Annotated in this window: 53 protein-coding genes (1 of these 53 cut by a window edge); 36 read left to right on the top strand and 17 right to left on the bottom strand. The window is 70.3% G+C overall.

The genetic code is table 11. The features are described 5' to 3' along the window. Together panC and nadB are read left to right on the top strand one after the other, a co-directional pair. On the top strand, positions 1-771 hold the 3' portion of the coding sequence (panC, locus tag AC1DTW_RS22265; RefSeq protein WP_477983578.1) for a pantoate--beta-alanine ligase. 66 nt of this gene lie to the left of the window's left edge; the window shows 771 of its 837 coding nt (coding positions 67-837); the start codon falls outside the window, past its left edge; its stop codon occupies positions 769-771. A gap of 3 nt (positions 772-774) precedes the next feature. Next, complete coding sequence (nadB, locus tag AC1DTW_RS22260) at positions 775-2391, top strand: L-aspartate oxidase (protein ID WP_477983577.1); 1617 nt, start codon at positions 775-777, stop codon at positions 2389-2391. Positions 2392-2439: 48 nt separating this feature from the next. Here nadB and AC1DTW_RS22255 read toward each other — a convergent pair whose 3' ends face one another. The 5 genes from AC1DTW_RS22255 to AC1DTW_RS22235 all read right to left on the bottom strand — a co-directional run bounded on the left by AC1DTW_RS22255 (position 2440) and on the right by AC1DTW_RS22235 (position 6830). Beyond that, positions 2440-3231: a type IV pili methyl-accepting chemotaxis transducer N-terminal domain-containing protein gene (locus AC1DTW_RS22255; RefSeq protein ID WP_477983576.1), complete on the bottom strand. Its 792-nt coding sequence runs from the start codon at positions 3229-3231 to the stop codon at positions 2440-2442. 15 nt (positions 3232-3246) lie between these two features. Further along, complete coding sequence (locus AC1DTW_RS22250) at positions 3247-3930, bottom strand: methyl-accepting chemotaxis protein (RefSeq protein WP_477983575.1); 684 nt, start codon at positions 3928-3930, stop codon at positions 3247-3249. Positions 3931-4034: 104 nt separating this feature from the next. Then, positions 4035-4904 carry a carboxylating nicotinate-nucleotide diphosphorylase gene (nadC, locus tag AC1DTW_RS22245; RefSeq protein WP_477983574.1) on the bottom strand — a complete coding sequence of 290 codons (870 nt, stop codon included), beginning with the start codon at positions 4902-4904 and terminating at the stop codon, positions 4035-4037. Between the two features lie 11 nt (positions 4905-4915). Then, on the bottom strand, positions 4916-5998 hold the full coding sequence (gene nadA / locus AC1DTW_RS22240) for a quinolinate synthase NadA (protein ID WP_490363514.1): 1083 nt from the start codon (positions 5996-5998) through the stop codon (positions 4916-4918). Between the two features lie 124 nt (positions 5999-6122). Continuing rightward, entirely contained in the window at positions 6123-6830 is a 708-nt protein-coding gene (locus tag AC1DTW_RS22235) for a GntR family transcriptional regulator (protein WP_477983572.1), read from the bottom strand. 159 nt (positions 6831-6989) lie between these two features. Here AC1DTW_RS22235 and AC1DTW_RS22230 point away from each other — a divergent pair, with 159 nt between their 5' ends. The 10 genes from AC1DTW_RS22230 to AC1DTW_RS22185 all read left to right on the top strand — a co-directional run bounded on the left by AC1DTW_RS22230 (position 6990) and on the right by AC1DTW_RS22185 (position 17128). Then, on the top strand, positions 6990-8399 hold the full coding sequence (locus tag AC1DTW_RS22230) for an FAD-binding oxidoreductase (protein ID WP_477983571.1): 1410 nt from the start codon (positions 6990-6992) through the stop codon (positions 8397-8399). Continuing rightward, on the top strand, positions 8396-8944 hold the full coding sequence (locus tag AC1DTW_RS22225) for a TRAP transporter small permease (RefSeq protein ID WP_477983570.1): 549 nt from the start codon (positions 8396-8398) through the stop codon (positions 8942-8944). Before AC1DTW_RS22230 ends, AC1DTW_RS22225 begins: the two co-directional genes overlap by 4 nt. Continuing rightward, entirely contained in the window at positions 8941-10218 is a 1278-nt protein-coding gene (locus AC1DTW_RS22220; RefSeq protein WP_477983569.1) for a TRAP transporter large permease, read from the top strand. Before AC1DTW_RS22225 ends, AC1DTW_RS22220 begins: the two co-directional genes overlap by 4 nt. Positions 10219-10246: 28 nt before the next feature. Continuing rightward, a complete protein-coding gene (locus AC1DTW_RS22215; RefSeq protein ID WP_477983568.1) occupies positions 10247-11248 on the top strand; it encodes a TRAP transporter substrate-binding protein in 1002 nt (333 codons plus the stop codon). A gap of 25 nt (positions 11249-11273) precedes the next feature. Then, on the top strand, positions 11274-12056 hold the full coding sequence (locus AC1DTW_RS22210; RefSeq protein ID WP_477983567.1) for an SDR family oxidoreductase: 783 nt from the start codon (positions 11274-11276) through the stop codon (positions 12054-12056). Next, positions 12053-12847 carry an SDR family NAD(P)-dependent oxidoreductase gene (locus AC1DTW_RS22205; protein WP_477983566.1) on the top strand — a complete coding sequence of 265 codons (795 nt, stop codon included), beginning with the start codon at positions 12053-12055 and terminating at the stop codon, positions 12845-12847. The genes AC1DTW_RS22210 and AC1DTW_RS22205 overlap by 4 nt, the downstream gene beginning before the upstream one ends. 5 nt (positions 12848-12852) lie before the next feature. Further along, a complete protein-coding gene (locus tag AC1DTW_RS22200; protein ID WP_477983565.1) occupies positions 12853-13725 on the top strand; it encodes an isocitrate lyase/PEP mutase family protein in 873 nt (290 codons plus the stop codon). Positions 13726-13767: 42 nt separating this feature from the next. Then, complete coding sequence (locus AC1DTW_RS22195; RefSeq protein WP_477983564.1) at positions 13768-14688, top strand: dihydrodipicolinate synthase family protein; 921 nt, start codon at positions 13768-13770, stop codon at positions 14686-14688. 7 nt (positions 14689-14695) lie between these two features. After that, positions 14696-15619, top strand: a complete 924-nt coding sequence (locus AC1DTW_RS22190; RefSeq protein ID WP_477983563.1) for a ribokinase — start codon at positions 14696-14698, stop codon at positions 15617-15619. Between the two features lie 222 nt (positions 15620-15841). Continuing rightward, positions 15842-17128 (top strand): DUF3422 family protein, encoded by a 1287-nt coding sequence (locus AC1DTW_RS22185; protein WP_477983562.1) that lies wholly within the window; start codon positions 15842-15844, stop codon positions 17126-17128. An 18-nt stretch (positions 17129-17146) separates the two neighbouring features. Here AC1DTW_RS22185 and AC1DTW_RS22180 read toward each other — a convergent pair whose 3' ends face one another. Continuing rightward, positions 17147-18046, bottom strand: a complete 900-nt coding sequence (locus tag AC1DTW_RS22180; RefSeq protein WP_477983561.1) for a LysR family transcriptional regulator — start codon at positions 18044-18046, stop codon at positions 17147-17149. 90 nt (positions 18047-18136) lie between these two features. Between AC1DTW_RS22180 and AC1DTW_RS22175 the strand changes: the two genes are divergently transcribed. The 3 genes from AC1DTW_RS22175 to AC1DTW_RS22165 are packed head-to-tail and all read left to right on the top strand — an operon-like array spanning position 18137 to position 21271. Further along, on the top strand, positions 18137-19063 hold the full coding sequence (locus AC1DTW_RS22175) for a hydroxymethylglutaryl-CoA lyase (protein WP_477983560.1): 927 nt from the start codon (positions 18137-18139) through the stop codon (positions 19061-19063). Continuing rightward, positions 19060-20256, top strand: coding sequence for a CaiB/BaiF CoA transferase family protein (locus AC1DTW_RS22170; protein WP_477983559.1), 1197 nt, complete (start codon positions 19060-19062; stop codon positions 20254-20256). Before AC1DTW_RS22175 ends, AC1DTW_RS22170 begins: the two co-directional genes overlap by 4 nt. A 46-nt stretch (positions 20257-20302) precedes the next feature. Continuing rightward, complete coding sequence (locus AC1DTW_RS22165) at positions 20303-21271, top strand: Bug family tripartite tricarboxylate transporter substrate binding protein (RefSeq protein WP_477983558.1); 969 nt, start codon at positions 20303-20305, stop codon at positions 21269-21271. 38 nt (positions 21272-21309) lie between these two features. On the opposite strand, the gene AC1DTW_RS22160 is transcribed toward AC1DTW_RS22165, so the two are convergent. Continuing rightward, on the bottom strand, positions 21310-21813 hold the full coding sequence (locus tag AC1DTW_RS22160; protein WP_477983597.1) for an EamA family transporter: 504 nt from the start codon (positions 21811-21813) through the stop codon (positions 21310-21312). 304 nt (positions 21814-22117) lie between these two features. Here AC1DTW_RS22160 and AC1DTW_RS22155 point away from each other — a divergent pair, with 304 nt between their 5' ends. After that, a complete protein-coding gene (locus tag AC1DTW_RS22155; RefSeq protein ID WP_477983557.1) occupies positions 22118-24241 on the top strand; it encodes an outer membrane protein assembly factor BamB family protein in 2124 nt (707 codons plus the stop codon). 60 nt (positions 24242-24301) lie between these two features. Here AC1DTW_RS22155 and AC1DTW_RS22150 read toward each other — a convergent pair whose 3' ends face one another. Then, positions 24302-25735 (bottom strand): ELWxxDGT repeat protein, encoded by a 1434-nt coding sequence (locus AC1DTW_RS22150; RefSeq protein WP_477983556.1) that lies wholly within the window; start codon positions 25733-25735, stop codon positions 24302-24304. Further along, positions 25732-26736, bottom strand: a complete 1005-nt coding sequence (locus tag AC1DTW_RS22145) for a ThuA domain-containing protein (RefSeq protein WP_477983555.1) — start codon at positions 26734-26736, stop codon at positions 25732-25734. Before AC1DTW_RS22145 ends, AC1DTW_RS22150 begins: the two co-directional genes overlap by 4 nt. Positions 26737-26960: 224 nt before the next feature. On the opposite strand from AC1DTW_RS22145, the gene AC1DTW_RS22140 reads away from it, so the two are divergent. Next, the gene (locus AC1DTW_RS22140; protein ID WP_477983554.1) at positions 26961-27710 is read left to right on the top strand and encodes an IclR family transcriptional regulator; all 750 of its coding nucleotides are present in this window, start codon (positions 26961-26963) and stop codon (positions 27708-27710) included. Positions 27711-27793: 83 nt separating this feature from the next. Continuing rightward, positions 27794-28804, top strand: a complete 1011-nt coding sequence (locus tag AC1DTW_RS22135; protein ID WP_477983596.1) for a TRAP transporter substrate-binding protein — start codon at positions 27794-27796, stop codon at positions 28802-28804. Positions 28805-28849: 45 nt separating this feature from the next. Here AC1DTW_RS22135 and AC1DTW_RS22130 read toward each other — a convergent pair whose 3' ends face one another. Beyond that, positions 28850-29662: an IclR family transcriptional regulator gene (locus AC1DTW_RS22130; protein WP_477983553.1), complete on the bottom strand. Its 813-nt coding sequence runs from the start codon at positions 29660-29662 to the stop codon at positions 28850-28852. A gap of 186 nt (positions 29663-29848) precedes the next feature. Between AC1DTW_RS22130 and AC1DTW_RS22125 the strand changes: the two genes are divergently transcribed. The 12 genes from AC1DTW_RS22125 (at position 29849) to AC1DTW_RS22070 (ending at position 44480) form a co-directional block, all read left to right on the top strand. Further along, the gene (locus tag AC1DTW_RS22125; RefSeq protein ID WP_477983552.1) at positions 29849-31339 is read left to right on the top strand and encodes an aldehyde dehydrogenase; all 1491 of its coding nucleotides are present in this window, start codon (positions 29849-29851) and stop codon (positions 31337-31339) included. Between the two features lie 3 nt (positions 31340-31342). Next, positions 31343-32548 (top strand): CaiB/BaiF CoA transferase family protein, encoded by a 1206-nt coding sequence (locus AC1DTW_RS22120; RefSeq protein ID WP_477983551.1) that lies wholly within the window; start codon positions 31343-31345, stop codon positions 32546-32548. After that, the gene (locus tag AC1DTW_RS22115) at positions 32545-33399 is read left to right on the top strand and encodes a citryl-CoA lyase (RefSeq protein ID WP_477983550.1); all 855 of its coding nucleotides are present in this window, start codon (positions 32545-32547) and stop codon (positions 33397-33399) included. Before AC1DTW_RS22120 ends, AC1DTW_RS22115 begins: the two co-directional genes overlap by 4 nt. Before the next feature lie 29 nt (positions 33400-33428). After that, positions 33429-35192: a thiamine pyrophosphate-binding protein gene (locus AC1DTW_RS22110; RefSeq protein WP_477983549.1), complete on the top strand. Its 1764-nt coding sequence runs from the start codon at positions 33429-33431 to the stop codon at positions 35190-35192. Positions 35193-35203: 11 nt separating this feature from the next. Further along, entirely contained in the window at positions 35204-35575 is a 372-nt protein-coding gene (locus AC1DTW_RS22105) for a hypothetical protein (protein ID WP_477983548.1), read from the top strand. Between the two features lie 5 nt (positions 35576-35580). Beyond that, positions 35581-36150 carry a TRAP transporter small permease gene (locus AC1DTW_RS22100; protein ID WP_477983547.1) on the top strand — a complete coding sequence of 190 codons (570 nt, stop codon included), beginning with the start codon at positions 35581-35583 and terminating at the stop codon, positions 36148-36150. Positions 36151-36162: 12 nt separating this feature from the next. Beyond that, the gene (locus AC1DTW_RS22095) at positions 36163-37443 is read left to right on the top strand and encodes a TRAP transporter large permease subunit (protein WP_477983546.1); all 1281 of its coding nucleotides are present in this window, start codon (positions 36163-36165) and stop codon (positions 37441-37443) included. Between the two features lie 129 nt (positions 37444-37572). After that, the gene (locus tag AC1DTW_RS22090; RefSeq protein ID WP_477983545.1) at positions 37573-37782 is read left to right on the top strand and encodes a hypothetical protein; all 210 of its coding nucleotides are present in this window, start codon (positions 37573-37575) and stop codon (positions 37780-37782) included. A gap of 109 nt (positions 37783-37891) precedes the next feature. Beyond that, positions 37892-38968 (top strand): AI-2E family transporter, encoded by a 1077-nt coding sequence (locus tag AC1DTW_RS22085; protein ID WP_477983544.1) that lies wholly within the window; start codon positions 37892-37894, stop codon positions 38966-38968. A 120-nt stretch (positions 38969-39088) separates the two neighbouring features. Next, positions 39089-41041, top strand: coding sequence for a TOL_0244 family TonB-dependent receptor (locus AC1DTW_RS22080; protein ID WP_477983543.1), 1953 nt, complete (start codon positions 39089-39091; stop codon positions 41039-41041). A gap of 5 nt (positions 41042-41046) precedes the next feature. Further along, positions 41047-41646 (top strand): TOL_0243 family YfiR-like periplasmic protein, encoded by a 600-nt coding sequence (locus AC1DTW_RS22075; RefSeq protein WP_477983542.1) that lies wholly within the window; start codon positions 41047-41049, stop codon positions 41644-41646. Beyond that, on the top strand, positions 41646-44480 hold the full coding sequence (locus AC1DTW_RS22070) for a sensor histidine kinase, YfiR-like protein-associated (protein ID WP_477983541.1): 2835 nt from the start codon (positions 41646-41648) through the stop codon (positions 44478-44480). Before AC1DTW_RS22075 ends, AC1DTW_RS22070 begins: the two co-directional genes overlap by 1 nt. Here AC1DTW_RS22070 and AC1DTW_RS22065 read toward each other — a convergent pair. After that, entirely contained in the window at positions 44474-44671 is a 198-nt protein-coding gene (locus AC1DTW_RS22065) for a hypothetical protein (RefSeq protein ID WP_477983540.1), read from the bottom strand. The two genes, AC1DTW_RS22070 and AC1DTW_RS22065, sit on opposite strands and share 7 nt — an antisense overlap. A gap of 33 nt (positions 44672-44704) precedes the next feature. Continuing rightward, the gene (locus tag AC1DTW_RS22060; RefSeq protein ID WP_477983539.1) at positions 44705-45127 is read right to left on the bottom strand and encodes a hypothetical protein; all 423 of its coding nucleotides are present in this window, start codon (positions 45125-45127) and stop codon (positions 44705-44707) included. Positions 45128-45288: 161 nt separating this feature from the next. Here AC1DTW_RS22060 and AC1DTW_RS22055 point away from each other — a divergent pair, with 161 nt between their 5' ends. Then, positions 45289-45519, top strand: coding sequence for a hypothetical protein (locus AC1DTW_RS22055; RefSeq protein WP_477983538.1), 231 nt, complete (start codon positions 45289-45291; stop codon positions 45517-45519). A gap of 13 nt (positions 45520-45532) precedes the next feature. On the opposite strand, the gene AC1DTW_RS22050 is transcribed toward AC1DTW_RS22055, so the two are convergent. From AC1DTW_RS22050 to AC1DTW_RS22040, 3 genes are read right to left on the bottom strand one after another with little or no spacing between them, the layout of a single operon-like run. Continuing rightward, positions 45533-46474: a lysylphosphatidylglycerol synthase domain-containing protein gene (locus tag AC1DTW_RS22050; RefSeq protein WP_477983537.1), complete on the bottom strand. Its 942-nt coding sequence runs from the start codon at positions 46472-46474 to the stop codon at positions 45533-45535. Beyond that, entirely contained in the window at positions 46464-47672 is a 1209-nt protein-coding gene (gene clsB, locus AC1DTW_RS22045) for a cardiolipin synthase ClsB (protein ID WP_477983536.1), read from the bottom strand. Before clsB ends, AC1DTW_RS22050 begins: the two co-directional genes overlap by 11 nt. After that, entirely contained in the window at positions 47669-48433 is a 765-nt protein-coding gene (locus AC1DTW_RS22040; protein ID WP_477983535.1) for an endonuclease/exonuclease/phosphatase family protein, read from the bottom strand. Before AC1DTW_RS22040 ends, clsB begins: the two co-directional genes overlap by 4 nt. A gap of 166 nt (positions 48434-48599) precedes the next feature. Between AC1DTW_RS22040 and AC1DTW_RS22035 the strand changes: the two genes are divergently transcribed. Continuing rightward, positions 48600-49772, top strand: a complete 1173-nt coding sequence (locus tag AC1DTW_RS22035; protein WP_477983534.1) for a DUF3182 family protein — start codon at positions 48600-48602, stop codon at positions 49770-49772. Continuing rightward, the gene (locus AC1DTW_RS22030) at positions 49759-50580 is read left to right on the top strand and encodes an alpha/beta hydrolase family protein (protein ID WP_477983533.1); all 822 of its coding nucleotides are present in this window, start codon (positions 49759-49761) and stop codon (positions 50578-50580) included. Before AC1DTW_RS22035 ends, AC1DTW_RS22030 begins: the two co-directional genes overlap by 14 nt. 5 nt (positions 50581-50585) lie before the next feature. On the opposite strand, the gene AC1DTW_RS22025 is transcribed toward AC1DTW_RS22030, so the two are convergent. Beyond that, positions 50586-51215 (bottom strand): HAD-IIIA family hydrolase, encoded by a 630-nt coding sequence (locus AC1DTW_RS22025; RefSeq protein ID WP_477983532.1) that lies wholly within the window; start codon positions 51213-51215, stop codon positions 50586-50588. Between the two features lie 138 nt (positions 51216-51353). On the opposite strand from AC1DTW_RS22025, the gene AC1DTW_RS22020 reads away from it, so the two are divergent. Both AC1DTW_RS22020 and AC1DTW_RS22015 read left to right on the top strand, forming a co-directional pair. Then, positions 51354-51566, top strand: a complete 213-nt coding sequence (locus AC1DTW_RS22020; RefSeq protein ID WP_477983531.1) for a hypothetical protein — start codon at positions 51354-51356, stop codon at positions 51564-51566. Between the two features lie 314 nt (positions 51567-51880). Continuing rightward, a complete protein-coding gene (locus AC1DTW_RS22015; protein ID WP_477983530.1) occupies positions 51881-53536 on the top strand; it encodes a sensor histidine kinase in 1656 nt (551 codons plus the stop codon). Between the two features lie 39 nt (positions 53537-53575). On the opposite strand, the gene AC1DTW_RS22010 is transcribed toward AC1DTW_RS22015, so the two are convergent. After that, positions 53576-54277, bottom strand: a complete 702-nt coding sequence (locus AC1DTW_RS22010; RefSeq protein WP_477983529.1) for a UDP binding domain-containing protein — start codon at positions 54275-54277, stop codon at positions 53576-53578. Between AC1DTW_RS22010 and AC1DTW_RS22005 the strand changes: the two genes are divergently transcribed. Continuing rightward, the coding region (locus tag AC1DTW_RS22005; protein WP_477983528.1) for an AI-2E family transporter at positions 54231-55309 on the top strand (1079 nt) is incomplete at its 3' end. The genes AC1DTW_RS22010 and AC1DTW_RS22005 overlap by 47 nt on opposite strands.

Here is a 55309-nt window from a genome sequence, read left to right as displayed (position 1 = left end):
GTGCCCACGATGGGCAACCTGCATGCCGGTCATCTGTCGCTGATCGAGCGCGCCAAGGCCGCCGGCGGCCCGGTCGTCGCGAGCATCTTCGTGAACCGGCTGCAGTTCGCGCCGCACGAGGACTTCGACACCTACCCGCGAACCTTGGAGCGTGACTGCGAGCTGCTGCGCGGCGCGGGCTGCAACTTCGTGTTCGCGCCCAACGAGGCCGAGCTCTATCCCGAGCCGCAGGCCTACACGGTACAGCCGCCGCCGGCGCTGGCCGACATTCTCGAGGGCCACTTCCGCCCGGGCTTCTTCACCGGCGTGTGCACGGTCGTGCTGAAGCTCTTCAACTGCGTGCAGCCCCGCTTCGCGGTGTTCGGCAAGAAGGACTACCAGCAGCTGATGGTGATCCGCCGGATGGTGCGGCAATTGGCCCTGCCGATCGAGATCGTCGCCGGCGAGACGACGCGCGCCGAGGACGGTCTGGCGCTGTCCTCGCGCAACGGCTACCTCGATGCAGAACAGCGCTCCGAAGCGGTGACCTTGTCGCGCCTGCTGAAGGCCATCGCCGACGACGTGCGGCGCGGGCGTCGCGATTGGTCGGCGCTCGAGGGCGCCGCGCTGCGCGCGCTCGAAGCGCGCGGTTGGAAACCGGATTACGTCGCGATCCGGCGGCGCGTCGATCTCGGCGAACCGCTGCCAGGCGACGCACTGGTTGCGGTCGCGGCCGCCAGGCTCGGCACGACCCGGCTGATCGACAACCTCGAACTCGACGTGCCGGCGTAGACCATGGCCGACAGCGCGCTCCCGATCGTCATCGTCGGTGCCGGCCTGGCCGGCCTGTGCACGGCCCTGCACCTGGCCGAGCATCGGCGCGTGGTCGTGCTGGCCAAGCGCGACCTGACCGAGGCCGCGACCGCCTGGGCACAGGGCGGCATCGTCGGCGTGCTCGGCGCGGACGACAGCGTCGACGCCCATGTGCACGACACGCAGGAGGCTGGTGCCGGCCTGGTCGACGCGCATGCCGCGCGCTTCGTCTCGCAGCACAGCGCCGCGGCCGTCGAGTGGCTGGTGCAGCAAGGCGTGCCGTTCACCGACGACGCCGCCGGTCCGCTCGGCCTGCACCTCACCCGCGAAGGCGGTCACGGCGTGCGCCGCATCGCCCACGCGGCCGACGCGACCGGCAAGGCGATCCATGATGCGCTGCTGGCGCGTGCCGCCGCGCATCCGAACATCACGCTGCGCGAACAGGTCTTTGCGGTGGACCTGATCACCTCGCGCCACGTCAAGCTCGACCCCGCGCCACGCTGTCACGGCGTCTACGCGCTCGACATCGCCAGCGGCCGCGTCGAGACGCTGGCCGCGAGCGCGGTCGTGCTGGCCACCGGCGGCATCGGCAAGGTCTACCGCTACACCACCAACCCCGACACGGCCACCGGCGACGGCATCGCGATGGCCTGGCGTGCCGGCTGTCGCGTCGCGAACATGGAGTTCATCCAGTTCCACCCGACCTGCCTCTATTACCCGCAGGATCATCCGCAGGCGCGCAGCTTCCTGATCAGCGAGGCGCTGCGCGGCGAGGGTGCTTACCTGCGCCTGCCGGACGGCACGCGCTTCATGCCGGCGCACGACGAACGCGCGGAACTCGCGCCGCGCGACATCGTCGCGCGCGCGATCGACTTCGAGATGAAGAAGCACGGGCTCGACTGCGTGCTGCTCGATGCGACGCACCTCGGCGAGGCGTTCCTGCAGGCGCACTTCCCGACCATCCACGCGCGCTGCCTGCAGCTCGGCATCGACATCGCGCGCCAGCCGATTCCCGTGGTGCCGGCCGCGCACTACACCTGCGGCGGCATCGTCACCGATCTCGACGGCCGCTGCGACCTGCCGGGGCTCTACGCCGTCGGCGAAGCCGGCTACACCGGGCTGCACGGTGCGAACCGGCTCGCCAGCAACTCGCTGCTCGAGTGCGTCGTGCTGGGCCGCAGCTGCGCCGCGCACATCGTGCGCGAGCCCGAAGGCGCCGCGCCCGTGGTGCCGGACTGGGACGAAAGCCAGGTCGAGGATGCCGACGAGCAGGTCGTGATCTCGCACAACTGGGACGAGCTGCGGCTGCTGATGTGGAACTACGTCGGCATCGTGCGCACGACGCGCCGGCTCGAGCGCGCGCTGCACCGCATCGCGCTGCTCCGGGGCGAGACCCGCGAGTACTACGCGAACTTCCGCGTCAACCGCGATCTGCTGGAGCTGCGCAACCTGGTCGACTGCGCCGAACTGGTGGTGCGCTCGGCGCTGATGCGCCACGAGAGCCGCGGCCTGCACTACAGCCGGGACTTTCCGGCTGCGCTGCCGGTGAGCTTCCCGACCGTGCTGACGCGGCCGGCGCACAGCGAGCCGCGGCCATAGGCCCGCGGCCGAGCCGGTCAGACCGCCCGTGCCGCAGCGGCCCGTCCGTCAGGCCGTCAGGCGGGCGTACATGCCGGTGACCTTGTCCATCACCGACAGGATGTTCTCGCTCGACAGAAAGACGTTCGTGCTCCGTTCGGACGCCGCCGTGGCGGCACCGCGCTGTGCGAGTGCGGCTTCGTAGAACACCCATTGATTGCGCGCCAGGTCGATCTCCTGGCCGATCTGCCGAGTGGCCTCGGGTGCGTTGGCCAGCACATCCAGGGCGGCCACGAACTCGGCGCGGGCCTTGTCCAGTTCCGCTTGTGCATTGGGCACCGACGCGCCCCAGGCCTGCGCCAGATAGAACTTCGCGACCCGCTGCGACAGCATGCGTTGCCGCCCCGCGATGTTGACGAGCCTGCCCACGGGCTTGCCGGACAGCTGCTCGAGCTGCAGCGTCCCCTTGTTCGCGAGGGCCAGCACCTTGCCGTCCAGATCGATCAGTGCAGGTGCGTTCTCGCGCGTCGGGGCCTGGCCCACCAGCTCCGACTTGTAGACGCTCCAGGCGGCGTCGAGCTGACTGTAGGTGGCCTTGATGTCCGCCGTGGGCGCAAAGGCCTTGAGTTCGACGAGTTGGCGATCGAACACGGCCATGGACGCGCCGAGGATGTCCTGGCCGCGCTGCGCGACGACGCGCTGTCCCACCGCGAGGTAGGCCTTGGCCATTCGCTGTGACAGCATGCGCTGGCGGCCGGCCTTGTTGATGGCGTCGTTCAGATCGGTGACCTGGGCGAAGTTGTTGCTGACGGTCAGAAGCGAGAAGCTTCCGATCAATCCCACGGCGGTACGGCGCTGCATTGAGGCTTCCTTTCTTCAGGCGACCGAGGCACGCAGCGCCTCGCGCACGAGTTCATCGATCTTGCCGGTGATCCGCGACAACTCGCTCGCCACGACCGAGAACTCCCGGCCCGAAGGCCCGGCGCGGGCCGCGACGACCTGGGCGTTGAACGCCACGATGTGCGCGTGCTTGGCGATCGATTCGATGTCGCTCATGACCGCTGTCAGCTGCTTCCTGGCGAGTGCGGCCTGGCGCCTGGCCAGGTCGTCATAGACCTGGGTGATCGCGTTGAGCACGGCCAGCAGCGGCGTGGCGCTCTCCACGAGCCGCTCGAGCAACGATTGCGCACCGGGAGAAGACGACTCGACGGCGTCGAGCGTGCGCCGGGCGAGCCCGATGAAATCGCGAATGATCTTGTCGCCTTGCCCCGCGCCGAAGTACGCCTCGTGCAACTCGTCGCAGAAGACGCCGGGCACTTGATCGTTCCCCTCGATCAGCGCGCCGTGCGCGTCTCCAAAGGCCGTCAGCGCATCGTCGGCCACCTGAAGTGCGGCGTCGCGCCCCTGCGACGCCAGCACCGCGAACAACACGACGCGCTGCGACGTGAAGCGCCTGCGGCCCGAGAGGTTGATGAGCGTGCCGAAGACCTCGCCAGAGAGCTTCGATGGTGTCCTTGACTTCTCGATATCAGGCGCTTGAATTCTCTCCACGTACAGCATTCGAGTGCTTCTCCATGTCGACGTTCGCGGGCCCGGAAAGGGCGAGCCGCGACGCTGCTCGCCGTGAAGCACGGTCTGTACCAGGGAGACGGAAAGTCAGCCGATCACGCCGCGTGTCCGACCACCCGCATCGAGTAGTCCACCGCCTGCACGTCCTTCGTCAGCTTGCCGATCGAGATGCGATCGACGCCGGTCGCGGCGATGCCGCGCAACTGCGCGAGCGTGACGCCGCCCGAGACCTCGAGCAGCGCGCGGCCCGCGGTGACGGCGACGGCCTCGCGCATCGCCGGCTCGCTGAAGTTGTCGAGCAGCACGCGGGTCGCGCCCGCCGCGAGAGCCTCGCGCAATTGATCGAGGCTCTCGACCTCGATCTGGATCTCCACGCCCGATTGCAGCGCGAACGCATTGGCCAGCGCCGCCGCCACGCCGCCGGCCGCGGCGATGTGGTTCTCCTTGATCAGGATGCCGTGCCACAGCGCGAGCCGCTGGTTCTGGCCGCCGCCGACACGAACCGCGTACTTCTGTGCCTGGCGCAGGCCCGGCAGGGTCTTGCGCGTGTCGAGCACGACGCAGCCGCGCGGGTTCGGTGACGCGCCTGCTATCGCGCGCACATGGGCGCGCGTGGTCGTCGCGGTGGCCGACAGCAGCTGCAGGAAGTTCAGCGCCGGCCGCTCGGCCGAGAGCAGCGCGCGTGCGTCGGCTTCGATCTCGCAGACCGGGCTGTCGGCCCGCATGTCGGCGCCCTCGGCGCCATGCCAGGCGATCTTCGCTGCGGGGTCGAGCGCGAGCACGCAGCCGTCGAACCAGTCGCGGCCGCAGAGCACGGCGTTCTCGCGCACCTTGACGCGCGCGTGCACACGGGTGCCCTCGGGGATCAATCGGCCGGTCCAGTCGCCGCGGCCGAGGTCTTCGGCGAGCGCATCGCGGACATTGCGCTCGCGTGCCTGGGCCAGCGTCTCGTTGGTGTCGAACATCGTCATCGCGATCAGGCGGCGCCGATGTTCGGCACGAAGCCCTGCTGCGCCGCAGGCGCGGCAACCGCGGCCGGCTGAGCGGCGACGAAGTCGAGCATGCGCTCGATGCAGCCGAGGGCCTGGCCGCGCACGGGTTCGGGCACGCTGATCTCGCCGCGGCCGTGCAGCAGGCAGTCGAGCACGCCTTGCAGTTCGTTCATCGCCATCCATGGGCAATGGGCGCAGCTCTTGCACGTCGCGCTCTGGCCGGCGGTGGGTGCCTCGATCAGCGTCTTGCCCGGCGCAAGCTGGCGCATGCGGTGCAGGATGCCGTTGTCGGTCGCGACGATGTAGGTCGACGCGCTGCCGTCGACCACGGCCTTCAGCAGCTGCGAGGTCGAGCCGACCACATCGGCTTGCGCGACGACGCTGGCCGGCGACTCCGGGTGCACCAGCACCCGGGCCTGCGGATGGTCGCGGCGCATCAGCTCCAGCTCGAGCCCCTTGAACTCGTCGTGCACGATGCAGGCGCCGTTCCAGAGCAGCATGTCGGCGCCGGTCTCCTGCTGGATGTAGCGGCCCAGGTGCCGGTCGGGTGCCCACAGGATCTTCTGCCCGAGGCCTTGCAGGTGGCGCACGATCGCAACCGCGCACGAACTCGTGACCATCCAGTCGGCGCGCGCCTTCACGGCGGCACTGGTGTTCGCGTAGACGACGACCGTGCGGTCGGGATGCGCGTCGCAGAACGCCGCGAATTCATCCGGCGGGCAGCCCAGGTCGAGCGAGCAGGTCGCTTCGAGATCGGGCATCAGCACACGCTTGGTCGGCGACAGAATCTTGGCGGTCTCGCCCATGAAGCGCACGCCGGCGACGATCAGCGTCTTCGCCGCATGGTCACGCCCGAAGCGTGCCATCTCGAGCGAATCGGCAACGCAGCCGCCGGTCTCGAGCGCCAGATCCTGCAGGTCGCCGTCAACGTAGTAGTGGGCGACGAGCACGGCGTCGCGGGCACGGAGTTCGGCGGCGATTTGTTGCTTCAACGGTTGGACCATGTGATGTTGCGTCTCTGGCGCGGTAAGGTTGCGAGCGGAGCGGATCGCAGCGACGCACGGCATCGATGGTTCCGTCGTTTGGAAGCCCCCATTTTGCCAAACGGCGTTGCAAACGGAGCCGCTTGCACTCCACCGAACGAGCTCCCGGCGCGCGAGCGTGCCGTCGGCCTCGGCTTCCGGCCCGTCCTCAAAGTGCCGCCGGGCGCGCCTGACCTTCGTTCTGTCGGCGCGCCTTCAAGCTGGCGACATAGCGGTCGCGCGTGCCCATCACGTGTTCGCGCATCAGCGCCTCGAAAGCCTTGAAGTCACCGGCGCCGAAGAAGTCCATCAGCCGGCGGTGCTGCTCGTTGCCACGCGACTGCAGCACGTCGGCCGGTGCCGACAGGTGTGTGCGCAGTGCCGCGATCTTGGCGCCCGCGGTGGCGTATGCGGCCTGCAGGTAGGCGTTGCCGCAGTGCGCGACGAAGGCCTCGTGCAGGCGCGTGTCGGCACGGCTGTAACGCACGCCGTCCTTGTTCTTGCGTGCCGCGGCCATCTCGCCGACGGCGGTCTTCAGGTCGGCGAGCGTGGCGTCGCGCGCATGGTGGAAGGCGAGTTCGGCGGCGCGTGGCTCCATCACGCAGCGGAACTCGCACAGCGCCGCGATGTCGGCTTCGCTGGCCTCGAAGACGTAGCTGCCGCGCTGCGGGCGGATCGTCACGAGGCCGAGCAGCTGCAACTGGTTCAGCGCCTCGCGCACCGGTGTGCGGCTGACGCCGAACGAGCTGGCGAGCGTCTCCTCCGGAATCATCGCGCCGAGCGCGAACTGACCATCGATGATGGCCTCGCGCAGGCGCTGCGCCACCAGCGTGGCGAGCGATTTTGGGGTGTCGATCTTGAAGCTGGGTTCGCTCAACGGGCGACTCTCTCGGATGACCACATCGTGAAGGAAGCAGGGCGCGTGCCTGCGCACCGAGTCTCGCAGATTGGCGCGCGCCGTGCGGGCGTCCGGATCAGGGATTGTACTAGTGTGCCTTAGTACCTTACATACAAGAGAATGCGCTCCATGCGCTCCATGAACACCACGCCTGCCGCGGCAGTGCCCCCGGCACTGACTCAGCTCCGCTACGCACTGGGCCCCGCCGCCGTGCTGTTCGGCGCCGACATTCCTGAGCGCAACTGCAACGACTGGAGCACGCAGGCGCCGAACACGCCGATTGCCGTGGTGCGGCCGCTCGACGCGGCCGGCGTCTCGGCCACGCTGCGTGCCTGCCGCGAGGCCGGCGTCCCGGTCGTGCCGCAAGGCGGGCTGACGGGTCTGTGCGGTGGCGCGCGGCCCGAACCGGGCTGGGTCGCGCTGTCGATGGAGCGCATGGTCGGCGTCGAGGAGATCGACCCCGACAGCGCGACGATGACGGTCCGGGCCGGCACGCCGCTCGAGGCCGTGCAACGGGCCGCTGCCGACGCCGGGCTGTACTTCGCGCTCGACCTCGGTGCCCGTGGGTCGTGCGCGATCGGCGGCAACCTCTCGACGAATGCCGGCGGCAACCGCGTGATCCGCTACGGCATGGCGCGCGAGCTGGTGCTCGGGCTCGAGTGGGTGCTGCCCGACGGCACCATCGTCACGAGCCTGAACAAGATGATGAAGAACAACGCGGGGTACGACCTCAAGCAGTTGTTCATCGGCAGCGAAGGCACGCTCGGCGTCATCACCCGCATCGTGCTGCGCCTGCACCCGCAGCCGGGTTGCACGATGTCGGCGCTGTGCGCGCTGCCCGACTACGCCTCGGTGGTGCGCCTGCTCGGCGCGGCGCGGCGCGGGCTGGGGCCGCTGCTGTCGGCGTTCGAAGTGATGTGGCCCGACTACTGGCAGGTCGTCACCGAGCGCGTCGGCGTGCGCGCGCCGGTCGGCGGCGACCACGGCTTCTATGTGCTGGTCGAAGCGCAGGGCACCGACGAGGCGATCGACGGCCCGCGCTTCGCTGCGTGGCTGGAGCGCTTGCTGGAAGAGGGCGCGATCGCCGACGCGGCGGTGGCACAGTCCGTGGCCGATACGCAATCGTTCTGGGCGCTGCGCGATGCCTGCGCCGAGTTCTTCCCGACGCTCGGCCCGCACGTCTCGTTCGACGTGGCACTCGCGGTGCGCGACATGGACGCCTTTGCGACGCGCTGCAAGGCGGCGCTGCTGCAGAACATCCCCGGCTGCGAGAGCGTCTACTACGGCCACATCGGCGACGGCAATCTGCACCTGGTCGCGTGGGTCGAAGGCCTGTCGGTCGAGAACCAGCCGAAGAAGCAGATGGACGAAACCATCTATGGCCTGGTGCGCGAGTTCAAGGGCAGCGTCTCGGCCGAGCACGGCATCGGCACCGCGAAGAAGCCCTACCTGGGCCACGCGCGCAGCGAGGCCGAGATCGCGCTGATGCGCATGCTGAAGAAGGCGCTCGATCCGCATGGCCTGCTGAACCCGGGGAAGGTGATATGAGCCGCCCGGCCGTGGCCGCGGTCGACTGGCTGTTCAAAGCCATCGAGGCCGTGCTCGCGCTGCTGCTCGTCGCGATGGTCGTGATGGTGTTCGGCAATGTCGTGCTGCGCTACGCCTTCAACTCCGGCATCTCGGTCTCGGAGGAGATGTCGCGCTTCTGCTTTGTCTGGCTGACCTTCATCGGCGCGATCGTCGCGATGCGCGATGGCTCGCACCTCGGCATGGACAACGTCGTCAGCCAGATGTCGCGACGCGGCAAGCTGATCTGCCTGACGATCTGCCAGGGCCTGATCCTGCTGTGCTGCGCGATGCTGTTCTGGGGCACGTGGCGCCAGCACGAGGTCAACGCGACGACGGCGGCGCCGGTCACCGGCCTGCCGATGATCTGGGTCTTCGGCGTCGGCTACCTGACCAGCGTCTGCATCGGGCTGCTCGCGCTGCACAAGCTGTGGCGCATCGCCAGCGGCGCGATCACCGACGCCGAGCTGATCGAGATCAGCGAGAGCGAAGAAGTGGTGCATGCCGCCCCGGGGAACAAGCCATGACGATTGCCGTCTTCACGTTCTCGTTGCTCGGCGCGATGGCGTTGGGCCTGCCGATCGCGTTTGCGCTGCTGATCTGCGGCGCGGCGCTGATGGTCTCGCAGGGGCAAATCGACACGACGATCCTGTCGCAGAAGCTGCTCGAAGGGGCCGACAGCTTCCCGCTGCTCGCGATCCCGTTCTTCATGCTCGCCGGCGAACTGATGAACGCCGGTGGCATCTCCAAACGCATCGTCAACTTCGCGCTCTCGTGGGTCGGCCACGTGCGTGGCGGTCTCGGCCACGTGGCGATCTTCGCGTCGGTCGTGATGGCGGCGATCTCGGGCAGCGCGGCCGCCGACACCGCGGCGATCGGCGCGTTGCTGATCCCGATGATGCGCCGCGCCGGCTACGACGTGCCGCGCGCCTCCGGGCTGATCGCGGCCGGCGGGGTGATCGCACCGGTGATCCCACCGTCGATCGGCATGATCGTGTTCGGCGTGATTGCCAACGTCTCGATCGGCAAGTTGTTCCTCGCCGGCATCTTTCCGGGGCTGCTGATGGGCCTGTCGCTGTTGATCACCTGGCAATGGGTGGCGCGCAAGGACCAGGTCACGGTGCTGCCACGTCAGGGCATGAACCAGCGCCTGCGCGCCGGCGTCGATGGCATCTGGGCGCTGCTGATGCCGGCCGGCATCATCGGCGGCCTGAAGTTCGGCGTCTTCACGCCGACCGAGGCCGGTGTCGCGGCCTGCGTCTATGCCTTCGTGCTCGGCGTGTTCGTCTATCGCGAGCTGCCTCTGCGGGCCGTTTACGGCCTGCTGGTGGCGGCGGCGAAGAGCACCGCCGTGGTGGTGTTCCTGATCGCTGCGGCGCTGGTCTCGGCCTGGCTGATCACCACGTCGGACGTGCCGCAGCAGGTCGCGGCACTGCTCAAGCCCTTCATGTTCAACAAGACGGTGCTGATGTTCGTGATCATGGCGCTGGTCGTGATCGTCGGCACCGCGCTCGACTTCGCGCCGACGCTGATGATCCTGACGCCGGTGCTGATGCCGGTGATCAAGGAGGCCGGCATCGATCCGGTCTATTTCGGCGTGCTGTTCATCATGAACAACGCGATCGGTCTGATCACGCCGCCTGTGGGCATCGTGCTCAACGTGATCTGCGGCGTCTCGAAGATTTCGATGAAAGACCTGATGAAGGGCTTGTGGCCCTTCCTGTGGGCCGAACTGATCGTGCTGTTCCTGCTGGTGCTGTTCCCGGCGCTGGTGATGGTCCCGCTCAAATGGTTCAGCTGAATTTCAGAACGACAGAAGGAGACATGACATGACATTTTTCAAGACCAGCCTCGCCGCGCTCGCCTGCCTCGCAATCGGCAACGCCCACGCGCAGTTCCAGGAGCGCAACTTCCGCGTCTCCAACGGCGTCAGCAAGGAGCATCCGATGGGCAACGGCCTGTCGAAGATGGGCGCCTGCACGCTGGAGAAATCCGGCGGCAAGCTGAAGATCCAGCCGTTCTGGGACGGCGCGCTCGGCAGCGACCTGACCAGCACGCAAAGCGTTCGCACCGGCTCGCTCGACATGGTGATCACCTCGACGGCGCCGGTCGTCTCGATCGTGCCGGCGCTCGGCGTGTTCGACCTGCCGTTCCTGTTCAACACCTCGGCCGAGGCGGACCAGGTGTTCGACGGCAAGGTGGGCGAGTGGTTCGCAGCCAAGCTGCCGGCGGTCGGACTCGTCAACCTCGCGTGGTGGGAGAACGGCTTTCGCCAGACCACGAACTCGAAGCGCCCGATCACGAAGGCCGAGGACTTCGACGGCGTGAAGATGCGCGTGATGCAGAACAACATCTACCTCGACACCTTCAAGACGCTCGGCAGCAACGCGGTGCCGATGGCGTTCACCGAGGTCTACTCGGCGCTCGAGACGAAGACGGTCGACGGCCAGGAGAACCCGTTCACGAACATCGAGAACATGAAGTTCTACGAGGTGCAGAAGTACCTGACGCTGACCCGGCACGCGTACAGCCCGACGCTGGTGCTGTTCTCGAAGAAGATCTGGGACACGCTCTCGCCGCAGGAACAGACCGCGCTGCGCGACTGCGCGGTGCAGGGCCGCGCCGACCAGCGCAAGGCGAACCGCGCGCAGGAAGCGCGCAGCGTCGAGAACCTGCGCGCCAAGGGCATGGTGGTGAACGAGATCTCGCCGGCCGAGATGCAGCGCATCCGCGACAAGACCAAGCCCATCTACGAACGCCACGCCAAGGAAATCGGTGCCGAGCCGATCGAGATGGTGACGGCCGAACTCAAGCGCATCCGTGGCAACTGATGCGGCCACCGATCGGAGCGTGTCGATGACGACCCTGACCGGCAAGGTGGCGTGGGTGACCGGTGGCGGCAGCGGCATCGGGCTGGCGGGCGCGATCGAGCTGGCGAAGGCCGGCGCGCGCGTCGTGGTCTCGGGCCGCGAGGCGGCCAAGCTCGATGATGCGCTGGCCGCCGCGCTTCGGCTCGGCGCGCCGGCGGGGGCGATCACCGCGATGCCGCTCGATGTCGCCGACGCGGCGGCGGTGACGCGCGTCGCCGCCGCGATCGAGGCCGCGCACGGGCGCATCGACATCCTCGTCAACAGCGCCGGCATCAACTTCCCGAAGCGCTACTGGGGCGAGACCGATGCCGAGACCTTCGCGCAGGTCGTCGCCGTGAACCTGAACGGCGCGGCGTACTGCACGCTGGCCGCGGCCAAGGGCATGCGCGCGCGGCGCGAGGGCACGGTGATCAACGTCGCGTCGTTCGCCGGCTGGCACTTCGAGTACCTCACCGGGCCGGCCTACACCTCGAGCAAGGCCGGGATGATGGCGCTGACGCACTCGTTCAACATCGAGGAATGCGTCAACGGCTTGCGCGCCACGGCGCTGTGCCCGGGGGAGGTCGCGACGCCGATCCTCAAGAAGCGCCCGGTGCAGCCGACCGAGGCCGACAAGGCGCGCATGCTGCAGGAGGCCGACCTCGGCCGGACGATCCGCTTCATCGCGGAGCAGCCGGCGCATGTCTGCATCAACGAGATGGTGATCTCGCCGGTCTGGAACCGCACCTACGTGGCCGACGCGCCGCTGGCGCGCAAGAAGCCGGCATGACGATGGCGCAGGGCTTGGTCGTCGCGATCACCGGCTCCGGCCAGGGTATCGGCCGCGCGCTGGCGCGTTCCTTCGCTCGCGAGGGTGCCCGCGTGGTGGTCTCCGACATCGATGCCGCGGCCTGCGGGGCCGTGGCCGACGAGCTCGCCACGCTCGGCGTGCCGGCCGACATCACGCGCGCCGATGACTGCGCCGCGCTGGTCGCGAAGACGGTCGACGCCTTCGGCCGCCTCGACGTGATGGTCTGCAACGCCGGCATCATGCAGCTCAAGCCGCTGCTCGAACTCGACGGCGCCGACTGGGATCGCATGCTCGGCGTCAACGTCAAGGGCAGCTTCCTGACGCTGCAGGCCGCCGCGCGCCACATGCTCACACAGGCGCCGCTGGCCGACGGCCGGCCACGCGGCAAGATCATCATGATGGCCTCGATCGCCGGGCGCCCCGGCGCCGGCCCGATCGCCGCGGTGATCCCGCACTACCGCGCGAGCAAGGCCGGCGTGATCAGCCTGACGCAATCGGCGGCGATCGCGTTGGCGCCGCAGATCACCGTGAACGCGATCTGCCCGGGCCTGGTCGAGACCGACATGTGGCAGCGCATGGACCGCGACTGGTCGGCGCTGCAGGGCCTGCCGCCAGGCCAGATCTGGCAGCAGCGCATCGCGAGCGTGCCGATGGGCCGGCCGCAGTCGCCCGAGGATGTCGCCGACCTCGCCGGGTTCCTCGCGTCGCCGCAATCCGATTACATGACCGGCCAGTCGATCAACATCGACGGCGGTCTGATGATGGGCTGAGTCCGATGACGCACCCGGCCGAACAACTGAAGCAGCTGCTGGCCGCCGGCGCGATCGTGCAGGCGCCCGGCGCCTACGACGCGCTCAGCGCGCGACTGGTGCAGCGTGCCGGCTTCGAGGCGATCTACATGACCGGCTTCGGTGCGACCGCGTCACGCCTCGGCCAACCCGACATCGGCCTGCTGACGCAGACCGAGATGACGACGCACGCACGCGACATGACGCGCGCCGTGACGATCCCCGTGATCGCCGATGCCGACACCGGATACGGCGGCCCGTCGAACATCGAGCGCACGCTGCGCGAGTACGTGCAGGCCGGCGTGGCCGCGATCCACCTCGAGGACCAGGTCGCCCCCAAGCGCTGCGGCCAGATGGCCGGCATCCGCCTGATCGACGCGCGCGAGAACGAACGCCGCCTGCGCTGTGCGGTTCAGGCGCGCGGCGCCGACCCGCTGCTGATCATCGGCCGCACCGATGCGCTGCCGGCCTCCGGCATCGACGAAGCGGTGGGGCGGGCGCTGCGCTACCAGGACGCCGGCGTCGACCTGGTGTTCGTCGACGGCATCAAGCGCATGGCGGAGGTCGAGGCCGTGGCGCGCCGCGTCGCCGGGCCCAAGGTCGTCTCGATCGTGGACGGCACCGAAGCCGCGCGCTTCAGCGCTGCCGAGCTGCAGGCGATGGGCTTCGCCGTCGTGTTCCATGCCGTGACCGCGCTGTTCGCCGCGGCGCGCGCCGTCGAACAGGCGCTCGCGGCGTTGCGCACGCACGGCACGCCGAACGGCCTGCAACAGCCTGGCATGAGCTACGCGACGTTCTGCGACGTCGTCGGCCTCGCGCCGCACCAGCGCCTCGACGAGGCCTGGGGCGCGCCCAGCTGATTCACCGAACCGATTCACCGAACCGACCACCGAAAGCCCACCGTGACCACCACCTCCCCCGACTACCGCGGCATCTGGCCCGCGCTGCTGACGCCGTTGACCGATGCGCTGGCGATCGACATCCCCGCCTTCGCGCGCCATGCGCGCCGCTTGCTCGACGCCGGCTGCACCGGCGTGACCCCGTTCGGCACCACCGGCGAGGGCCCGTCGTTCACGGTCGCCGAGCGCCGCGCCGCGATCGACGGCCTGATCGCCGGCGGCGTGCCGGCGAACCGCATCCTGGTCTCGACCAGCTGCGCGGCGCTGCCCGACGCCGCCGAGCTGACGCGCCACGCGGTCAGCGTCGGCGCGTTCGGTTGCCTGCTGCTGCCGCCGTTCTTCCTGAAGGGCGTGCCGGATCAGGGCGTGGTCGACGCCTATCGCTGGGTCATCGACCAGGTCGACGACCCGCGCCTGCGCGTCGTGCTGTATCACATCCCGCAGGTCGCCGGCGTCGGCGTCAGCCACCATGTCATCGAGACGCTGAAGGCGCTGTACCGCGAGACCATCATCGGGCTCAAGGACAGCAGTGGCCAGCGTGAGGGCTCGCTCGCCTACGCGAAGGCGTTCATGCCGCCGATCCAGGTCTGGGTCGGCAACGAACCCGACCTGCAGGTGATGGCCACGCGCGGCAGCCTGGGCGCCGTCAGCGGGGTCGCGAACGTGATGCCCCACCTGGTGGGGCGCCTGGTGTCGCAGCCGACCGGCCCGGACGCAGCGCGCGATGCGCAGCGCGTGCAGGCGTTCATCGACGTGCTCGGCGGCTACGGCATGACCGCCGCCTTCAAGGGCATCATGGCGATCCTCGACGGCGAACCCGGCTGGCGCCGCGTGCGGCCGCCGCTGGTCGCACTGAGCGATGCCGAGTTCGAGCGCCTCGTGGTGCAGGTCCGCGCGTTCGCGCTGGACCGCAACCGCGACTGAGCGGGGCATGGTCGATGTCGTCTGCATTGCGAGCTGGAACGCCGACCTCGTGTCGCGCGTCGCGCGGCCGATCGCACGCGGCGAGACGCTGCTGGCGCACTCGTTCGCGATCAGCCCGGGTGGCAAGGGGTCGAACGCCGCCGTCGCATGCGCGCGCCAGGGGGTGCAGACGGCAGTCCTCGCGCGCGTCGGCCGCGACGATTTCGGGCGCATGGCACTGGCGCTGTGGGCACGCGAAGGCGTGGACCATCGCCACGTCGAGCAGACCGACGACGCGCCGAGCGGCGTGGCCCAGATCCTCGTCTTCGACGATGGCGACAACAGCATCGCCGTGGCGCCGGGTGCCGGCGCGGGCCTGAGCGAGGCGCATGTCGAGATGGCGCGTGCCACGCTCGGCGCGAGCCGGGTCGTCATGGCGTCCAACGAGGTGCCGATGGCCGCGACGCTGGCGGCATTTCGCATCGCGCGCGCGGCCGGCGCCACCACGTTGCTGAATCCGGCGCCGGCGCAGACGCTGCCGGCCGAGCTGCTCGCGCTGGTCGACGTGATCACGCCGAACGAGACCGAACTGTGCCGCGTCGCGGGACTGGCCGACGAGGCGTCGCTCGACGACGCCGCCCGAGCGCTGCTGCGCTTGGGCGCAGGGGCCGTGCTGGTCACGCTCGGATCGAGCGGCTGCCGCCTCTGGCAGCCGGGCCAGCCGGTTCAATCGATCCCGGGCTGGCGCATGCCGCAGGTGGTCGACACGATCGGTGCTGGCGATACCTTCACCGGGGCGCTTGCGGCGGCGCTGGCGCGGGGCGCGACGCTGGTCACCGCGATGCGCCGCGCCAACGCCGCCGCGGCGCTCTCGGTGACCGGCCGCGGCGCGATCGACGCCATGCCGTCAGCGGCGCAGGTCGATGCCCTGCTCGAGTCCGCGGAACGCTGAAGCGTGTTCGCTGCGCTGCGCTCGCCGGCCGCAACGAGCCATGGTGCACGCTGTCGGCCGAACTGAGCTCGGCGCTCGACGCGGCGCAGCGTCGCGCCGTGTTCGGCGGCAACGCCGCCTGCGGCTACCGGCTGGGTTCGCTCGGCGCCTCATAAACCCCATATCATTTGCCGCAAGCCCACGACGAAGAGCGCCGGGCATACCCCGCCGTGCGTGGAGCCGATGAACCTGCCTACCGAATTCGCGCAACGCCAGCGCCTGGCCGACGAACTGCATGCACGCCCGTTCGAGTCCGTCGCGACGCCGGGTGCGGTGCTGTCGATCGCGACGCTGCGCAGCGGCCCCGGCGAAGACGCCGCGTGCCTTGCCCACCTGGCAGCGTTGCAGCCCGGCGGCGAACGCCTCGGCGGGCAGACCACCCACCTGAGCCTGCGCTGCGGCGCGATGAGTGTGCGCTGGGAGCGCCACACCGAGTTCTACAGCTTCACCTTCATCTCGGACGAGGGGCCGGGCCAGCTCGGCGCCAGCTTCGACCCTGCCTGGCTCGATGCGCTGCCGCCCGGCTGGCTCGCGGCACTGCCCGGGCCGATGATCGCGGCCACGCAGATCGCACTGCTGCCTTGCGCCGGCGAGCCGCCCCACGTGCGTCGCGTGGCGCCGGTGTTCGGCAGCGAGCTGCTGGTCGGCAACCGGGTCGCCGATGGCGCCGCGACCGTCGTCACCGACCTGCGTTCGGTGCAGGGCGTGACGCGCTTCCTCGTCTTCGATCACGCGCTGAACCGGCGCCGTGCCGGCCGCATCGCGCAGCGCCTGATCGAGCTCGACACCTATCGGATGATGGCGCTGCTGAGCCTGCCGGTGGCGTCGAAGCGCATGAGCGAACTGGCCAGCGAAGAAGCGCAGCTCGCGTCGTTGATGGACCGCTTCCGTGCCGCGAGCGACGGCGACGATCGCCTGCTCGCCGAACTCACCGACCTCGCGGCGCGTGTCGAGCACGCGATGGCGAATCACGGCTCGCGGTTTTCGGCGACGCAGGCCTATCGCGGCATCGTCGACCGGCGGCTCGTCGAGCTGCGCGAGCTGATCGTGCCCGGGTTGCAGCCCTTGTCGGAGTTTCTCGACCGGCGCTTTCGCCCGGCGATGGACAGCTGTGCCGCGGCCGCTTCGCGCCAGGCGCAGCTCTCCGAGCGCATCGCTCGCGCGGCGCAGCTGCTGCAGACGCGCGCCGAGGTCGAGCGCGAGCGCCAGAACCAGGCGCTGCTGGCGTCGATGGACCGGCGCGCCGGCTTCCAGCTGCGGCTGCAGGAGACGGTCGAGGGGCTCTCGGTGATCGCGATGACCTATTACGGCGTCGGCCTCGGCGCCTACCTGCTGAAGCCGCTGGCCCACGCCGCCGGCATCAGCGAAGCGCTCGTGACGATGATCGCGGTGCCGGTGATCGGCGTGCTGGTGCTCGTCAACATGCGCCGCGTGCGCCGGCACCTCGCGCGCGAGCACGCCGCCGCCTGAGGCATCCGCGCCGCCGCGTCAGCCCGCCATCCGATGCAGGCTCTCGGCCAGTTCGCGCGCCGTGGCCGAAAGCAGCGGCGCCGGCCGCGTGACGATCACGAAACGACGGACGGCCCAGGCTTCGGAGAGCGGCACGAGCGCAAGCCGGCCCGTGCCGCCGTACGGCATCACCGCTTCGATCGGCAGGATCGCGAGCCCGAGGCCGGCCGCGATCAGGCGGGTGGCCGCCTCGATCGTCGACACCTGCATGCGGTGCGACGGCAGACGGCCGAGCAGCGCGGCCTGCCGCCTCAGCAACTGGTCCATCTGGCCACCCGGGATCACGTTGATCGACGGCTGGTCCAGGGTATCGGCGTAGCACAGCGATGGCCGCCGCGCGAGTGGATGGTCGGGCCTGAGTGCGACGCACAAGCGATCGCTGTGATACGGCAGCACCTGCAGACCGGAGAGGTCGATCAGGTCCCACAGCACCCCGAGGTCCGCACTGCCCTCGCGAACGCCGCGCACGATGTCCGGGCTCAGGCGCTCGTCCAGGCCGATGCGGATGCCGGGATGCTCGCCGAGGAACGCGGCGATGTCGTCGGGCAGCCGCTCCGCGAGCGCCGACGGGCTCGCGAACACGCGCGCGCTGCCCTGAACGCCCTGGCCGAACGCACCGAGTTCGGCGCGCAGGCCGTCGAGCGCCCCGAGCACCTCGCGGGCGCGCGACAGAAGGGCCTGGCCGGCCGGCGTCAACTCGACACCGCGGCGCCGCCGCAGCAGCAGCGGCACGCCGAACTCGGCCTCGAGCGCCGTCATGCGCTTGCTCAGCGCCGAGGCCACGAGCGCCTCGCGCTCGGCCGCGCGCGCGATGCTGCCTTCCTCGCAGACGGCGACGAAGAGCTGCAGCGAGACGGGATCGATCGGGCGGTGGGTCATGTCGTGGGGATGTCGCGTTCCGGATTGGAACGCGAAACCTGAAAATCGCTCATTCGTGAAAGCGCGCGGGCTTGCCTACAGTGTCGGTCCATGAACACACCCACCCCCATCGTCGTGCGCGAGGTCGGGCTGCGCGACGGCCTGCAGAGCATCGCCCGCACGCTGCCGACGGCCCAGAAGCTCGAATGGCTGCGCGGCGCGCATGCGGCCGGCCTGCGCGAGATCGAGGTCGGCTCGTTCGTGCCGGCGCGGCTGCTTCCGCAACTGGCCGACACCGCCGCACTGGTGGACGCGGCACGCGCGCTGCCGGGGCTTGTCGCCTCGGTGCTGGTGCCGAACCTGAAGGGCGCGCAGGCCGCGCTCGACTCGGGTGCCGACTTGATGCTGCTGCCTCTCTCGGCGAGCCACGCGCACAGCCTGGCGAACCTACGCAAGACGCCCGACGAGGTGGTCGCGGAGATCGGCCGCATCCGCGCGCTGCGGGACGCGAGCGGCTCGCGCTGCGTGCTCGAGGTCGGCCTGAGCACCGCGTTCGGCTGCACGATCCAGGGCCGCGTCGACGAGGCCGAGGTGCTGCGGCTGGTGCAGGCCGTGCTCGACGCAGGCGCCGACCGCGTCGGCCTCGCCGACACCGTCGGCTACGCCGACCCGTTGCAGGTGGCGCGCGTCTTCGAGCGTTGCTTCGCGATCGCCGGCGACCGGCTCGCCTGCGGCCACTTCCACGACACGCGCGGCCTCGGCCTGGCCAACGTGTTCGCCGCCTGGCAGACCGGCGTGCGACGCTTCGATGCCTGCACCGGCGGCATCGGCGGCTGCCCGCATGCGCCGGGCGCGAGCGGCAACGTCGCGACCGAGGATGTCGCCTACCTGTTCGCGAGCATGGGCGTGCCGACGGGGCTCGATCTCGACGCGTTGATCGCACTGCGCGACCGCGTCGCGCAATGGCTCGCCGGCGAAACCCTGCACGGCTCGATCGCCCGCGCGGGGTTGCCGAAGACGATGAGGGCGGCGGCATGAACACCACGTCGCCGCAACCGCTCAAGGGCCTGCGCGTCGTCGAGTTCACGCACATGGTGATGGGTCCGACCTGCGCGATGGTGCTTGCCGACATGGGCGCCGAGGTCATCAAGGTCGAACCCATCGAGGGCGAGGGCACGCGGCGGCTGCTGGGCGCCGGCGCCGGCTTCTTCCCGATGTTCAACCGCAACAAGAAGAGCATCGGCATCGACCTGAAGAAGCCGGCGGGCGCGGCGGTCGCACGGCGGCTCGCGTCGTCGGCCGACGTCGTGGTCGAGAACTTCAAGGCCGGCGTGCTGAAGAAGTTCGCGCTCGACTACGCGAGCCTCGCGGCCCTGAACGAGCGGCTGATCTACGTCAGCCACAAGGGCTTCCTGCCCGGTCCGTACGAGAACCGCACCGCGCTCGACGAGGTCGTGCAGATGATGGGCGGCCTGGCCTACATGACGGGCCGGCCCGGCGACCCGCTGCGCGCCGGTACCAGCGTCAACGACATCATGGGGGGCCTGTTCGGCGCGATCGGCACGCTCGGTGCGCTGATCCAGCGCGGCATCACCGGCAAGGGCATGGAGGTGCAGTCGGCGCTGTACGAGAACAACGTGTTCCTGATGGGCCAGCACATGCTGCAGTTCGCGGTGACCGGCAAGCATCCGGCGCCGATGCCGGCGCGCGACAACCCCTGGGCCGTCTACGACGTGTTCACCGTGAAGGGCGGCGAGCAGATCTTCCTCTGCGCCGTCAGCGACGCGCAGTGGCTGACCTTCTGCGATGTTCTCGGCCTGGCCGACCTGAAATCGGATCCCACGCTGAAGACCAACAACGACCGCGTGCGCGTGCGCCCGCAACTGCTCGCGACGCTGCGCGAGCGGCTCGCCGATCGCAGCGCCGTCGAACTGAGCGAGCTGTTCGAGCGCGCCGGGCTGCCGTACGCGCCGATTCGCCGGCCCGAGGACCTCTACGACGATCCGCACCTGCTCGCCACCGGGGGCCTGGCCGACATCGAGTTGCCCGACGGCGACCAGGCCGGCCGGACCGTCAAGACGACGCTGTTCCCGATCACGCTCGACGGCGCGCGGCTGCCGGTGCGCCTGCAGCCGCCGCGCTTCGGCGCTCACACCGGCGAGCTGCTGGCCGGGCTCGGCTACCGTGACGACGAGATCGCCGCGCTGCGCGAGGAGGCCATCGTGGCCTGACCCTGTCGCGCTCGAGCGCCACGACAAGAATTCCAGGAGACAAACGATGACCCACGTTCGCATCACCCGCCGAACCCTGATCGCCGGCCTCGCGGCAGGTCTTGCCGCGCCGGCCTTGGCGCAGGCGGACAAGCCGGTGCGCTTCATCCTGCCCAATGCCACCGGTTCGGGCGTCGATGCGATCACGCGCGCCGCGCAGCCAGCGCTCGCGAAGGCACTCGGCCACCCGATCATCGTCGACAACCAGCCGGGCGCCGGCGGCATCGTCGGCCTGCAGGCACTGGCGCGCTCCGCGCCCGACGGGCTGACGCTCGGCATCGTCTCGAACAACGTCGTGATCTTCCCGAGCGTGATGAAGCGTCTGGCGTTCGACATGCCCGGTGACTTCACGCCGGTCGCGGTGGTGGGCTACACGCCGGTCGTGCTGGTCGTCAATGCGAAGGTGCCGGCGCACGACGCGAAGGAGTTCATCGCGCTGCTGAAGAGCCGCAACGGCGACATGACCTACGCGTCCGGCGGCAACGGCACGATCCTGCACCTGGCCAGCGCGATGTTCCTCGACGAGGCGAAGGTCGGCGCGCGCCACATCCCGTACAAGGGCGTCGGCCCGATGCTGTCCGATCTGATCGGCGGCCAGGTCGACTTCGCGACCGCCGCACTGCCGAGCGTGCAGGCGCACCTGAAGTCCGGCGCGCTGCGGGCGATCGGGATCGCGACGGCGCAGCGTGCGCCCGCCGCGCCGGAGATCCCGACCTTCGCCGAGCAGGGGCTGCCCGACTATGTGGTGGAGGCGTGGTTCGCGGTCATCGCGCCGAAGGGACTGCCGGCGGCCGAGGTCGAGCGCGTGCATGCCGCGATCGTCACCGCCTTCAACGATCCGGAGGTCAAGGAGGCGATGGCCAGGCAAGGCAACGTGATCCACGTCGGCGCGGCCGAGAAGGCCATGCCGTTCTTCCGCAGCGAGCGCGCGAAATACGCGCAGCTCGTGAAGAGGGCGGGTGTCGAGGCGCAGTGACGCAGCCGCGCCGCTGATCGGGACGCCGGGTCTCGCGCTCAGCCGATCCTGCGCAATCCGAGCCAGATCACGGTGGCGACGACGATCAGGCCGCCGAGCACCTGCACGGCGCCGATCGACTGGCCCAGGATCGCCCAGGCGAGCCCCAGCGCGAAGATCGGTTCGACGTTCATGATCGCGGAGTTGCCCACCACGCCCAACCGCGGCAAGACCGTGAACATGATCGTGAACCCGGTCCCGTAGAGGAACGTCAGCAGGCTCAGGCCGATCCACCCGGCGGGCGCATTCGGAAGGTGGAGCCCGCCTTGCACGCCCGACGCGGCCAAGGCGATCACCGCCACGAAGACCATCGTCGTGAGGGTGCGCACGCGCCCGTCCACATCGCCCGCCTCGTGCTTGGTGAGTACCAGCGCGAGTCCGAAGGTCGCGGCCGCGGCGAGCGCGAACGCGACGCCGGCGCCGATCTGCCGCCATTGGGCCGCGGCGCCGAGGCCGGAAGCCGCACCGAGCACATCGAGCGCCAACGCCAAGCCAAGCAGCATCACCGACAGCGTGGCGCGTGGTGCCGGACGTGAGTTCATGAAGGACGATTGTGAGGGGAGGGGCCGTGGCCCGCGGCGCGTCGAATCCGGGCGATGGCGGAGATTCTGTTGAATGGAACGAAGTTCTATAACGGACAGTCATCGGAAGGTATTCGGCGCGCGTCTATTGACATCCCCGGTGTCAACTCCTAGCATTTTGAAACGACGTTCTGCACCATAGAACGTCGTGTTTCGAAGAGGCCACTCGGTGGCTCACGGCCTTGCCAGGCACTCTCAATCAAATCATCAGGTGGAGACAACCGCAATGAAACTCAGGCTCCTCGCAGCGATGCTGCTGTCCACCGGCGCGCTGTCGCCGCAAGCCGTCCTCGCGGCGAACGCCGACGCGAAGGCGGCGGATCTCGCCGACTGCTGCACCGCCGGCGACAAGGATTTTCCGAAGGTGGGCGGCAACCTCGGCAACCAGAACTACTCGTCGCTGCGCCAGATCAACAAGGGTCTCGTGAACAAGCTCGGCGCGGCGTGGGTGAACCGCATCGAAGGCGGTCTGAACAGCGGCACGAACCAGAGCACGACCGTCGTCGTCGACGGCGTGATCTACATCGAGTCGGCCCTCGGCAACCTGGTCGCGGTCGACGGCAAGACCGGTGCGACGAAGTGGAAGTACACGACGCCCTACGGCGGCATCACGCGCCGCGGCGTGGCGGTGGCGAAGGAACTCGGCCTGGTCTATACCGTCGGCAGCGGCAACCGGCTGATCGCGCTGAACAAGGACACCGGCGCCGTCGCCTGGATCAAGCAGTACCCGACCAGCAGCACCGACCCCGACTATTCGGGCAACGTCGAGAAGGTCGCGCTGGTCTACCACGGCAAGCGGCTCTACATCGGCACCAACGACGGCAATCGCGGCGCCGGCCTGTCGGTCGATGCGACGAACGGCACCCTCGTCAGTTCCTTCTGGGGCGTGCCCAGGCCCGGCGAGATGGGCTACGACACCTGGGGCGGCGCACCCGAGTCGGCTCGCAACGGGGCCACGCCATGGATCCACCCGGCCGTCGATCCGGAACTGAACATGGTGTACTGGACCTTCGGCAACGTGCGCGGCGGCTCGTCGCAGAACGGCTCGACCCGGCCCGGCGACAACCTGTTCGCCAACTCGGTGGTCGCACTCGACCTGAAGACCGGCGAATACAGGTGGCACTTCCAGTCGATCCACCACGACATCTGGGACATGGACAACGTCATGTCGCCGGTGCTCGCGAACGTGAAGATCGACGGCCGCGATCGCAAGGTGCTCGTGTACGGCAGCAAGTCGGGCATGTACTTCATCCTCGACCGCAAGGACGGCAGCGCGCCGCTCGGCATCGACGAGCGGCCGGTCGGCCAGGATGCCCGCCAGGCCAGTTCGCCGACGCAGCCATTCCCGCGCCAGGGCGGCTGGACCGAGAACTGCGTCGTCGACCAGCCGCTCGGCACGGCCGTCCCGGGCGATCCGAACCGCGCGGTGCCCAACTACCTGCGCGGCTGCCTGTACGACGCGCACTGGGACATCCCGCTGCTGACGATCCCGGGGCACGGCGGCGGCGCGGACTGGAACCACCAGTCCTTCAGCCAGCACACCGGCCTGATGTACACCGGCATGGGCTACGTCGCCGCGGCGCACTCGCTGACCGAGTCGAGCAACGGCCTGCGTGCGCCGGGCGAGTACCAGACCGGCGCCGTCGTGGCCGTCGACCCGAGCACGAACACCGTGCGCTGGAAGAAGCAGATGCCGTACTCGCTCGCGCACGGCAACGGCATCCTGACGACCGAGAGCGATCTGCTGTTCATCGGCCAGCCGGACGGCAACCTGCTCGCGATGGATGCACACAACGGCGCCGAGCTGTGGCGCTTCCAGACCGGTGCGGCGATCAGCGCGAGCCCGGTGACCTACGAGATCGACGGCGAGCAGTATGTCGCGGTCTATGCCGGCGGCACCGGCATTCCGTACGGCAATTCGGCGCCGCGCGGCGACTACCTCTGGGCCTTCAAGATCGGCGGCACCGTGGCGCCCGCGGCGACGCCGACGCCGCCCGAGGTGCGGCGGCCGGTGTCCGGCAACCCGGTCGAAGGCACGGCGCTGCCGACGCCGAACACCGTGTTCCTGGCCCGCGCGCAGACCGCGGCGAACGCACCCGGGACGACCGAGTCCACCGGCGTCAACGGCATGACGCCGACGCACATGCGCGTGCCGGTGAACACGACCGTGACCTTCACGAACCCGCCGAACAACGCCAACACGCACTGCGCGACGCAGTTCTTCGAGGGCCTGTTCAACTTCCGCCTCGCGCCGGGGCAGTCCGCGCAGTACACGTTCACGCAGCCGGGCGAGTACTTCTACAACGACTGCTTCAGCCCGCGGCCGACCGGCAAGATCGTCGTCTACTGATCTTTCGCCGGACCCCGAAACGCCGCGCACCGCGCGGCGTTTTCTTTTGCGCGCCGGATCTCAGCGCAAGCGCGCTTCGAGCGCTGCGCCGATCAGCGACACGCTGCCATCGGCCGCGCGCCGCCAGAGCCGCTCGTTGCCGTGGCCGTCGTCGGCCACGAACGCGACCGCATCGCCCCAGCGCGTGAAGCGCAGCGGCACGCCGTCGCGCGCGCCGGGCGCCAGGTCGGCCACCATCGACGTGCCCGCGGCCGTGCCGTCGGTGGACCAGGCTTCGACGCCGTGGATCCCGTCGGTCGCCGAGAACCACAGCCGCTCGCCGATGCGCGTGAAGCGCGCCGGCGCCGACCCCGCGGCGCCGGGCGCGATGTCCTTGACCAGCGTCGTGCCGGCGGCGCTGCCGTCGGTCCTCCACAGCTCGACGCCGTGCTCGCCGTCCGTCGCGGCGAAGTACACGAGGCCACCGAGCTCCGTCATGAAGCTCGGCAGCGAGTTCTGCGGGCCGGGCCGGATGTCCTTCACCAGCGTGGTTCCGGACGCCGTGCCATCGCTGCGCCAGAGCTCGATGCCGCTCTTGCCGTCGTTGGCGGCGAAGTAGAGCGTGCCGCCGGCGACCATCAGGTGGCTCGGCAACGAGCCCGCGTCGCCGGCGCGCAGGTCCGCGACCATCACGGTCCCGGCCTCGGTGCCGTCGCTCTTCCACAGCTCGACGCCATGCACGCCGTCGTCGGCCGTGAAGTACAGCGTGTCGCCCAGCGCGACCAGGTGCTCGACCTTCGCGTCCGCCGGCCCGGGGCGGATGTCCCTGACACGGCGCGTGCCGCCGCGCGTGCCGTCGGTCACCCACAGCTCGTGGCCCGATGCGCGCTCGGTGGCGGTGAAGAAGAGGCGCCGGCCCACCGGCGTCAACTGGCGCGGCACGGCGCCTGCGCCGCCCGGCTCGATGTCGCTGACGCGAACCGTCGAGCCGGCGTCGCCTTTCGTCTTCCAGAGCTGAAAGCCGCTGCGGCCGTCGTCGGCCACGAAGTACAGCGCGTCGCCCCAGGGCGTCATGCCATGCGGCGTCGATCCGCCCTCCCCGGGGCGAATGTCGGCGATGCGCACGGTGCCTTGTGCGCTGCCGTCGCTGCACCACGGCTCGAGGCCCGACACGCCGTCGTCGGCGGCGAAGCAGACGCGCTCGCCGAGCATCGCATGGCCGCTCGGAAACGAGCCCCGGAAGCCGGGGCGGATGTCCTTGACGATGTGCGTGCCGGCCGGCGTGCCGTCGCTCGTCCACAGCTCCTGCCCGCGCAGCACGTGGAAGGCCGAGAACAGCAGCCGGCCGCGCACCACCGACAGGCCGACCGGCGAGACGAACGCGAGCGCCGCGCGTTGCTCCGGCAGCACTTCGCGCGGTGGCGCGTCGTCTTCCATGGCCTGCGCGAGGCATGCCGCTGCCGCCGCGAGCGCCAGCGCCGTCCTGACGAGGCGCCCGGCCACGCGCCGGATCACTGGCAGAACGGCTTGTTGCCCATCGCGGACAGGATGCCGCCCACGATCAGCTTCTTGAACTGCGCCTGGCCCGGGAACGACGAGCCGTCGGTGAAGGCGTCGCGGTCGTGGCCCAGCGTCGTCAGCCAGGCCCGGCCGCCGTCGTAGTACTGGCACCAGGCCACCGGGTGGAAATCGCCGTGGCCGGGGTGCGTGGTGCGCCGGGTCGCGAGCGTGGTCTCGTCGACGGTGGCCAGGAACTTCACGTTCGTCGGGTAGGGCACGAGGTTGTACCACTCGTCCTTGAACGCGAAGCTGTCGGGCACGCCGGCGGTGGACGAATCGCCCTTGCCGACGATGTGCACGACGCCGTCCTGGAACTGACCGTGGTCGTAGTAGTTGGCGTTGCCGAGCAGGCCTTCGTAGTACGACCAGTTGTACTCGGTGCCGAAGGCGTTGTGGATGCCGACGAAGCCGCCGCCGGCGCGCATGTACTGGCGCAGCGCGGTCTTCGCGGCGTCCAGGTGCGCACCGGTGGTGGTGTTGACGGCCGAGGTGGGCGCCACCGCCGTGCCGTGCTTGTGCAGCGCGTCGCGGCTGGTGCTCACGAAGATCACCGCCTTGTACTGGTTCAGGTTGCTGATCTGCGTGACGTCTTCGGTCCAGTCGGCCTGCACGCCTTGCTCCGCCATCCACTGGATCAGCGCGCTCTGCGCGACATTCGACGCCGACAGCGGCGGGTTCTTGCCCGCGGCGAGCGCCGGGCCGAGATTGGCGTGGCGGGGCCCCGCCGTGCGCGAGTAGATCAGCACCTTGTTCTGGCGGCTGTCGACCCACGGGTGGTAGCAACGCGAATCCGTGCCGCGGCAGACGTTGTAGGTCGGGTCGAAGTTGTCCTTGGCGCCGGGCGGCGCGTTGCCGTTGGTGGGCTCCGCCACGCTGGGCTCGGCGTGCGCAGCGCCGGCGGCAGCCAGCAGCACGGCGGCCGAAGCGATGGCCGTGCGCAGAAGTTGTGTTGTCATCCTCGTTGCTCCTTGCGGTTGATCTTGCGGGGGGACTCGCGGTCGATGTGCCGGTTCTGTGGAATAGAACGACGTTTTGTTTTGCACCGCGAGGCGAGTATTGAGGCGCATCGATTCGAAGTCAATCGGGAGGCGCCGAGGGAAAACCCGCTCGCTGACCGGCTGCGCCGGCATCACGATTCTGTTCGACAGAACAGCAGTCTGTTTCCAGCGAGACCTCGCGAATGCCCAAGCGATCAGCCGTTCCTTCCCTGGCCGACGAGCACGCCTCCGCGGGCGGCTCGGCGGCCGTCGACAAGGCGCTCTGCCTGCTCGCGCTGTTTCAGCGCGAGCGCGGGCAGCTCACCCTGATCGAGCTGGCCGAGCGCTCGCGCCTGTACAAGAGCACCGTGCTGCGTCTGCTGACGTCGCTCCAGCATTTCGACCTGGTCCAGCGCCAGCGCGATGGGCGCTATCGGCTCGGCCCCGAAGTGGCCCGCCTGAGCGCCGTCTATGCGGCGTCGTTCTCGCTCGACGCCGTCGTCATGCCCGTGCTGCGCGAGCTCGTCGCGCACACCGCGGAAAGCGCGTCGTTCCATGTCCGGCAGGGCACTCACCGGCTGTGCCTGTACCGCGTGGATTCGCCGCAGCCGGTGCGCGACTCTGCCAAGGCAGGCGACCTGATGCCGATCGGCCGCGGCGCGGGCGGCCGCGTCATCCTCGCCTTCGAAGGCGCCGCGGGCGAGACCTACGATCGCATCCGCGCGGGCTGCGTGGCCGTGCTGCGCGGCGATCGGGTCCCGGAGCTGGCGGGCATTTCGTCGCCCGTCTTCGGCGCCGACGCGAGCCTCGTCGGTGCCGTCACGCTGACCATGCCGAGCGGTCGCCTCGATCCGCGCACGCAACCGTCCTTCGTCATCGATGCGGCGGCGCGCATCACCGGCCGCCTCGGCGGAACCTTCCCCGTGCGGAGCCGCCCTCCGGATGTTCCCTAGTGACTTCGGAAGGCCGGTCATCCAGAATTCGAAACGTCGTTCTGCTGCACGCAACGATCCATCACCAAGGAGCCCCCGTGAACATCCGCCTCTCCGCTCTCGCCCTCTCACTGCTCGGCGTGCTCGCCGGCGCCGCCTTCCAGGCGAACGCCCAGGACATCCAGGAGCGCACGATCCGCTTCGGCCACCTGAACAACGCCGACCACCCGATGAGCATGGGCGCGCGCAAGTTCGCCGAGCTCGTCGCGGTCAAGAGCGGCGGCAAGCTGGTGGTCAAGGAGTACCCGGCTTCGCAGCTCGGCAACGAGTTGCAGCAGCAGTCCGCGCTGCAGGGCGGCGTGCAGGAGATGACGGCCCCGGCGCCGACGTCGCTCGCCGGCATCGTCAAGGAATTCGGCCTGCTCGACTTTCCGTTCATCGTGAGCAATTTCAAGCAGGCCGACGGGCTGGTCGACGGGCCCGTCGGCAAGGCGCTGCTTGCCAAGCTGCCGGAGAAGGGCCTGGTCGGGCTCGCATTCTTCGATCTGGGCTTTCGCAACATCACGAACAGCAAGCGACCGATCACCAGGGCCGAAGACCTCGAAGGCCTGAAGCTGCGCGTGATTCCGAACCCGGTCTTCCTCGAGACCTTCAAGACCTTCAAGGCGAATCCGGTTCCGATGCCGTTCGCCGAGCTCTACCCGGCGCTCGAGACCCGGGCCGTCGACGGTCAGGAGAACCCGTTCTCGGTGATCCTCTCGAACAAGTTCTACGAGGTGCAGAAGTACGTCAGCGCGACGAACCACGTGTATGCCGCGAACATCATCCTGGTCGGCAAGAAGTTCTGGGACAAGCTGTCGCCGACCGAGCAGAAGATCCTGCAGGACGCGGCGACCGAGGCGCGCGACTATCAGCGCATCGTCAGCCGCGAGATCGCCGGCAAGGCGCTGGCCGAGCTCAAGGCCAAGGGCATGCAGGTCAACGAACTGGCGCCGGCCGAGACGGCACGCATGCGCCAGCTCGTGAAGCCGATCCACGACAAGTTCTCGGCCGAATACGACCCCGCGCTGGTGAAGGTGTTCCGCGCCGAGCTCGAGCGCGTCAACGGGCTCTGACCGCGGCCAAGGCGCGAGGCCGCCGCGATGTGCGACTTCGGCGACTCAGTCGGCGGCGCCGACGGCCCGGCTCGCCGTGCTCTTGCGGCGCGTGGCCGCCTTGCCGGCCGCCGGCCTGGCGGCGGCGCGGTCCTTGGCGCGTGCCGGAATGATCCAGCCGGCGAAGGCCGGGGCGTTGATGTCGCCGCCGAGCGTGCGCGTCAACGACTGCGCGTGCTTGTAGAGCGCCGGAACGATCTTCGCCTCGCCGAGCGCCTCGATGCGATAGCGCGGGCCCGAGACACTCAGGGCGCCGACCAGCCGGTCGCTGTGGCCGAACACCGGGCAGGCCACGGCGGCGATCTCGGCGTCGCGCTCGCCGTACGAGGCCGAATACATCGTTTCGCGGATGCGGTCGAAGCGCTCGCCTCGCGCCCCCGAAAAGGCGCGCAGCACGTGGCCGGCGGCGCCGCTGGTCATCGGGAAGCGATCGCCTTCGTGCACCGAGTCGCGCACCGAGCGCGACGCGTCGACGCGGTGCAGGACCACGCGATGATCGCCGTCGGCGATGTAGAACGAGACGCCTTCGTGCAGCTCCTCGGCGAGTCTGCGCAGCACCGGCGGGACGATCTCGGTGGTGTTGAAGTGCTTCTGGTACAGCGAGCCGAGGTACAGGACCTTCGCGCCGAGCCGATAGCCGCCGTCCTCGGAGCGCAGCACGTAGCCGAAGCGTTCGAGCGACTTGGTCAGGCGCAGCACCGTGCTCTTGTACAGGCCGGTGCGCTTGGACAGCTCGGCCAGCGAGGTCTTCTCGTCGGTGAGCGCGTCGAGGATGGTCAGCGCCCGGTCGACTGCGGCTACTCCGCCGTCATCACCCATTTCATGCTCCCCGCCAGTTCGTTCGTGAGATCGAGTCTAGCAGCGGGCATCGGCACGACGCGGCCGGCGACAGGGTCATCCGCCATCCGGACGTACCCGAATTGTTTCGAAAAATAGAATTGCGTTATGCTAGATGGAACGACTGACCCGACGGAAACGACCGGGCGAAATGACCGGACGAAAGACATGCCCTCGAATCGCGAGCTCCCCCATTACGACCACTACATCGGTGGCCGCAGCGTTTCCCCCGCATCGGGTGAATACCTGCCGACGGACGACCCGTTCAGCGGCGAGACCTGGGCCCGGGTGGCGCGCGGCAATGCGGCCGATGCCGGCGCCGCGGTGCAGGCCGCGAAAGCCGCCTTCGAGTCGGGCGCCTGGCCGGCGCTGACGGCGTCCGAGCGCGGCCGCTTGCTGTGGAAGCTGGGCGACCTGATCGTCGCCAACGCGCAGCGCCTCGCGCAGATCGAGCAGCGCGACAACGGCAAGCTCGCGACCGAGGTGGTCGCGCAGGTGCGCTACATGGCGGACTACTTCCGCTACTACGCGGGCCTCGCCGACAAGGTCCAGAGCGAGGTCATCCCGACCGACAAGAAGGGCGTCTTTGCCTACACGAAGTACGAGGCGAAAGGCGTCGTGGCCATCATCACGCCCTGGAACTCGCCGCTCACGCTGACGAGCTGGAAGCTCGGGCCGGCGCTGGCGGCGGGATGCACCGCGGTGGTCAAGCCCTCCGAATTCACCTCGGCATCGATGCTCGAGTTCGCGGCGCTGTTCAAGGAGGCCGGGTTTCCCGACGGCGTCGTCAACGTGGTCACCGGCTACGGGCCCGAGGTCGGCGAGGCGCTCGTCACGCATGCCGATGTCGCGCACATCGGCTTCACCGGCGGCACGGCGGCCGGCAGGAAGATCTACGAGCTCGCGGCGCGCCACCTGAAGACCGTGACGCTCGAGCTCGGCGGCAAGTCGCCCAACATCGTCTTCGACGACGCCGACCTCGACCAGGCCGTCAAGGGCGTCGTCTCGGGCATCTTCGCGGCGTCGGGGCAGAGCTGCCAGGCGGGCTCGCGGCTGCTGCTGCAGGAGTCGATCCACGATCGGTTCGTCGAAAAGCTGGTGGCCTTCGTGCGCACCGCGAAGCTCGGCGATCCCTCGCACCCGGACACGCAGGTCGGCCCGATCGCGACCCGTCCGCAGTTCGAGAAGGTGCTGGCGTACATCGAGATCGCGAAAGGCGAAGGCGCCACCTGCGTACTCGGCGGCAAGAGCCGCCCGGACCTCGGCGCGGGGCAGTTCGTCGAGCCGACCATCTTCACGAACGTGCGCAACGACATGCGCATCGCCCAGGAAGAGGTGTTCGGCCCGGTGCTCGCGGTGATTCCGTTCAAGGACGAGGCCGATGCCGTGCGCATCGGCAACGACGTGAAGTTCGGCCTCGCTGCCGCCGTGTGGACGAAAGACCTGCGCCGCGCGATGCTGCTCACCGACAGGCTGAAGGCCGGCACCGTGTGGGTCAACAACTACCGCGCCACGAGCTTCACGTCGCCGTTCGGCGGCTACAAGGAATCCGGCATCGGCCGCGAGTCGGGCACCGAGACGATCAAGGAATACCTGCACACCAAGTGCGTGTGGATCTCGTCCGACCTCGACGTGCCCAACCCCTTCGTCCGGCGCTGAAAGATGAGCAAGGCACTGGCCGGCATTCGTGTCCTCGACCTGACGAACGTCCTCGCGGGACCGTTCTGCGCCTATCAGCTGGCGCTGCTGGGCGCCGAGGTCATCAAGGTCGAGGTGCCCGAGTCGGGCGATCTGGCACGTCAGCTCGGTGCGGACGCCGACCTCAACGCACGGCACATGGGCGCCTCGTTCCTGGCCCAGAACGGCGGCAAGAAGTCGATCACGCTGAACCTGAAGACCGCGCAGGGCAAGGCGGTCCTGCGTCGTCTCGTCGAGTCGGCCGACGTGCTGATCGAGAACTTCAGGCCCGGCGTGATGAGCCGGCTCGACCTCTCCTGCGAGAGCCTGCGCGAATCCAGTCCGGCGCTGGTCTATTGCGCGATCACCGGCTTCGGGCAGCACGGGCCGCTGCGCGACACGCCCGCCTACGATCAGATCATCCAGGGCCTGTCGGGCATGATGAGCATCACCGGCGACGCCCGGTGCGCGCCGCTGCGCGTGGGCTACCCGGTCGCCGACACCATCAGCGGCATCACCGCGGCGTTCGCGATCACCAGCGCCCTGCTGCGGCGCCAGGCGACCGGGGAGGGCGCCTTCATCGACGTGTCGATGCTCGATTCGGCGCTCGTGACGATGGGCTGGGTGATCTCGAACTACCTGATTGCCGGCGTCGAGCCCCAGCCGCACGGCAACGACAACTTCACGGCCGCGCCGTCGGGCACGTTCCGCACGCGCGACGGGCTGCTCAACATCGCGGCGAACAAGCAGGAGCAGTTCGAGGCCCTGGTGAAGGCGGTCGGTTGCGAACGGCTCGCCGCCGATCCACGCTTCGCGCAGCGCGAGAGCCGCAAGGAGAACCGCGCGGCCCTGACCGACGCGCTCGAGGCGGCGCTCGCCGCGCGCAGCGCGGTCGAGTGGGAGGCCGTGTTCAACGAGCTCGGCATACCGGCCGGCCGGGTCGTCTCGGTGCCCGAGGCGCTCGGCTTCGAGCAAGTGACGGCGCGCGGCCTGCTGCAGACCTTCGACGAGGTCGACGGCGTGGCCGGCCGGCCGATCACGGTGGCGCGGGCGGGCTTCAAGATGTCGGGGGGCGATCCGGCCGCGGCCACGCCGCCGCCGGTGCTCGGGGCGCACACCGCCGAGATCCTCGGCGAGCTGGGCTACACGCCGGCCGAACTGGCCGCATTGCGCGAGGCAGGGGCGATATGAGCGTGAGCGCCAAGAATCCGCAGCAGGTGCTCGAAGAGGCGCAGGCCTGGTGGTCCACCGAGATCATCGACATCGAGCCCGGCCGGATCGCCGTGCGCGGCTATCCGATCGAGCAGCTCATCGGCGAACTGCGCTTCCCGGAGATGATCTGGCTGATGCTGCGCGGCGAGATTCCGGCCGCGCCGCAGGCGCGGCTGCTCGAGGCGGCGCTGGTGGCAGCCGTCGATCACGGGCCGCAGGCGCCGTCGATCGCGATCTCGCGCATGGCCGTGACCTGCGGACTGCCGATCAACGGCGCGATGGCGTCGGCGATCAACACACTCGACGACATCCACGGCGGCGCCGGGCAGCAGTGCATGGAACTGCTGCAGCGCATCGCGGCCGATGACCGCGACATGCCCGAAGAAGCCAAGGTCGAGCAGGCGCTGGACCGCCACATCGAGCAGCACGGCAAGGTGATCCCCGGCTTCGGGCATCGCTGGCATGGCGTCGATCCGCGCGCGGTGCGCCTGCTCGAGCTGGTGCGCCACGCGCAGGCGGACGGCACGGTCGCCGGCCGCCACGCCCGCATCGCGGTGCAGATCGAAGCCGCGCTGCAGCGGCGCAAGGGCGTTCCGATCCCGATGAACATCGACGGCGCGACCGCGGCGATCTATTGCGAGCTCGGCTTTCCGGCGCCGCTCGGGCGCGGCCTGTTCATCCTGTCGCGCTCGGTCGGCATCCTCGCGCACGCCTGGGAGCAGAGCCAGCAGGGCGGGCGCATCAAGGGGCCGATGCCGCAGAGCATTCCCTACCGCTACACCGGCCCGAAGCGGCGCAACGTGGAGCGCATGCCTCCATCGAGCACTTGACGATCAACCCATTCAGTTCAGGAATTGCCATGACCCGGGAACTCATTTCGAAGCAGCTCGTGCGCTACCTGGAGCGGCGCGGCGTGGAGCATGTCTTCGGCCTGTGCGGCCACACCAACATCGCTGTGCTGGCGGCGATGGAAGGCAGCCGACTCAACTTCGTCAACACGCGCCACGAGCAGGTCGCCGCGCACATGGCGGACGGCTATGCGCGCGCCAGGCACACCACCAGCGTCGTGCTGTCGCACCTCGGGCCGGGCCTGACGAACGCGTCCACCGGCGTGGCGAACGCGGCGCTCGACTCGATCCCGATGGTCGTGATCGCCGGCGACATCCCGAGCCACTATGCCGGCAAGCATCCGCATCAGGAAGTGAACCTGCATGCGGATGCGGCGCAGTTCGAGATCTACAAGCCGTTCGTCAAGCGCGCCTGGCGCGTCGACCGCGCCGACCTCTTCCCCGAGATCCTCGACAAGGCCTTCCAGCTGGCCGAGAGCGGTCGTCCGGGCCCGGTGCTCGTGTCGGTGCCGATGGACATCTTCTCGATGGAGGTCGACGTCGCGCTGTTCGAGCGCCTCGAGCGCCACACGAGGGCGCTGCACAAACCGTCGCTCGACGAAGTCGTCGCCGAGCGCATCGTGCGCACGCTCGTCGACGCGAAGGCGCCGGTGATCCACGCGGGCGGCGGCGTGATCCTCGCCGATGCCGCGCAGGAGCTCGCCGAGTTCGTCACGCAGCTCGCGATCCCCCTCTCGCACAGCCTGATGGGCAAGGGCGTGCTGCCCGACGACCACCCGCTGACGCTCGGCATGACGGGCTTCTGGGGCACGGCCTTCGTCAACGGCAAGACCCGGGGCGCCGACTGGGTGATGGGCGTCGGCACGCGCTTCGCCGAGGCCGACTGCAGCTCGTGGGAGCCTGAGTTCACGTTCAGCTTCCCGCCCACGAAGCTGATCCACATCGACATCGACCCGAGCGAGATCGGGCGCAACTTCCCGGTCGAGATCGGTGTCGTGACCGACCTGAAGCAGGCGCTGGTCGTGCTGAACCGCGTCGCGAAGCGCCTGTACCCGAACGGTCGCCACAACGCGGCGCTGGTCGACGAGATCGCGGCCTACCGCAGCGCGTTCCGCCAGTCCAACGAAGGCCACATCCGCAACGACGCCTTTCCGATGCGCCCGGAGCGCATCCTCGCCGAGTTGCGCGAGGTGCTGCCGCGCGACGCGATCATCACGACCGACGTGGGCTGGAACAAGAACGGCGTCGGCCAGCAGTTCCCGATCTACACGCCGGGCAGCATCCTGACGCCGGGCGGCTTCGCGACGATGGGGTTCGGCGCCCCGGCGGCCATCGGCGCCAAGCTCGCCTGCCCGGACAAGGTGGTCGTGGCGCTGGTCGGCGATGGCGGCTTCGGCCAGAACCCGGCGATGCTCGCGACCGCGGTGGAGCAGGGCGTTGCCGTCGTCTGGCTGGTGATGAACAACAACGCGTACGGCACGATCGCGGGGCTCGAGAAGGCGCACTACGGGACGACCTTCGGCACGGTGTTCCGGCGCAACGGCGAGCCGTACCACGTCGACTATGCGGCGCTGGCGAAGGCCTACGGGGTCGATGGCATCACGATCCGCTCGGCAGCGGAATTCAAGCCGGCGCTCGAGCGCGCGATCGCCGCGGGCCGGCCGGCGGTGATCGATGTCGCGATGCTCAACGAGCCGGTGCCCACCGCCGGCCACTGGAACATCAACGACATCTACTCGCCGGGGCGCAAGGTGTCGCACGTGGCGATCGAGTGAGCGAGGCCGCCATGATCATCCACTCCCGTCAGAAGCGCTGGACGCCGCGCCACTGGTGCGTCGTCGGGGCGGCCGCGGCGCTGGCGCTCTCGGTCACGTGGTGGTTCTCCGACGCCGGGCCGCCGGCGCGTCGGGGCGCGCCCAGGGCGGCGTCGTTGCCGTCATCCGCCGAAGGAGCGCGGCGCGATGCGCCCGTCTCGGCGCTCGCGGCGCCGGCCGCCGCGCCACCTGTCGAGAATCCATCGCAGGTCGCCGCACCCTCCGGCGCCGCGTTGTCGGTGACCGTGGCACCCGGCGTGCACATCACGCCGATGAGCGTGCCGCCCGGCACGCTGCCGAAGCCGGCCGGCCCCACGCCCAACGATTCCGAGCCCGAGAACTGAACGTCATGATGAACCGCTTCGTCGATCGATATTGCAAGGCGCTCGATGCGCTGATCGCATTGCTGCTGGCCGCGATGGTGCTGCTGGTGTTCGGCAACGTGGTGCTGCGCTACGTCTTCAATTCGGGCATCACGGTCTCCGAGGAGATGTCGCGCTGGATGTTCGTCTGGCTCACCTTCATCGGCGCGGTCATCGCGGTGCATCGGCATGCACACCTCGGCACCGACGCGCTCGTCGGCCGCCTGCCCGCAGGCGGCAAGCGCGTCTGCCTCGTCATCGGTCACCTGCTGATGCTGTGGATCTGCTGGCTGCTGCTCCAGGGCACGTGGCAGCAGGTGCTGATCAACGCGAGCGTGACGGCGCCGGCGAGCGGCCTGCCGGTGGCCATCGTCTATGCCGGCGGCCTGTTCTTCGCGGTGTCGGCGGCACCGCTGCTGCTCATCGACCTGCTGCGCGCGATCCGCGGCGAGCTCAGCGACGACGAGCTCGTGATGATCCAGGAGTCCGAAGACATGACGCGCCTGGCCGACGTTGCCGACCGCCCCGCCACGACCTCCGGCCGTCAGGCCGCCTGACCGAGCCGCACCATGACCATTGGCATCTTTCTCGGCTCACTGTTGCTGGCGATGGCGATCGGCATTCCGATCTCGTTCGCGCTGCTCGCCTCGGGCGTCGCGCTGATGTGGCACCTGGACATGTTCGACGCGCAGATCCTCGCGCAGAACGTCGTCAACGGCGCCGACAGCTACCCGCTGCTCGCCGTGCCGTTCTTCATGCTCGCCGGCGAAATCATGAACGTCGGCGGCCTCTCGACGCGCATCGTGCGCTTCGCGATCACGCTGGTCGGCCACATCAAGGGCGGCCTGGGCTATGTCACGATCATCGCCGCCTGCCTGCTCGCCGCGCTGTCGGGCTCCGCCGTGGCCGACACCGCCGCGCTCACCGCGCTGCTGCTGCCGATGATGGTGGCGGCCGGGCACAACCAGGCGCGTGCCGGGGGCCTGATCGCGGCGGCCGGCATCATCGCGCCCGTGCTGCCGCCCTCGATCGGGTTCATCGTGTTCGGTGTCGCCGCCAACGTGTCGATCTCGAAGCTGTTCATGGCCGGGATCGTCCCCGGGCTGCTGCTGGCGGTGTCGCTGTGGCTCACCTGGGCGTGGGTGGCGCGGCGGGAGCAGACCACGACCCCGCCGCGTGCGTCGCTCGCCGAGGTGCTGACGGCGCTGCGCCGATCGCTGTGGGCGCTGATGCTGCCGCTGATCGTTCTCGTGGGCCTCAAGATGGGCGTGTTCACCGCCACCGAGGCTGGCGTGGTGGCCGCCGCGTACGCGCTGTTCGTCGCGACCGTCGTCTATCGCGAGCTGAAGCCGTCGAAGCTCTACGAGGTTTTCGTCGTGGCGGCGCGCACCAGCGCGGTCGTGATGTTCCTGATCGCGGCCACGATGGTGTCGGCGTGGCTCATCACGGTGGCCGACATCCCCGCCAAGGCGATCGACCTGCTGCGGCCGTTCATGGACAGCCCGACCCTGCTGCTGGTCCTGATCATGCTGCTGGTGATGGGCGTCGGCACGGCGCTGGACATGACGCCGACGATCCTGATCCTGACGCCGGTCCTGATGCCGGTCGTCAAGGCGGCCGGCATCGATCCCGTCTACTTCGGCGTGCTCTTCATGATCAACAACGCCATCGGCCTGATCACGCCGCCGGTGGGCGTCGTGCTGAACGTCGTGGCGGGGGTCGGCAAGATGAAGATGGACGACGTCACGCGCGGCATGCTGCCGTTCATGGTGGCGGAGTTCGCGGTGATGTTCCTGCTCGTGCTCTTCCCGTCGCTGGTGACCGTGCCGATGCGCTGGCTCACCTCCTGAAACGCGGGCGCTCCCATCGGAGCCGATGTCAGACATCGCCTGCATCAAGCGGCGGCGCAGGCCGGCTGCGCGTTCGGCCGATTGCGCCAACAATGAGCGCTCGCGCGACGGCCGCGCGCCGGAGGCCACATGCGGACCCCATCGACGATTGCATTGCTCGTCTGCGCCACGGCGCTGGTTGTCGGCTGCGACAGGAAGCAGTCGGTGCCGACCCCGAAGACGTCGGTCGGTCCGGTGCCGGCGGCGGCCGCATTCGCATCCGCGCCCGCGTCGGACCCGTCGCTGCCCGACGCCGCGAAGGCGATCGCATCGCAGGCCTCGTCGGCGAGCGCGCCGTAGCGTTCGGCGTCCCGCTGCCACGCGGGGCAGAGGCGCCCGCACCGACAGCGCGGCTGTCGGGGCGACACTACGGCCTTCGCGCACGCGCGCGCCGCCTCACCCACCGACGATGAACCCCACGCCCACGCAACGCAAGACGCTGCTGCTGTTGCTGATCGCCGTCTCGGCCGCGTTCGCGTGGATCCTCTGGCCCTTCTTCGGCGCCGTGTTCTGGGCCGCGGTGCTCGCGCTGCTGTTCGTGCGGCCGTACCGGCGCCTGGTGCGGCTGCTGTCGGGCCGGCGCAGCCTCGCGGCGGCGACGACGCTGGTGCTGTGCCTGATCATCGTGATCCTGCCGATGGCGCTCGTCGCCGCCGCGCTGGTGCAGGAGACCGCGCTGGTCTATCACGACATGCAATCGCACCGGATCGATGTCGGCGCCTTCGTGCAGCGGCTGCTGAGCGCGCTGCCGGCGTCGGCAACGGGCCTGCTCGAGCGGCTCGGCGTCGGCGATCTGGCGTCGATGCAGCAGAAGCTCGCGGCCGCGGCGGCGCAGGGCAGTCGCTTCATCGCCGCGCAGGTTCTGGGCATCGGCATGAACACCTTCGACTTCTTCGTCAGCGCCGGCGTGATGCTCTACCTGCTGTTCTTCTTCCTGCGCGACGGCGGCGCGATGGTCGCGCGCATCGAGCGCGCGATACCGCTCAGCCGCGAGCACAAGACGCACCTGGCCGGCAAGTTCGCGACGGTCGTGCGCGCGACAGTCAAGGGCAACGTGCTGGTCGCCGCGGCACAGGGCGCACTGGGCGGGCTGATCTTCTGGGCGCTCGGCGTCGAGGTCGCGCTGCTCGCCGGCGTGCTGATGGCCTTGTTCTCGCTGCTCCCGGCGGTCGGCGCGGCCTTCGTGTGGATCCCGGTCGCGGCGTGGTTCCTGCTCACCGGCAGCGTGTGGAAAGGCGTGACGCTGATCGCGTTCGGCGTCTTCGTGATCGGCCTGGTCGACAACATCCTGCGCCCGATCCTGGTCGGCCAGGACACGCAGATGCCGGACTATCTCGTGCTCGTCTCGACACTCGGCGGCATCGCGATCTTCGGCCTCAACGGCTTCGTGATCGGGCCCGCGATCGCGGCCTTGTTCATCGCGGTCTGGGATCTGTACGCCTCGCGCCAGCCAGAGCGTGAAGTCGGCACGCATCCCCGCAACTAGGGGGCCACCCTGTCAGTTCTTACAGCAGCGCCCTGGCATTGAATCTCCTACAGTGCCCACTCGCGACGCATTCGGGGAAGTACTGCCCGCGCCGGCGCGACAACACCGAGGGGAGATTCGATGGGCTCGAACCACCGAGGGTCCTGTTGCGGCGCGGCCGCGACGATCGCCCTGCTCGGCACGGCGATCGGCGCGCCCGGGCCGACGGTCACCGCCGGCCGGCTCACCGACCTCAGCCTCGAGGAACTCAGCAACGTCCAGATCACCTCGGCGTCGAAGCGCGCCGAGCGCCTGTCCGATGCGCCGGTGTCGGCCTTCGTGATCACCGCCGACGAGATCCGGCGCTCCGGCGCGACCAGCCTGCCCGAGGCGCTGCGGCTTGCGCCGAACCTGCAGATCGCGCGCGGCGGCGCGAACGGCTGGGCGATCAGCGCGCGCGGCTTCAACAGCGCGTCGGCGAACAAGCTGCTCGTGCTGATCGATGGGCGCTCGGTCTACAGCCCGCTTTTTTCCGGCGTGTTCTGGGATGTGCAGGACCTGATGCTCGAGGACATCGAGCGCATCGAGGTCATCAGCGGGCCGGGCGGCACACTGTGGGGCGTCAACGCGGTCAACGGTGTCGTCAACGTGATCACGCGATCTTCGGATCAGACGCAGGGCGGCCTGCTGTCGGCGGGCGTGGGCAACCAGGAGGCGCAGCTCGCGCTGCGCCACGGCGCGAGCCTCGGCGAGGGCGGCCACTACCGCGTCTACGCGAAGCAGACCCAGCGCCTGCACACCGAGACGGCGAACGGCGCCTATGTCGACGATGCCTCGCACACCACGCAGCTCGGCTTTCGCGCCGACTGGGCCCGGGCGGTCGACAGGTTCACGCTGCAGGGCGATGCCTACACCGGCAAGCGCGAGCAGCCCTTGCCCGGCACGCTGGCGGTCACCGGGGTCGATCTCGCGCTCGACACGATCTCGGTCTCGGGCGCGAACCTCATCGCACGCTGGGAGCGGCGGCTTGGCGACGATGCAAGCCTCAGCGGCCACTTGAGCTACGACCGCGTCGAACGCACCGTTCCGCCGACCTTCGCCGAGAAGCTCGACATCGTCGACCTGCAGCTGCAGCACGCATGGCGGCCGAACGCCGCGCATGCGCTGGTCTGGGGCGTGCAGTACCGCTATGCGCGCGACCATGTCGTCAACGGCAGCCCGTACCTCGCGTTCCTGCCGGCGCGCGTCAACCTCACGTGGGCCAGCCTGTTCGCGCAGGACGAGATCACGCTCGCACCGGCGCTGCACCTGACGCTGGGCGCGCGCGTCGAGCACAACGACTACACCGGCGCCGAGTTCCTGCCGAACCTGCGGCTCGCCTGGAAGCCGGCGGACAAGCACCTGCTGTGGGCGGCGGCATCGCGCACCGTGCGCGCGCCGTCGCGGCTCGATCGCGACATCTTCGTCCCGGCACAGCCGCGGTTCCTGCTGCTGGGCGGGCCGAACTTCGAGTCCGAAGTCGCCAAGGTCTATGAACTCGGCTATCGTGGTCAGCCGACGCCCGATGCGTCGTTTTCCATCACCACGTTTCATGCCGATTACGATCGCCTGCACACGCAGGAACTGGCGCCGAGCCGCACCGCCGTTGTCTTCGCCAACGGCATGCAGGGCACGGTGCGCGGCCTCGAGACCTGGGGCAGCTACCAGGCGGCGCCGTGGTGGCGGCTGCGCGGCGGTTTCACGCGCCTGCTGCAGGATCTGCACCTCAAGCCCGGCAGCACGGCCAGCATCAATTCGGTCAACACCGCGGTTGGCGCGAATCCGTCGCGGCAGTGGCTGCTGCGCTCGTCGTTCGACCTGCCGCGCCAGACCGAGCTCGACGTCACCGCGCGCTATGTGTCGGCGCTGCCGAGCCCGTTCGTGCCGAGCTACTTCACGGTCGACATGCGCGTGGGTTGGCGGCCGCGGCCCGACATCGAGGTCTCGGTCACCGGCCAGAACCTGGTCGGTCCGGCGCACGGCGAATTCACCGACGAAACGACCCGCACCGCGTTTGCGCGCGCCGTGTTCGTCGAACTGCTGATGCGCTTTTGAGCCAGATGCAGCTTCACGTCGGCCCGAGCCGTTGGCGGTCTGCCTGGCCCTGGCGCGGGGTGCGGGCCGGCTGGCTGATGCTGCTGCTCGGCGCGGGGCTCGCGGGGGCGTGCCGGGCGCAGTCCGGCGCCGAGGCGCTCGAGTACCGGGTCAAGGCGGCGTTCGTCTGCAAGTTCGCAAGCTATGTCGAATGGCCGGCGCCGTTGTTCGCGCGGCCCGACAGCCCGATCGTCATCGGTGTCGTCGGCAGCGACGCCGTCGTCGACGAGGTCGCGCGCACCGCGGCCGGCGTGTCGGCCGACGGCCGGCCGCTGCTGGTGCGCAAGCTCGAGCGCGGCGATCCGGTGGCGAGCGCGCACCTTGTCTACATCGCCGGCTCGCACGAGAGCCGGCTCGCCGAGACGCTCGCCGCCGCGAAGGGCCAGCCGGTGCTGCTGGTGACCGAATCGAGCCGTGGGCCGGCGCTGGGCAGCATGATCAACTTCGTCGTCGTCGACGACAAGGTGCGCTTCGACATCGCACCGCAGGTCGCCGAACAGAGCCAGCTGCGGATCAGCGCCCGGCTGCTCGGCGTGGCCCGCGCGGTGATCGGGAGGGGGCCCTGATGTTCAGCGGCTCGCTGCGCCGCAAGCTGCTCGTCGTCATGCTGCTGACGACGCTGGTGGCGGTCGTCGTCGCGCTCGGCGCGATGATCGCGTACGACCTGCGCGCCTATCACCGCGGCTGGGTCGACGATCTGAACACGCAGGCCGAGCTGCTCGGGCGCACGACGATCCCGGCGCTCGAGTTCGACGATGCGCGCGTCGCGCGCGAGAACCTCGCGCTGCTGCGCCTGCAGCCGAAGATCGAGGCCGCGGCGGTCTATTCGGCGCGCGGCGAGGTGTTCGCCAGCTACGCGGCGGGCCGCGAGCTGCGGTCGTTCCCGACCGTTCCGGCGCACGACAGCGTGCGGGTCGACAACGGCGAGCTGCTGGTGTTCAAGCAGATCGTCGACCGCGGCCGCGTCGTCGGCACCGTGCACCTGCGTGCCCGCTACGAGCTGTACGACCGCATGCTGAACTACGCGGGGATCGCGCTGGTCGTCGCGGTCGTTGCGATGCTGGTCGCGCTGCTCGTCTCGGCGTGGCTGCAGAAGATCGTCACGCGGCCGATCCTGGCGATCGGCGAGATCGCGCGCGACGTCGTCGCGCAGGGCGACTACTCGCGTCGCGCCGAGCGCATCAGCACCGACGAGGTCGGCACGCTGGTCGACGCCTTCAACAACATGCTCAGCGAGATCGAGCGCCGTACCCAGGCGCTCGAGGCGTCGAACCTCGAGAAGGCGCGCGAGGTCGAGGAGCGGCGCATCGCGCAGCAGGAGGTCATGAGCCTGAACCAGGACCTCGAGCAACGCGTGCAGCGACGCACCGCGCAGCTCGAGAACTCGAACCGCGAACTCGCGCTCGCGACCGACGAGGCCGAGCGCGCGAACCGCGCCAAGAGCGCGTTCCTCGCGACGATGAGCCACGAGATCCGCACGCCGATGAACGGCGTCATCGGCATGGTCGAGGTGCTCGCGCACAGCCACCTGCCGGAGTCCCAGGCCGACGCGGTGCGCACGATCCGCGCCTCCGCGTTCTCGCTGCTCGGCATCATCGACGACATCCTCGACTTCTCGAAGATCGAGGCCGGCCGGCTCGAACTCGAGCGCGCGCCGGTCGCGCTGCCGGACCTGATCGAGAGCGTCTGCGATACCTTGCTGCCGGTGGCGATCGACAAGGACGTCGAGCTGAGCCTGTTCATCGCGCCGCAGGTTCCGGATCAGGTGTGGGGCGATGCGACACGGCTGCGCCAGGTGCTGTTCAACCTCGCGGGCAACGCGATCAAGTTCGGTGCCGGCGACGCGCAGCGGCACGGCCGGGTGTCGATCCGCGTCGGGTTGGCCGAAGGCGCGCCCGAGAATCCGCCGCGCCTGGTGCTGCGCTTTACCGACAACGGCATCGGCATGACGCCCGAGACGCTGGCGCAGCTGTTCTCGTCGTTCACGCAGGCCGAGGTGTCGACGACGCGGCGCTTCGGCGGCACCGGCCTGGGCCTGGCGATCAGCAAGCGGCTGGTGAGCCTGATGGCGGGTGAGATCCACGTCGACAGCGCGCTCGGCCAGGGTTCGACCTTCACCGTGACGCTGCCGTTCGAGGCGGTGGCGGCGAGTGCGCCGCGGCGCTACGCCGATGTCGGCGGGCTCGATTGCATCGTCGTCGGCTCCGACGCGAATGCCGACGACCTGCGCGCCTATCTCGAGCACGCCGGCGCGCGCGTGCACCGCGTGCCCGATCTCGATGCGGCGGTGCGTGCCGCGCCACGCGCCGGCGTCGCCGTGGTGATCCAGAACACGCGCCGCGATCCGCCGTCGCCGGCGGCCCTGCATGCCGCGTTCGCGGCCACGCCGCAGGTCCGCCATCTGCTGATCGCGCGCGGCTGGGGCCGCCGCGCGCGCATGACCGCGACCGATGTCGTGACGCTCGATGGCAACTGCCTGCGCCGCTCGTCGCTGCTGCGCGCGGTTGCGGTCGCGGCGGGGCGCGCCTCGCCCGAGGTGCTGCACGAGAGCGCGGACGAAGCGTTCGCGCCGGCGCCGGTTGCGCCCACGCACGCGCAGGCGCGTGCGCTCGGTCGCCTGATCCTGATTGCCGAGGACGACGAGGTCAACCAGAAGGTCATCCTGCGCCAGATCGAGGTGCTCGGCCATGCGGCCGAGATCGCCGAGAACGGCAGCGAGGCGCTGCGCCTGTGGCGTTCCGGCGATTACGCGCTGCTGCTGACCGACCTGCACATGCCCGACATGGACGGCTATACGCTGGCCGAGACGATCCGGCGCGAAGAAGCGCAGCGCGGCCTGACCTGGCGCGAGCGCATGCCGATCCTGGCGCTGACCGCCAACGCGCTGCGCGGCGAGGCGATGCGCGCACAGGCCGCCGGCATGGACGAGTACCTGACCAAGCCGCTGCAACTCCATCTGCTGAAGGCGGCGCTCGCGAAGTGGCTGCCGCACGACGCGGTGGTGTCGGCGCCCGCCGCGCTGCCGCCGGCGCCGCTGCGCAACGGGCCGGCGCCGGCGGTCGACCTGGCGGTACTGAACGAGATCTTCGGCGACGACCCGCCGACCGTACTCCGCTTCCTGGCCGACTACCGCGACTCGGCCACGCAACTCGCGGCCGAGATTCGCGCGGCGCACGATGCCGGTGACATGCGTCAGATCGGCTCGATCACGCACAAGCTCAAGTCGGCTTCGCGCTCGGTTGGCGCCTTGCCGCTCGGCGACCTGTGCGCTGCGCTCGAGAACGCCTGCCGCACCAGCGCGCGCGAAGCCGTCGGTCAGGGCATCGCGCTGTTCGAGACCGAGCTGCGCGAAGTCAGCGCGCAGATCGATCGGCTGCTCGCGCGGCCTCAGTCTCAGTAATCACGCCAGCGGCGCGGCGCGTCGGGCGACGGGCCCGGCACGGCCGCGCCGGTCGAGCCGTCGCCGCGCGGGCCGAGTTTCGCATTGCTGTCGTAGTAGCCCGGCGGGCCGTAGTAGCTCGTGCAGCCGACGCAGGCGGCGGCAAGCGCAGTGGCGCAGACGATCTTCAGTGCAGTGGCAAAGCGAGACATCGGCGATCTCCTTTCTTGGCAATCACTTGGCTGTCATTCCCAGTGGCCCCGGCTCCAGACCCAGTCGTTGCCCTCGTAGCGCCAGTACCCGGGGATCCAGCGCGCGCCCGGTGCCGGCACGACGCTCGGCGGCGATTCCTGCATCAACGGCGGCATCGGGCGGACCGAGCCGCTGACCCACTGGCCCGGCTCCCAGTCCCAGCGGCCGCCGCGCCAGGTGTAGCGTCCCGGTACCCAGGTGTAGCCGTTCGCAGAAGGCGCCGACGGCATCGTCTCCTGGGGTGCCGCCGGCGGCTGGACGATCGTGATGTGCTCGATGGGCGCCGGCGCCGCGACGGCCTGCACGATCGGTTGCTCGCGAATCACTTCGCGCTCGCTGTAGACGCGGTGGCCGCAAGCTCCGAGCAGCAAGGCCGATCCGCACACGGAAACCATTTTCAGGGTGGTGTTGTCCATGAATCCTCCGTGGCAAGGTCGGGCACGGCCCTTCCGCGCCCGCGATCCTGTCTGACCGCGCGCCGCTGGCCGCGGTTCGGCCGGCCGTGTCGGACAACGCCGACCGTCGGAGAACGAAAACACCTATCCGGGCACCAACGCAGGCAGGAGGCTCGAAGACGATGAAGAGGCAATCCACTCGCACGCCGCGCCGCGCCGATCCGGCACGCCGACCGCTTCGGCCCGCGGCCGCACCGGCCGCGTCGGCCACACCTCCGCCGGCGGAGTCGCCGCTGGGCGGCGCACATGCCGATCCGAAGGCGGCGCACGACGCGGTCGGCGTCGAGTCGGTCGCCGGCGAGGAAGACCCGGGTTCGGGGCTCGATCCGCCGGCGCCACCGGGCAGCGCTTGAATCGGACGCTGCGTCACGCCGGCGCGCCGGCCGCGCCGCGCCGGTCGACCGCGAAGAACAACGGGGCGGCCAGCGCGAGCGGCGTCAGGTAGTAGAGCGCGCGGTACACGATCAGCGCGGCCAGCAGTTCGCTTGCCGCGGCGCGGTGCGAGAGCAGCGCGACGAACACCGCCTCGAGCACGCCCAGGCCGGCCGGCACGTGCGTGATCACGCCGGCGATCGCCGCGACGAGCAGCACCGCGAGCACCTCCGGATACGCGAGCGGGCGCGGCATCAGCGTCGCGACCGCGGCACCGATCAGCAGCCAGTTGAGCGTCGACAGGCCGAGCTGCAGCAGCGCGATGCGGCCGCTCGGCAGCCGCACGCGCGCGCCGCGCCACGACCACGCGCGCGGCCTCGAGCCGAAGCACAGAACGAGGTAGGCGAGCACCGGCGCGAGCAGCGCGGCACCGAGCCAGCGCAGACCTTCGCTGTCGAGCGACCACTCGGGCGGCAGCGCGATCGGGCGCAGCGCGAACGTCAGCCCGCCGGCGCAGAGGTAGCCGAGCCAGTTGGTCAGCAGCGACAGCACCAGCACCTGCGTGATCGTCTCGGTCGACAGGCCGCGGCGCGAGTACAGCCGGTAGCGGAACGCGATGCCGCCGACCAGCGCGCCGAGGTTCAGGTTGAACGCGTACGAGACGAAGCCGATCGCCGCGACCTGGCGCCGCGGCAGCGCATGGCCGGTCTGGTGCCGCCCGATCAGGTCGTACGTGCAGTACACCGCGTGGCTCGCGGCCGCGAAGGCCGCCGCGAGCACCAGCGTCGGGGCGGGGTAGGCACGGACCGATGCGAGCACCGACGACCACTCGATCTGGCGCGCCTGCCGCGCCAGCAGCACGGCCACCGCGATGAAGAACAGCAGCGTCAGCGCGCGCTTCGCGAATCGCCAGACGGCGCGCCGCTCAAGGATCATCGCGGCACCCGGCAGCCGCCGTCGCCTCGGTCGCATGCACGGCCTCGAGCTTCGGCGCGTGCGGCGGAAGCCGGCTGGCCCAGCCGAGAAAGTGGCGCAGGAAGTGAAACAGGATCGTCGAGCGCAGCTCGGCCCAGCCGCGCCACCGGCTCGTCGCGCGCAGCTCGACGAGCCGGCATTCGGCCGCGATCAGCTGCTCGAGCCGCGCGCTCAGCTGCGCGGCGAACGCGGCGTCGCGCAGCACCACGTTGGCCTCGAGGTTCAGCGACAGGCTGAGCGGGTCGAGGTTGCTCGAGCCGATGGTGGCCCAGTCGTCGTCGACGACCGCGACCTTGCTGTGCAGCGGTCGGCGGCAGTACTCGTGGATCTTCACGCCCTCGCGCTGCAGGTGCTCGTACAGCAGCGCTGCGCCGGCCTTCACGATCGGCATGTCGGGCTCGCCCTGCAGGATCAGCTGCACCTGCACGCCGCGGCGCGCCGCGCGGCCGAGCTCGCGCAGCAGGCGGTACCCGGGGAAGAAGTACGCGTTGGCGATCAGCACGCGCTTGCGCGCCGAGCGGATCGCGGCCCGGTAGTGGCGCTCGATATCGTTCGGGTGGTCGACGTTGTCACGCGTGACGAACAACGCCTCGACCGCGCCGGCGATCGGCCGCGTGCGCCGCGCTGGCGCGTCCGGTGGCCGCGCGTCACCCTGAAACGCCGCGACCGCGAACGCACGGATCTCGTCGGCGATCGGCCCGGTCAGCTCGACCGCATAGTCCTGCTTCGCGAGCGGCCCGAAATCGGCGAGGTGATCGGCCGCGAAGTTGATGCCGCCGACGAACGCGCGTTGCCGATCGACGACGACGATCTTGCGATGCATGCGCCGCAGCACGTTGACGCGCAGGCCGAGCCAGCGCGAGCTGGGGTCGAAGCTGCGCACGCGCACCCCGGCGCCGGTCAACGCGCCGATGAATTCCGGCGTCAGGTCGGACGAGCCGAAGCCGTCGACCATCAGGTCGACCTGCACGCCGCGCTGCGCGGCTTCGATCAGCTCGCGGTGCAGCTCGCGGCCGACCTTGTCGTCGAACAGGATGAAGGTCTCGAGAATCATCTCGCGCTCGGCGGCGCGGATCGCCGCGAACACCGCGGGGAAGTACGCCTCACCGTTCTCGAGCAGGCGCACGCGGTTGCCGGCGGTCCAGCGCGAGCCGTTCACAGCGCGATCTCCGCAGCCAGCGGCGCGTGGTCGGAGAGCCGCGACCACGGCCGGCGCGGCAGCGCGAGCGGCGCATCGGCGCGTGTGTCGCGCACGTAGATGCGGTCGAGCTGCAGCACGGGGAAGTGCGCCGGGAACGTCTTCGCGGCTCGCCCGTGCGCGTGCACGAAGACCTCGCGCAGCCCGACGCAGCGTTCGAGGATGCGATGCGCGCGGCGGCGCCAGTCATTGAAGTCGCCCGCGACGAGCAGCGGCGAACCCTCCGGCACGTGCTCGCCGATGATCTCCGACAGCAGATCGAGCTGCGCGCGCCGATGCGACTCGCGCAAGCCCAGGTGCACGCAGATCGCGTGCAGCATCGATTCGCGCCCGGGGATGCGCAGCGTGCAGTGCAGCAGCCCGCGCGCCTCGTGGCCGGCGATCGAGATGTCGCGGTTCTCGTGCGCGACGATCGGAAACTTCGACAGCAGTGCGTTGCCGTGGTGCCCGCGCGGATACACCGCGTTGCGCCCGTACGCGAAGTCGGCCCAGATCTCGTCGGCGAGAAACTCGTAGTGCGGTACCTGCGGCCAGGCGACGAGCCGCTCGGAGTGGCCGCTGTGCGTGCCCTGCACCTCCTGCAGGAAGACCACGTCGGCGCCGACCGCGCGGACCGCCTCGCGCAACTCGTGCAGCACGAAGCGGCCGCTCAGGAACGCGAAGCCCTTGTGCGTGTTGACGGTCAGCACCCGGATCGAAAGCGCTTGGATCGGCTCGGTCATGACACCCTTCACCGTAGCGAAGCCGGCGCGCCGCATCTGTAGGAAAACGCGCGGCCGCGCTGCCGGTGCTCATGATTTCCTACGGCGGCCCGGCGCCCGAGCCTGCATCGGGGTCACCCGGCGCTGCTGAAAATCGCGTCGCGTGTCACTCTCGCGGAGGCGCCCGATGATGACGAACCTGCAACGGCGCAGTGCGCCGGCCGAGGCCGTTGCGCGCAAGGCCGCGCGCGCGGTGCCACGGCCGGTCGGCTTCTTCGACTGCCGCCCGGAGCGGCCGAGCGGCCACGAGCTGAGCGGCAAGATGGCGCTCGCGCAGTCGATCGCCGAGCTGCTCGATGTCGCGTACCTCGGCGATCTCGATGCCGCTCGCCTTGGCCGCGAGGCCGCGCTGGTCGTGCCCAGCGACACGCTGGACAGCGTCGCGCGTGCGCGCGATCTCGGCATCACGCGGCCCGAGCACCTGTTCGGCGGCGTCGTGCCGCGGCCGTTCGTCGCGACCAAGGTCATCACGCATCCGCTTGTGCAGCGTGCGGCGCAGGCACCGGCGGGCTGGTCGCACGCGTTCGCGGATGCGGTGCGCGCGGTCGCGCTGCCCGGCTTCTCGGCGTTCTCGGCCGCCGATGCGATCGTCGCCGGCGAGCGGCTGCTCGCCGACGGCGCGGTGCGCGTGAAGGAGGCCAGCGGCGTCGGCGGCATCGGCCAGCACGTCGTGCGCAACACGGCCGAACTGCGCACGTGCATCGAGGCGCTGGACCCGCAGGTGCTGGGCCGCGACGGTCTCGTGATCGAGCGCAACCTGAACCGCGTCGAGACCTACAGCGTCGGGCAGGTGCGCGTCGGGCCGTGGCTCGCGAGCTACTGCGGCACACAGCGCCAGGTGCGCAACAATCATGGCGCCGAGGTCTATGGCGGATCGCAGTTGACGGTCGTGCGAGGTGACTACGATGTACTCCTCGGCCTCGCGCTGGAAGCGGCGCAACGGCTCACGGTCGAGCAGGCGCTGTGCTACCACCAGCGTGCGCTGGCCTGCTTCGCCGGGCTGATGGCGTCGCGCTGCAACTACGACGTCGCGTGCGGCATCGACGATGCCGGACAGCAGCGCTCGGGCGTGCTCGAGCAGTCGTGGCGCATCGGTGGCGCGAGCGGCGCGGAGATCATGGCGCTGCATGCGTTTCGCGCCGATCCGCGCCTGTGCGTCGTGCGCGTCTCGACGCACGAGGTCTACGGCGACGCAGCGCCGGTGCCGGCCGGCGCACGCGTTCACTTCGACGGGCTCGACGACGCGCGGCTCGGTCGACTGACGAAATATGCCAAGGTGGAACACGATGCCAACCCATGACGAACCGATCGAGATCGGCGTCGACCGCGGCAGCATCTGGGGCACCTTCATCACGCCGGGCACGCTGGTGCCCGGCGTGCTGTTCGTGCACGGCTGGGGCGGCAGCCAGAAGCAGTACCTCGCGCGGGCCCGCGAGGTCGCGGCACTCGGCTGCGTGTGCCTGACCTTCGACCTGCGCGGCCACGCGCAGACCAAGCTCCAGTACGAGACCGTGACGCGCGAGCAGAACCTGCGCGATGTGCTCGCCGCGTACGACACGCTGGTCGAGCGCCGCCATGTCGACCCCGATGCGATCGCGGTGATCGGCAGCAGCTACGGCGGCTACCTGGCCTCGGTGCTGACCGCGATGCGGCCGGTCAAGTGGCTCGGGCTGCGGGCTCCGGCGCTGTACATCGACACCGACTGGGAGAGCCCGAAGCTGCTGCTGCACCGGCAGCAAGACCTCAAAGGCTATCGGCGCAGCTTCATCCCGGCCGAAGGCAATCGCGCGCTGCGCGCCTGCCAGGAGTTCCAGGGCGACGTGCTGCTGATCGAGTCGCAGTTCGACGACATCATCCCGCGCACCGTGCTGACCAGCTACCGCGAGGCCTGCAAGCACGCGCGCTCGCTGACCTACCGCTGTGTGCAGGGCGCCGACCACGGGCTGACCGAAGTCGCCGACCAGCGCGCGTACACCGCGCTGCTGGTCGCCTGGCTGACCGAGATGGTGTTCGGTGCACGCGCCGGCAACGCGGCGCAGCGCGGCGCGGCCGTGCCGGCCGGCGACGGCGCGCGCCCGGAGGCGCCGCCCGAGGTGGTCCACAAATGACGCCGTCAGCGCCCGGCCAGTTCGGCGCCCCGCCAACGCGCGGCCATCGCGCGCGGCAGCTCCAGCACGGCGCGGGCAACGTCGGCCCAGCCCTCGCAGCGCCGATGCGGCGTGCGCAACGACGACCAGCGCAGCGGCACGACCGCTTCGGCGTCGGCCGGCACGCCGGTCAGCAGCGCCGTGCGGCAGCCGGCGCGGCGACCGGACTCGACCTGATCGAGCGCGCTGCCGACGATCCACGAGGCCGCGAGATCGAAGCGGTGCGTGCGCGCGGCGCGGATCAGCAGGCCCGGCGCCGGCATCCGGCACAGGCAGGCCGGTGCGCCGTAGCGGCCGGGCCGGTGCGGGCAGACCAGGATGGCGGCCAGCACGAGCTGGGCCTCGTCGCGCAGGCGCCATTGCAGCGTCGCCTCGCGCCCCAGGAACTGCGAGCGCGTGAACTGGCCGAGCGCCAGCCCGCTCTGGTTCGTCACGACGACGATCGCGAAGCCGCCGTCGCGGATCGCCACCAGCGCCTCGCGCGCACCGGGCAGGAACCGCAGCGGCGCACCCGGGTCGGGCAACTCGGCGCGCTCGATCAGCGTGCCGTCGAGATCGACGAACAGTGCCGAGCGGCTTTCGATCGGATCGTCCACTGCGTGCTCCCGGCGTACCGACGCCGATCGCGACCGCGGCAATCGATGTGCCCGGCAGTCCTGGCGCAACGGCGGGCATTCGGCTTGCCGGGGCGCTGCACCCGGCTCGCTCCCGAGCCCCAACCCCGAGGAGTCTCCATGACCACGAAGCGTTTGATGCCTGTTGCCGTCCTGCTGTGTAGCGCAGTCTTGGCACTGGGCGGCTGCAAGGGCCGCAGCGGTGAAGGCGGCGAGTCCGGCAATGCCGGGCCGAGCACGTCGACCTCACCGAGCACGTCGACCTCGCCGAGCACCGGATCGATGGGCGCCAGCCCGATGGCGTCGTCGCCGGCCTCGGCCGCGAGCCAGTAAGCGCCCGGACCGCGCGCATGCGGCCGGCGGCGCGGCGTGCGCCGCCGCCGTCAACCTTCCTTTGCCCCGGCCCGCGGCGGGTGCCGCGCAGGCACGAGAGTTCCGGCCGTCGCCGCGCCGCGAGGGCTTGCCGGTCATACGGATGGGCTCGGATGCTGAACACCGACTCGGCAGTCCACGTGCCCGGGCCGGCAGAGCGGCACAGGCACGGCGCTTGCCAGACCGCGAACGCGGGCCGACCCATGGCGGGCCGCGTTGAAGGAGGCGCAGACCATGAACCGATGCCGAGCCCGTCGCCGGCTTGTCCCGTCACCATGAAGCTCGCGCGCGATCCGGGTCTGTCGATCGACGCATTGGCTCGGGCCGCTGGTCGGCCCGGGAGCGGCGACGCGCTGCTCGGCGCGGCCCTCGAGGCGATTCCCGAGGGGATCCTGATCGGCGATGCCGATGGCCCGCACCATTGCAACGCCGCGGCGCTGGCCCTGCTCGGCGTCGATTCGTTGCAGGATTTACAGCACGATGCGGCCGGACTCGGCCGGAAGTTCCGCCTGCGACTCGGTCGCGACGGCGCGCCGATCGAGCCGACCGAGCTGCCCTACGCGCGCGCGCTTCGCGGCGAGGCCTGTGCGCTCGCGACCTGGGCCACGCGGCCGCACGGCGGCGATGTCTGTCTGCAGCAGTTCGCGGCACCGTTGAAGATCGGCGGCGAGGCCGTCGGCGTGGTGGCGGTGCTCAGCGAAGCGACGCCGCCCGAGACGCCTGCTGGCGCCGACAGCGACCACGACCGGCCCGACGCGTTGGCCGGGCTGCGCGACCAGGAACTGCGCGCGCTGGTCCAGGGCGTGCGCGACTACGCGATCTTCACGCTCGATCCGCAGGGCCGGATCGCCACCTGGCACGCCGGCGCGCAGCTGATGAAGGGCTACACCGCCGAGGAGGCGATCGGCATGCCGTTCGCGATGCTGTTCTCCGAGGCCGATCGCCGCGCCGGGCGGCCCGAGCTCGAGATGCGCGTCGCTGCCGAGACCGGCGAATACAAGGAAGAAGGGCGCCGCGTGCGCAAGAACGGCGAGGCCTTCGATGCCGCTGTCGTGCTGACCGCGCTGCGCGGCCCGCAGGGCGAACTGCTCGGCTACCTGAAGCTGACGCAGGACATCACGCGCCGGCGCGAACAGGAGCGCGAGCGCGAAGAGCTGCTGCGCATCGCGAAGGCTGCGCGCACCGATGCCGAACGCCTGAGCCGTTCGATGGCCGAGTTCCTCGCGACCGTTTCGCACGAGCTGCGCACGCCGCTCGGCGCGATCCTCGGCTGGGCTCAGGTGCTGCAGCGCGACTCGACGAACCGCGACGGCCTGGCCCTCGGCCTCGCCGCAATTCTGCGCAATGCCCGCATGCAAGCCGCGCTGATCGAGGACCTGCTCGACATCAACCGCATCGAGACCGGCCAGCTGCGGCTCGATCTGCAGCCGGTCGACCTGGTCGCGGTGATCCGCGCGGCGGTCGAGGCGGTCCTGCCGTCGGCGACGGCCAAGGGGATCCGGCTGCAGACGATGCTCGACGCGGCCATCCCGCAGATCCCCGGCGATCCGGTGCGGCTGCAGCAGGTCGTCTGGAACCTGCTGACGAACGCGGTCAAGTTCACCTCGCGCGGCGCGACGGTGCGCATCGGCCTGCTGCACAAGGGCGATCGCCTCGAGGTCTCGGTCTCGGACACGGGGCGGGGCGTCGAGCCGGCGTTCCTGCCGCGGGTGTTCGATCGCTTCCAGCAGCAGGACGCGTCGACGACGCGGCGCCACGGCGGCCTCGGCGTCGGCCTGACGATCGTGCGCGAACTCGTGCACCTGCATGGCGGCAGCGTGCGCGCCGAGAGCGACGGCCCGGGCCGCGGCGCGACCTTCAGCGTCGCGTTGCCGGTGCTCCCCGGCGCCGCGCCGTCGGCGGCGTCCCCGGGCGCGACGGCGCCGACCTGACGCGAGGTCGGGTTCCGTTGCTTCCAGCCTCCGACGCCATCAGCCGCAGGCCGCTGCGAGCGCGTCGTCGGGTTGCACACGCGTGCCGCGTGTCGCGGCGCGGTGCCAGCCGGGGATGGCGGCGCCGCCATCGGGGCGCCCGACCTGCACGAGGCGCAGGCCGGCGGCGCGCCACGCGGCCGCGTCGAGCGCGTTGCGGCCGTCGTAGACCGCGCGCAGCGTCAACGCCGCAGCGACGCGGCCGGGATCGAACGCAACGAACTCCGGCCATTCGGTCACGAGCAGCAGCACGTCGGCCTTGCGCAGCGCAGCGGTCGCGCTGGCGGCCCACGCGATGCGGCGGTTCGTGCCGAGACAGGCGCGCGCGTTGCGCATCGCCGCCGGGTCGTAGACGTTCACGCTGACGCCGGCGCGGCACAGCTGGTCGATCAGCGCCAGGCTCGGCGCCTCGCGCATGTCGTCGGTGCCCGGCTTGAAGGCCAGGCCCCAGACCGCCGCACGCAGCCCGCGCAGGCCGCGGCGCGAGCCGATGCCTTGACGACCCGGGACGCCGGCGGTCCTGGCGCCGACGGGTCGGCAACGCTTGCGGCAAAAGCTGCCCGGCGCTGCTGGCTCTGGGGCATGGCCGGCGCGGGCCGCGGCAGCGGCATGCGGCTTGCCGGCAGGCCTGATTCGTTCACTCCGATGACCCGACGTGCTCGCAACGCGCCCCGAGCCCGCCGCGCTGGCCCCGCACGACATTCCGCGCGGCGCGCGGAGTTGGGCCGTGCGCGCCGCTGCGGCGCTCGCGCTGCTGCTGCTGCTCAAGCTCAGTGCGGCGCTGATCGCGCCGCTGGTCGGCGCACTGGTGCTGTTCCTGTGGCTGAGCCCGTCGGTCGAGGCGCTGCAGCGGCGCGGCGTGCCCGGCCCGCTGGCGGCCGCGCTGGCGCTGTTCGTGCCGGCGCTCGGGCTCGGTGCGCTCGGGTACGTCTTCGCGCCGGCCGCGCTCGCGTGGTGGCGCGGCATCGGCGCGACGATCGCGCGCCTGGCCGAGCACCTGCGGCCTGCCGAGATCGGCGGCGGCCTGGCCGCCGCGGCGCTGCGCGGCCTGCTCGCGCACCTCGCTTCGAGCGAGGCCGACGCGGTGGCCTGGGCCGGCCGCGAGGCGCTGCCGGTGGTGCTCGCGGCGGCGATGCTGCTGATGCTCGTGTTCTTCCTGCTGCTCGCGCAGCGCTCGCTGCTGGCGGGCCTGCTGCACGCGCTGCCGCAGCGCCGCGCGCGCGTGCGGGTGACCACGGCGCTGCGCGAGGCGCGCGACGGCGTCGCGACCTACCTCGCGACGATGGCGCTGATCAACCTCGGCCTCGGCGCGGCGACCGGCGTGGTGCTCGCCGCGCTCGGGCTGCCCGGCGTCGTGGTCTGGGTCGGCGTCGTGTTCGGGCTGCTGTTCATCCCGTACCTCGGCCCGCTCGCGATCACGCTGCTGCTGGCCGCGGCCGGCGAGAACCGCGGCGCGGTCGTGCTGCTCGCGCCCGGCGCGTTCCTGCTGCTGCACGCGGTCGAGGCGCATTTCGTCAGCCCGCTGGTCGTCGGCCGGCGCCTGCGGCTCGGGCGGCCGGCGCTGCTGACCGCGGTGCTCGCCGGCAGCTGGGCCTGGGGCCTGACCGGCGGGGTGCTCGCGGTGCCGATCCTGATCGCGGTGCGCGCGGTGCTGCGGCGCTCGGGCCGGCCCTCGGTCGCGGTCGCGCTGCTGGCGGCCGAGCAGCCCGCGGCGCCGGCGCTCGCGCGATCGGC

The sequence above is a fragment of the Rhizobacter sp. P5_A1 genome (assembly GCF_056400745.1).
Note: the sequence above shows the minus strand (reverse complement) of the source record. Positions and strands in the feature narration are given on the sequence as shown.

Excerpts from the sequence above, each read along its gene's own strand:
- nadB (WP_477983577.1), top strand. The coding sequence starts at position 775 with ATGGCCGACAGCGCGCTCCCGATCGTCATCGTCGGTGCCGGCCTGGCC.
- AC1DTW_RS22255 (WP_477983576.1), bottom strand. The coding sequence starts at position 3,231 with ATGCAGCGCCGTACCGCCGTGGGATTGATCGGAAGCTTCTCGCTTCTG.
- AC1DTW_RS22250 (WP_477983575.1), bottom strand. The coding sequence starts at position 3,930 with ATGCTGTACGTGGAGAGAATTCAAGCGCCTGATATCGAGAAGTCAAGG.
- nadC (WP_477983574.1), bottom strand. The coding sequence starts at position 4,904 with ATGTTCGACACCAACGAGACGCTGGCCCAGGCACGCGAGCGCAATGTC.
- nadA (WP_490363514.1), bottom strand. The coding sequence starts at position 5,998 with ATGCCGTGCGTCGCTGCGATCCGCTCCGCTCGCAACCTTACCGCGCCA.
- AC1DTW_RS22230 (WP_477983571.1), top strand. The coding sequence starts at position 6,990 with ATGAACACCACGCCTGCCGCGGCAGTGCCCCCGGCACTGACTCAGCTC.
- AC1DTW_RS22225 (WP_477983570.1), top strand. The coding sequence starts at position 8,396 with ATGAGCCGCCCGGCCGTGGCCGCGGTCGACTGGCTGTTCAAAGCCATC.
- AC1DTW_RS22220 (WP_477983569.1), top strand. The coding sequence starts at position 8,941 with ATGACGATTGCCGTCTTCACGTTCTCGTTGCTCGGCGCGATGGCGTTG.
- AC1DTW_RS22215 (WP_477983568.1), top strand. The coding sequence starts at position 10,247 with ATGACATTTTTCAAGACCAGCCTCGCCGCGCTCGCCTGCCTCGCAATC.
- AC1DTW_RS22210 (WP_477983567.1), top strand. The coding sequence starts at position 11,274 with ATGACGACCCTGACCGGCAAGGTGGCGTGGGTGACCGGTGGCGGCAGC.
- AC1DTW_RS22205 (WP_477983566.1), top strand. The coding sequence starts at position 12,053 with ATGACGATGGCGCAGGGCTTGGTCGTCGCGATCACCGGCTCCGGCCAG.
- AC1DTW_RS22200 (WP_477983565.1), top strand. The coding sequence starts at position 12,853 with ATGACGCACCCGGCCGAACAACTGAAGCAGCTGCTGGCCGCCGGCGCG.
- AC1DTW_RS22190 (WP_477983563.1), top strand. The coding sequence starts at position 14,696 with ATGGTCGATGTCGTCTGCATTGCGAGCTGGAACGCCGACCTCGTGTCG.
- AC1DTW_RS22185 (WP_477983562.1), top strand. The coding sequence starts at position 15,842 with ATGAACCTGCCTACCGAATTCGCGCAACGCCAGCGCCTGGCCGACGAA.
- AC1DTW_RS22180 (WP_477983561.1), bottom strand. The coding sequence starts at position 18,046 with ATGACCCACCGCCCGATCGATCCCGTCTCGCTGCAGCTCTTCGTCGCC.
- AC1DTW_RS22175 (WP_477983560.1), top strand. The coding sequence starts at position 18,137 with ATGAACACACCCACCCCCATCGTCGTGCGCGAGGTCGGGCTGCGCGAC.
- AC1DTW_RS22170 (WP_477983559.1), top strand. The coding sequence starts at position 19,060 with ATGAACACCACGTCGCCGCAACCGCTCAAGGGCCTGCGCGTCGTCGAG.
- AC1DTW_RS22165 (WP_477983558.1), top strand. The coding sequence starts at position 20,303 with ATGACCCACGTTCGCATCACCCGCCGAACCCTGATCGCCGGCCTCGCG.
- AC1DTW_RS22160 (WP_477983597.1), bottom strand. The coding sequence starts at position 21,813 with ATGCTGCTTGGCTTGGCGTTGGCGCTCGATGTGCTCGGTGCGGCTTCC.
- AC1DTW_RS22155 (WP_477983557.1), top strand. The coding sequence starts at position 22,118 with ATGAAACTCAGGCTCCTCGCAGCGATGCTGCTGTCCACCGGCGCGCTG.
- AC1DTW_RS22145 (WP_477983555.1), bottom strand. The coding sequence starts at position 26,736 with ATGACAACACAACTTCTGCGCACGGCCATCGCTTCGGCCGCCGTGCTG.
- AC1DTW_RS22140 (WP_477983554.1), top strand. The coding sequence starts at position 26,961 with ATGCCCAAGCGATCAGCCGTTCCTTCCCTGGCCGACGAGCACGCCTCC.
- AC1DTW_RS22130 (WP_477983553.1), bottom strand. The coding sequence starts at position 29,662 with ATGGGTGATGACGGCGGAGTAGCCGCAGTCGACCGGGCGCTGACCATC.
- AC1DTW_RS22125 (WP_477983552.1), top strand. The coding sequence starts at position 29,849 with ATGCCCTCGAATCGCGAGCTCCCCCATTACGACCACTACATCGGTGGC.
- AC1DTW_RS22120 (WP_477983551.1), top strand. The coding sequence starts at position 31,343 with ATGAGCAAGGCACTGGCCGGCATTCGTGTCCTCGACCTGACGAACGTC.
- AC1DTW_RS22115 (WP_477983550.1), top strand. The coding sequence starts at position 32,545 with ATGAGCGTGAGCGCCAAGAATCCGCAGCAGGTGCTCGAAGAGGCGCAG.
- AC1DTW_RS22110 (WP_477983549.1), top strand. The coding sequence starts at position 33,429 with ATGACCCGGGAACTCATTTCGAAGCAGCTCGTGCGCTACCTGGAGCGG.
- AC1DTW_RS22105 (WP_477983548.1), top strand. The coding sequence starts at position 35,204 with ATGATCATCCACTCCCGTCAGAAGCGCTGGACGCCGCGCCACTGGTGC.
- AC1DTW_RS22100 (WP_477983547.1), top strand. The coding sequence starts at position 35,581 with ATGATGAACCGCTTCGTCGATCGATATTGCAAGGCGCTCGATGCGCTG.
- AC1DTW_RS22095 (WP_477983546.1), top strand. The coding sequence starts at position 36,163 with ATGACCATTGGCATCTTTCTCGGCTCACTGTTGCTGGCGATGGCGATC.
- AC1DTW_RS22090 (WP_477983545.1), top strand. The coding sequence starts at position 37,573 with ATGCGGACCCCATCGACGATTGCATTGCTCGTCTGCGCCACGGCGCTG.
- AC1DTW_RS22085 (WP_477983544.1), top strand. The coding sequence starts at position 37,892 with ATGAACCCCACGCCCACGCAACGCAAGACGCTGCTGCTGTTGCTGATC.
- AC1DTW_RS22080 (WP_477983543.1), top strand. The coding sequence starts at position 39,089 with ATGGGCTCGAACCACCGAGGGTCCTGTTGCGGCGCGGCCGCGACGATC.
- AC1DTW_RS22075 (WP_477983542.1), top strand. The coding sequence starts at position 41,047 with ATGCAGCTTCACGTCGGCCCGAGCCGTTGGCGGTCTGCCTGGCCCTGG.
- AC1DTW_RS22070 (WP_477983541.1), top strand. The coding sequence starts at position 41,646 with ATGTTCAGCGGCTCGCTGCGCCGCAAGCTGCTCGTCGTCATGCTGCTG.
- AC1DTW_RS22065 (WP_477983540.1), bottom strand. The coding sequence starts at position 44,671 with ATGTCTCGCTTTGCCACTGCACTGAAGATCGTCTGCGCCACTGCGCTT.
- AC1DTW_RS22060 (WP_477983539.1), bottom strand. The coding sequence starts at position 45,127 with ATGGACAACACCACCCTGAAAATGGTTTCCGTGTGCGGATCGGCCTTG.
- AC1DTW_RS22055 (WP_477983538.1), top strand. The coding sequence starts at position 45,289 with ATGAAGAGGCAATCCACTCGCACGCCGCGCCGCGCCGATCCGGCACGC.
- AC1DTW_RS22050 (WP_477983537.1), bottom strand. The coding sequence starts at position 46,474 with ATGATCCTTGAGCGGCGCGCCGTCTGGCGATTCGCGAAGCGCGCGCTG.
- AC1DTW_RS22040 (WP_477983535.1), bottom strand. The coding sequence starts at position 48,433 with ATGACCGAGCCGATCCAAGCGCTTTCGATCCGGGTGCTGACCGTCAAC.
- AC1DTW_RS22035 (WP_477983534.1), top strand. The coding sequence starts at position 48,600 with ATGATGACGAACCTGCAACGGCGCAGTGCGCCGGCCGAGGCCGTTGCG.
- AC1DTW_RS22030 (WP_477983533.1), top strand. The coding sequence starts at position 49,759 with ATGCCAACCCATGACGAACCGATCGAGATCGGCGTCGACCGCGGCAGC.
- AC1DTW_RS22020 (WP_477983531.1), top strand. The coding sequence starts at position 51,354 with ATGACCACGAAGCGTTTGATGCCTGTTGCCGTCCTGCTGTGTAGCGCA.
- AC1DTW_RS22015 (WP_477983530.1), top strand. The coding sequence starts at position 51,881 with ATGAAGCTCGCGCGCGATCCGGGTCTGTCGATCGACGCATTGGCTCGG.
- AC1DTW_RS22010 (WP_477983529.1), bottom strand. The coding sequence starts at position 54,277 with ATGTCGTGCGGGGCCAGCGCGGCGGGCTCGGGGCGCGTTGCGAGCACG.